This window comes from Desulfovibrio subterraneus (assembly GCF_013340285.1).
GTDB lineage: Bacteria > Desulfobacterota > Desulfovibrionia > Desulfovibrionales > Desulfovibrionaceae > Halodesulfovibrio > Halodesulfovibrio subterraneus.
Window position 1 is genome coordinate 756,064 of record NZ_BLVO01000016.1, and the last position, 57,671, is coordinate 813,734.

The 57,671-nt window shown below is 58.4% G+C and carries 48 protein-coding genes (2 of these 48 only partly in view); 21 read left to right on the plus strand and 27 right to left on the minus strand.

Annotated elements, in window-relative coordinates:
- From HUV30_RS17595 to HUV30_RS17650, 12 genes are all read left to right on the plus strand, one after another.
- Positions 1–1,238, plus strand: partial view of a pyridine nucleotide-disulfide oxidoreductase/dicluster-binding protein gene (locus HUV30_RS17595; protein WP_174406802.1) — the 3' portion only. Its footprint begins 1,192 nt before the window's first position; the window shows 1,238 of its 2,430 coding nt (coding positions 1,193–2,430); the start codon falls outside the window, past its left edge; the stop codon is at positions 1,236–1,238.
- On the plus strand, positions 1,238–1,453 hold the full coding sequence (locus tag HUV30_RS17600) for a DVU_1557 family redox protein (protein ID WP_174406803.1): 216 nt from the start codon (positions 1,238–1,240) through the stop codon (positions 1,451–1,453). Before HUV30_RS17595 ends, HUV30_RS17600 begins: the two co-directional genes overlap by 1 nt.
- A 7-nt stretch (positions 1,454–1,460) precedes the next feature.
- On the plus strand, positions 1,461–2,351 hold the full coding sequence (gene trsM, locus HUV30_RS17605; RefSeq protein WP_174406804.1) for a DVU_1556 family methyltransferase: 891 nt from the start codon (positions 1,461–1,463) through the stop codon (positions 2,349–2,351).
- Between the two features lie 111 nt (positions 2,352–2,462).
- Entirely contained in the window at positions 2,463–2,921 is a 459-nt protein-coding gene (locus tag HUV30_RS17610; RefSeq protein ID WP_174406805.1) for a DVU_1555 family C-GCAxxG-C-C protein, read from the plus strand.
- 1 nt (position 2,922) lies between these two features.
- Positions 2,923–4,488, plus strand: a complete 1,566-nt coding sequence (gene trsS / locus HUV30_RS17615) for a radical SAM (seleno)protein TrsS (protein WP_373869343.1) — start codon at positions 2,923–2,925, stop codon at positions 4,486–4,488.
- Positions 4,485–6,092: a DVU_1553 family AMP-dependent CoA ligase gene (locus tag HUV30_RS17620; protein WP_174406807.1), complete on the plus strand. Its 1,608-nt coding sequence runs from the start codon at positions 4,485–4,487 to the stop codon at positions 6,090–6,092. The genes trsS and HUV30_RS17620 overlap by 4 nt, the downstream gene beginning before the upstream one ends.
- Positions 6,089–7,201, plus strand: coding sequence for an XdhC family aldehyde oxidoreductase maturation factor (locus HUV30_RS17625; protein WP_174406808.1), 1,113 nt, complete (start codon positions 6,089–6,091; stop codon positions 7,199–7,201). The genes HUV30_RS17620 and HUV30_RS17625 overlap by 4 nt, the downstream gene beginning before the upstream one ends.
- A gap of 189 nt (positions 7,202–7,390) precedes the next feature.
- On the plus strand, positions 7,391–8,677 hold the full coding sequence (locus HUV30_RS17630; protein WP_174406809.1) for an NTP transferase domain-containing protein: 1,287 nt from the start codon (positions 7,391–7,393) through the stop codon (positions 8,675–8,677).
- The gene (locus HUV30_RS17635) at positions 8,662–9,396 is read left to right on the plus strand and encodes a histidine phosphatase family protein (protein ID WP_174406810.1); all 735 of its coding nucleotides are present in this window, start codon (positions 8,662–8,664) and stop codon (positions 9,394–9,396) included. Before HUV30_RS17630 ends, HUV30_RS17635 begins: the two co-directional genes overlap by 16 nt.
- 425 nt (positions 9,397–9,821) lie before the next feature.
- Entirely contained in the window at positions 9,822–11,393 is a 1,572-nt protein-coding gene (locus HUV30_RS17640) for a sigma 54-interacting transcriptional regulator (protein WP_174406811.1), read from the plus strand.
- A gap of 470 nt (positions 11,394–11,863) precedes the next feature.
- A complete protein-coding gene (locus HUV30_RS17645; protein WP_174406812.1) occupies positions 11,864–12,421 on the plus strand; it encodes a PDC sensor domain-containing protein in 558 nt (185 codons plus the stop codon).
- Positions 12,422–12,448: 27 nt separating this feature from the next.
- A complete protein-coding gene (locus tag HUV30_RS17650; protein WP_174406813.1) occupies positions 12,449–14,221 on the plus strand; it encodes a methyl-accepting chemotaxis protein in 1,773 nt (590 codons plus the stop codon).
- A 133-nt stretch (positions 14,222–14,354) separates the two neighbouring features.
- On the opposite strand, the gene HUV30_RS17655 is transcribed toward HUV30_RS17650, so the two are convergent.
- From HUV30_RS17655 to nifH, 11 genes are all read right to left on the minus strand, one after another.
- Positions 14,355–15,629 (minus strand): radical SAM protein, encoded by a 1,275-nt coding sequence (locus HUV30_RS17655; protein WP_174406814.1) that lies wholly within the window; start codon positions 15,627–15,629, stop codon positions 14,355–14,357.
- Between the two features lie 15 nt (positions 15,630–15,644).
- Positions 15,645–17,015 carry a nitrogenase component 1 gene (locus HUV30_RS17660; RefSeq protein ID WP_174406815.1) on the minus strand — a complete coding sequence of 457 codons (1,371 nt, stop codon included), beginning with the start codon at positions 17,013–17,015 and terminating at the stop codon, positions 15,645–15,647.
- Positions 17,008–18,402 (minus strand): nitrogenase iron-molybdenum cofactor biosynthesis protein NifE, encoded by a 1,395-nt coding sequence (gene nifE, locus HUV30_RS17665; RefSeq protein ID WP_174406816.1) that lies wholly within the window; start codon positions 18,400–18,402, stop codon positions 17,008–17,010. The genes HUV30_RS17660 and nifE overlap by 8 nt, the downstream gene beginning before the upstream one ends.
- Before the next feature lie 19 nt (positions 18,403–18,421).
- Positions 18,422–18,880, minus strand: a complete 459-nt coding sequence (locus tag HUV30_RS17670; protein WP_174406817.1) for a GNAT family N-acetyltransferase — start codon at positions 18,878–18,880, stop codon at positions 18,422–18,424.
- 149 nt (positions 18,881–19,029) lie between these two features.
- On the minus strand, positions 19,030–19,332 hold the full coding sequence (locus tag HUV30_RS17675) for a (2Fe-2S) ferredoxin domain-containing protein (protein WP_174406818.1): 303 nt from the start codon (positions 19,330–19,332) through the stop codon (positions 19,030–19,032).
- A gap of 58 nt (positions 19,333–19,390) precedes the next feature.
- On the minus strand, positions 19,391–20,593 hold the full coding sequence (locus HUV30_RS17680; protein WP_205245253.1) for a NifB/NifX family molybdenum-iron cluster-binding protein: 1,203 nt from the start codon (positions 20,591–20,593) through the stop codon (positions 19,391–19,393).
- Between the two features lie 263 nt (positions 20,594–20,856).
- The gene (gene nifK / locus HUV30_RS17685) at positions 20,857–22,230 is read right to left on the minus strand and encodes a nitrogenase molybdenum-iron protein subunit beta (protein ID WP_174406820.1); all 1,374 of its coding nucleotides are present in this window, start codon (positions 22,228–22,230) and stop codon (positions 20,857–20,859) included.
- A gap of 90 nt (positions 22,231–22,320) precedes the next feature.
- Positions 22,321–23,958, minus strand: coding sequence for a nitrogenase molybdenum-iron protein alpha chain (nifD, locus tag HUV30_RS17690; protein WP_174406821.1), 1,638 nt, complete (start codon positions 23,956–23,958; stop codon positions 22,321–22,323).
- Between the two features lie 119 nt (positions 23,959–24,077).
- Positions 24,078–24,452 carry a P-II family nitrogen regulator gene (locus HUV30_RS17695; RefSeq protein ID WP_174406822.1) on the minus strand — a complete coding sequence of 125 codons (375 nt, stop codon included), beginning with the start codon at positions 24,450–24,452 and terminating at the stop codon, positions 24,078–24,080.
- Positions 24,452–24,799 (minus strand): P-II family nitrogen regulator, encoded by a 348-nt coding sequence (locus HUV30_RS17700; protein WP_174406823.1) that lies wholly within the window; start codon positions 24,797–24,799, stop codon positions 24,452–24,454. The genes HUV30_RS17695 and HUV30_RS17700 overlap by 1 nt, the downstream gene beginning before the upstream one ends.
- Before the next feature lie 201 nt (positions 24,800–25,000).
- On the minus strand, positions 25,001–25,831 hold the full coding sequence (gene nifH / locus HUV30_RS17705) for a nitrogenase iron protein (protein ID WP_174406824.1): 831 nt from the start codon (positions 25,829–25,831) through the stop codon (positions 25,001–25,003).
- Between the two features lie 343 nt (positions 25,832–26,174).
- Between nifH and HUV30_RS17710 the strand changes: the two genes are divergently transcribed.
- Together HUV30_RS17710 and HUV30_RS17715 are read left to right on the plus strand one after the other, a co-directional pair.
- Positions 26,175–27,281: a LeuA family protein gene (locus HUV30_RS17710; RefSeq protein WP_174406825.1), complete on the plus strand. Its 1,107-nt coding sequence runs from the start codon at positions 26,175–26,177 to the stop codon at positions 27,279–27,281.
- Between the two features lie 9 nt (positions 27,282–27,290).
- The gene (locus HUV30_RS17715; protein WP_174406826.1) at positions 27,291–28,163 is read left to right on the plus strand and encodes a hypothetical protein; all 873 of its coding nucleotides are present in this window, start codon (positions 27,291–27,293) and stop codon (positions 28,161–28,163) included.
- A 261-nt stretch (positions 28,164–28,424) separates the two neighbouring features.
- On the opposite strand, the gene HUV30_RS17720 is transcribed toward HUV30_RS17715, so the two are convergent.
- Complete coding sequence (locus HUV30_RS17720) at positions 28,425–28,904, minus strand: winged helix-turn-helix domain-containing protein (protein WP_174406827.1); 480 nt, start codon at positions 28,902–28,904, stop codon at positions 28,425–28,427.
- A 304-nt stretch (positions 28,905–29,208) separates the two neighbouring features.
- Between HUV30_RS17720 and HUV30_RS17725 the strand changes: the two genes are divergently transcribed.
- Together HUV30_RS17725 and HUV30_RS17730 are read left to right on the plus strand one after the other, a co-directional pair.
- On the plus strand, positions 29,209–30,234 hold the full coding sequence (locus HUV30_RS17725) for a molybdopterin-binding protein (RefSeq protein WP_174406828.1): 1,026 nt from the start codon (positions 29,209–29,211) through the stop codon (positions 30,232–30,234).
- Between the two features lie 104 nt (positions 30,235–30,338).
- Entirely contained in the window at positions 30,339–33,062 is a 2,724-nt protein-coding gene (locus HUV30_RS17730) for a molybdopterin-dependent aldehyde oxidoreductase (RefSeq protein ID WP_174406829.1), read from the plus strand.
- 88 nt (positions 33,063–33,150) lie between these two features.
- On the opposite strand, the gene HUV30_RS17735 is transcribed toward HUV30_RS17730, so the two are convergent.
- The 4 genes from HUV30_RS17735 to HUV30_RS17750 all read right to left on the minus strand — a co-directional run bounded on the left by HUV30_RS17735 (position 33,151) and on the right by HUV30_RS17750 (position 36,107).
- On the minus strand, positions 33,151–34,785 hold the full coding sequence (locus HUV30_RS17735) for a response regulator (RefSeq protein ID WP_174406830.1): 1,635 nt from the start codon (positions 34,783–34,785) through the stop codon (positions 33,151–33,153).
- A 37-nt stretch (positions 34,786–34,822) separates the two neighbouring features.
- Entirely contained in the window at positions 34,823–35,287 is a 465-nt protein-coding gene (locus HUV30_RS17740) for a chemotaxis protein CheX (RefSeq protein ID WP_174406831.1), read from the minus strand.
- 153 nt (positions 35,288–35,440) lie between these two features.
- On the minus strand, positions 35,441–35,773 hold the full coding sequence (locus HUV30_RS17745; RefSeq protein ID WP_174406832.1) for a tetratricopeptide repeat protein: 333 nt from the start codon (positions 35,771–35,773) through the stop codon (positions 35,441–35,443).
- A gap of 58 nt (positions 35,774–35,831) precedes the next feature.
- The gene (locus HUV30_RS17750) at positions 35,832–36,107 is read right to left on the minus strand and encodes a DUF2325 domain-containing protein (RefSeq protein WP_174406833.1); all 276 of its coding nucleotides are present in this window, start codon (positions 36,105–36,107) and stop codon (positions 35,832–35,834) included.
- Between the two features lie 226 nt (positions 36,108–36,333).
- Here HUV30_RS17750 and HUV30_RS17755 point away from each other — a divergent pair, with 226 nt between their 5' ends.
- Positions 36,334–36,945 (plus strand): DUF1007 family protein, encoded by a 612-nt coding sequence (locus HUV30_RS17755; RefSeq protein WP_174406834.1) that lies wholly within the window; start codon positions 36,334–36,336, stop codon positions 36,943–36,945.
- A gap of 20 nt (positions 36,946–36,965) precedes the next feature.
- Positions 36,966–38,066 carry a nickel/cobalt transporter gene (locus HUV30_RS17760; protein ID WP_174406835.1) on the plus strand — a complete coding sequence of 367 codons (1,101 nt, stop codon included), beginning with the start codon at positions 36,966–36,968 and terminating at the stop codon, positions 38,064–38,066.
- Positions 38,067–38,115: 49 nt separating this feature from the next.
- Here HUV30_RS17760 and HUV30_RS17765 read toward each other — a convergent pair whose 3' ends face one another.
- A complete protein-coding gene (locus tag HUV30_RS17765) occupies positions 38,116–38,310 on the minus strand; it encodes a ferredoxin (RefSeq protein WP_174406836.1) in 195 nt (64 codons plus the stop codon).
- A 120-nt stretch (positions 38,311–38,430) separates the two neighbouring features.
- Between HUV30_RS17765 and HUV30_RS17770 the strand changes: the two genes are divergently transcribed.
- Entirely contained in the window at positions 38,431–39,069 is a 639-nt protein-coding gene (locus tag HUV30_RS17770; RefSeq protein WP_174406837.1) for a tetratricopeptide repeat protein, read from the plus strand.
- Between the two features lie 346 nt (positions 39,070–39,415).
- Here the strand turns inward: HUV30_RS17770 and HUV30_RS17775 are convergent, their stop codons facing one another.
- Positions 39,416–39,694: a hypothetical protein gene (locus HUV30_RS17775; protein WP_174406838.1), complete on the minus strand. Its 279-nt coding sequence runs from the start codon at positions 39,692–39,694 to the stop codon at positions 39,416–39,418.
- Between the two features lie 361 nt (positions 39,695–40,055).
- On the opposite strand from HUV30_RS17775, the gene HUV30_RS17780 reads away from it, so the two are divergent.
- Positions 40,056–40,574: a TRAP transporter small permease subunit gene (locus HUV30_RS17780; protein ID WP_174406839.1), complete on the plus strand. Its 519-nt coding sequence runs from the start codon at positions 40,056–40,058 to the stop codon at positions 40,572–40,574.
- A 1-nt stretch (position 40,575) separates the two neighbouring features.
- Entirely contained in the window at positions 40,576–41,931 is a 1,356-nt protein-coding gene (locus HUV30_RS17785; RefSeq protein WP_174406840.1) for a TRAP transporter large permease, read from the plus strand.
- A 420-nt stretch (positions 41,932–42,351) separates the two neighbouring features.
- Here the strand turns inward: HUV30_RS17785 and HUV30_RS17790 are convergent, their stop codons facing one another.
- From HUV30_RS17790 to nifJ, 9 genes are all read right to left on the minus strand, one after another.
- Positions 42,352–44,166, minus strand: coding sequence for a methyl-accepting chemotaxis protein (locus HUV30_RS17790; RefSeq protein ID WP_174406841.1), 1,815 nt, complete (start codon positions 44,164–44,166; stop codon positions 42,352–42,354).
- Positions 44,167–44,577: 411 nt separating this feature from the next.
- Positions 44,578–46,332 carry a methyl-accepting chemotaxis protein gene (locus HUV30_RS17795; RefSeq protein ID WP_308481416.1) on the minus strand — a complete coding sequence of 585 codons (1,755 nt, stop codon included), beginning with the start codon at positions 46,330–46,332 and terminating at the stop codon, positions 44,578–44,580.
- Positions 46,333–46,613: 281 nt separating this feature from the next.
- Positions 46,614–47,669 (minus strand): phosphotransacetylase family protein, encoded by a 1,056-nt coding sequence (locus HUV30_RS17800; RefSeq protein ID WP_174406843.1) that lies wholly within the window; start codon positions 47,667–47,669, stop codon positions 46,614–46,616.
- Positions 47,670–47,801: 132 nt separating this feature from the next.
- The gene (locus HUV30_RS17805; RefSeq protein ID WP_174406844.1) at positions 47,802–49,007 is read right to left on the minus strand and encodes an acetate kinase; all 1,206 of its coding nucleotides are present in this window, start codon (positions 49,005–49,007) and stop codon (positions 47,802–47,804) included.
- A gap of 23 nt (positions 49,008–49,030) precedes the next feature.
- Complete coding sequence (gene pta / locus HUV30_RS17810) at positions 49,031–51,145, minus strand: phosphate acetyltransferase (protein WP_174406845.1); 2,115 nt, start codon at positions 51,143–51,145, stop codon at positions 49,031–49,033.
- A 124-nt stretch (positions 51,146–51,269) separates the two neighbouring features.
- A complete protein-coding gene (locus HUV30_RS17815) occupies positions 51,270–52,559 on the minus strand; it encodes a (Fe-S)-binding protein (protein ID WP_174406846.1) in 1,290 nt (429 codons plus the stop codon).
- A gap of 3 nt (positions 52,560–52,562) precedes the next feature.
- Positions 52,563–53,951 (minus strand): FAD-binding oxidoreductase, encoded by a 1,389-nt coding sequence (locus HUV30_RS17820; protein ID WP_174406847.1) that lies wholly within the window; start codon positions 53,949–53,951, stop codon positions 52,563–52,565.
- Between the two features lie 202 nt (positions 53,952–54,153).
- Entirely contained in the window at positions 54,154–55,845 is a 1,692-nt protein-coding gene (locus tag HUV30_RS17825) for an L-lactate permease (protein WP_174406848.1), read from the minus strand.
- Between the two features lie 127 nt (positions 55,846–55,972).
- Positions 55,973–57,671, minus strand: the 3' end of a protein-coding gene (gene nifJ, locus HUV30_RS17830) for a pyruvate:ferredoxin (flavodoxin) oxidoreductase (RefSeq protein WP_174406849.1). 1,952 nt of this gene lie beyond the right edge of the window; the window shows 1,699 of its 3,651 coding nt (coding positions 1,953–3,651); its start codon lies beyond the right edge, outside the window — the gene reads right to left on this strand; its stop codon occupies positions 55,973–55,975.

The following is a 57,671-nucleotide window of genomic DNA, read 5'->3' on the forward strand; positions in this document are numbered from 1 at the left end:
TTGCTCTGCGCGATATGCAGTTCGCCAATGGCGATGATTGTGTGATCGCCTCGCACGCACCGGGAACGTCTGCCAGCGCGTGGCTCTTTTTCCCCGGTTGCCAGCTGACCGCATCCATGCCTGACGCTGTGGAGCGCACATGGCAGTGGCTGCGCGAAAGCCTGCCAGCCGACAAGGGCGGGGTGGGTTTGCTGCTGCATTGCTGCGGTGCGCCGGCACATTGGGCAGGACGCCCCGATATGCACGCCGCGGTGGTGAAAGAGGTGCGCGGCAGATGGGAGAAGCTCGGCAGCCCGCCGATCATTGCAGCCTGCCCCACCTGCACGGACATGCTGCGAAAAGCGATGCCGCAGGCTGTGATAACGACCCTGTGGGAGGTGCTTGCCGATACGCTTGCAGCGTCTTCAGATAATACAATTTACGGCAACACCACCCTTCCCGCATCGCCTGTACCGCACGGGACCGAGCTTGTGCTGCACGACCCCTGCAATACCCGTGACGATGCTGCCTTGCGCAGTGCCGTGCGCACGTTGCTGGCGAAACGTTCCATAACCGTCAAAGAGCCCGAGCTTACGGGCGAGCATACGGAATGCTGCGGCTTCGGCGGTCTTTCGGAAAGCGCCAATCCTGACCTTGGCAGCAAGATACGGGACGGCAGGGCAGCGAGGCTATCAGCCGCTTCCGGTGACGGACCCGTTGCCGATGCCGTAACCTATTGTGCCATGTGCCGCGATATGCTTGCCAAATCGGGCAAGCGCATCATGCACCTGCTCGACCTGCTCCTGCCCCCGGCAGAGGCGCAGGCCCGTGTCTGCTGTGGTCCCCGGCAGGGAGCATTGCCCTATGCGGGGCCTGCTCCTTCCTATTCAGAGCGGCGCGAGAACCGCATCCGTCTCAGGGAGCGGCTTGTTCCGGAGTGTCAGGGCGAGACGGCCCGCACACCTGCACCGTGGGAGAATGTGCGCGTCAGCTACACCGATGAGGCGCGAAAGACCATGGAATCACGGCGCATACTCGATTCCGATGTGCGCAAGGTGCTGTTCCACATGGAGCAGGGCGGCGGCTGGCTTGAAAATGTCAGCGATTCCGCATCCAAGGGGCGCAGGCTGGCCATGTTCCGGCCAACAATCGTGACCTATTGGGTGGAATTTACCTTGGAAGGGGACGGCGCATACCGCGTGCACAATACGTGGTGTCACCGCATGCGCATTTTTCCATCGAAACAGGGAGCCGCATAATGAGCACCATGAAAGTTCTGGATAAGGATTATTCCGAATGGGTTTGCGCGGGATGCGGCCAGCCGCTGCAACCCGCCCCTGTAGAACTGGAATATATGGAAAGCCTGTTCAATGTGGAACTGCCCTGCTGCGTTGCATGCGGCATGGTGCTCATTCCCGAGGAACTGGCGCTGGGCAAGATGGCGGACGTGGAGCGCCTGCTGGAAGACAAGTGAGGATGTTGTGACGCACCGCACTTTGCATGCCGCTTCTGCTGTGCCTGCCCCTGACATGTCAGCGGCTGGCGTGACTGCTGCGGCTGGCGTGACTGCTGCGATTGGCGAGACTGGCGAGACTGGCGCACAGAAGCACGGCACGGACGGTGAGCCGGTGCAGGTGTTGCCCTTGTGGGCGCGTCCGGCCATGCGGTCTGTAGCCGGAGGCATATTTCGTCCCGGCGGGCTTGCGCTGACCGACCATATTGCCGAGCTGGCCGGAGTATTGCCCGGCTGGCGTATTGCAGACATGGGCTGCGGACAGGGGGCTTCTGTCCTGCGCCTGCGTCAGCGGTACGGGGCAAAGGCCGTGGGCGTGGATGCCGCGCTCTCGCAGGCCGGTGCCGCAGCTCCGGTCAGGCTGCCGCTTGCCGTGGGCGATGCGGCCAATCCGCCTTTTATGAACGGCAGTTTCCGGATGGTGCTGTGCGAGTGTGTGCTTTCCCTGTTGCCCGATACGCAGGGCGCGCTGCGTGCCTTTCATGCCCTGCTTGAGCCGGGAGGCGTGCTTGCCGTGAGCGATTTGTATTACCGTCATAAGCCGTCCGCAGGCGTGGATGCCGCACAACAGGGAATCAGTAGTAAAGGGGGCTGTGCTACGGGAAACTGTGTAGGGCAGAGCTGTCTTGGCTGGGGTGCCGACAGAGCTGCTGTGGAAGCGCATTTGCGGCAGGCCGGTTTTGCGCTACGGGTATTTGAAGATCATTCCGATCTGCTTGGAGAACTGGCAGCACGGCTGGTCATGGCGGGTGAACCGCTGTGTCCTCCTTCTGCCGGAAGCGGAACTGCGGGATATTTTTTGATGATTGCCGACAGACTGGAGGCCAGACCCGACGACAGGACCCGACGACAGACCTGACGAAAGGGCCTGGCGAAAGAACCTGGCGACACGTCTGTGCCGGACATGACGACGGGCCGGGCTTCCGGCTTCGTGCCTGCACCGGAGACACTCTTACTATCGGGAGGCGAGATGATCGACCGGACTTCCCTGCGGATGATGCAGCTTGCCGGACAGGGCTACTGCTGCAGCCAGATACTGATTCTGCTTGCACTTGAAGGCATGGGACGTGAAAACCCCGACCTTGTGCGGGCCATGGCGGGCCTGTGCCACGGCATGGGCGACTGTGACGGCCCCTGCGGAGTGCTGACCGGAGGCGTATGCCTTCTCGGCATGTACTCCGGCAAGGGAACCGATGATGATGTAGCGGACGACAGGCTCCCGCTGATGCTGGAATCCTTCCGCGACTGGTTTGCCGGGGCCGTTGCCGGATATGGCGGCATATCCTGCGGCAGCATAGCGGGCGGCGACTGCCGCACTCCGGACCCTTCACGCTGCGGCACGCTGCTTTCCGGCGCATATGCCCGCATCATGGAGATTCTGGTGGAAAACGGCATGGACCCCATGACAGGCAAGGGCGATCATGCCTGAGATGTTTCCCGATCCTTTTTCGCACAATGACCGCCTGAGCCTCTGCCCTGTCTGCCTCGCCCGTATAGGCGCTCGGCACGAAGCCGTTGCAGAAGAGGGGGGGCAGACGGTCTATCTGGTCAAGCGCTGTCCGGAACACGGCACCTTTCGCACGCCCGTGTGGCGCGGTGAGCCTTCCATCACCTCATGGCGCAAGCCCAAGCTGCCCACCCCGCCCGCACCGCAGAATGCCCCGGATAAGGGGTGTCCCTACGACTGCGGGCTGTGCGCGCAGCACCGCCAGCACACCTGCACGGTGCTTCTTGAGGTGACGGCCCGCTGCAATCTTGCCTGCACCTACTGCTTTGCGTCTGCCGGAACGGGAAGTGTCGCGGATGATCCGGACCTGCCGCAGCTGACAGAGCAGCTTCGCAAGGCACGCGCTGCCGCAGGACCCTGCAATGTGCAGCTTTCGGGCGGCGAACCCACCATGCGGAACGATCTTCCGGCCATCATATCGGCAGCCAAGGAACTGTTCCCCTTTGTGCAGCTGAATACCAACGGCCTGCGCATTGCCCGCGAAAGCGGCTATGCAAACGCCTTGGCAGAAGCCGGACTCGATTCCGTGTTTCTGCAGTTCGACGGCACCACCAACGATATCTACAGAGCACTGCGCGGTGCGCCCCTGCTTGCAGACAAGCTGCGCGCCATACATCACCTTGGCGAGGCTGGCATAGGCGTGGTGCTGGTACCCACTGTTGTTCCGGGCGTTAACGCGGACAATGTGGGGGCGCTGCTGCGCGTGGCTGCGGCCTTTTCACCCGTGGTGCGCGGCGTGCATTTTCAGCCGGTGAGCCACTTCGGGCGGTTCCCGCATTCGGAACAGCAGGATGGTCAGAACGGCCAAAGCTGGCAGAAAGGACCTCTGCCGCAGGCCCGTATCACATTGCCAGAAATCATGCGCGGACTGGAAGAACAGACGGGTGGTCTTGTCGCGGCGGCTGATTTTCTTCCCCCCGGCTGCGAACATGCGCTGTGTTCGTTCCATGCCAACTATCTGGTGCATGAAAATGGCAGACTGCAGCGGCTCTCCGTGCAGCGCAAGGCCTGTTCCTGCGAGGCTGCCCCCGCAAGTGAGGGCGCCGATGCGGCCAAGGCATTCGTGAAGCGGCAATGGGCGGCTCCGGCTGCCAGTGCATCAGGAGAATCCCCCAGCCTTGGCTCCGCTCAGAGCGAGCAGAACCTGCAGATTCCCGAAGCGCTGCATGTGGCCGCCTTTCAGCAGGGAAAAGACAGTGATCCGGAAGTCTTTCTTGCCCGACTGTGCGAGCAGCATGCCGGTGCCGGAAGCGATGCCGCCGGAACCGCAGGCCAAGGCACCAATGATCTGGATGCCTTTGTCCGGCGTGCCGCCACGCACGTGCTGGCCATATCAGCCATGGCCTTTCAGGATGCATGGAATCTGGACCTTGAGCGCCTGCAGGGGTGCTGCATCCATGTGAGCGCACCCGACGGACGCCTTGTTCCCTTCTGTTCGTGGAACTGCACGGCAGCAGACGGTACCCCCCTGCGCAGGAGGGCGTCATGACGAGTAAAGGACTCGGTACTGGAACCGGTGCTGGGGATGGTGCAGGGGGCGGGCAGAGCTTCTACCGGGGTCGCATCCCGCACTGGGAGGTCTTTCCCATGGATCGCATCCTCATGCGGCGCATGGGCGTGGCTTCGGCTTCCGGTGAAACACCGGCGGGCATTCCCGACCTTCCCGACCTTCCCGACCGGCAGGCCGTGGAAGCGTGGCAGATGGAACGCCTGCGAGAAACCCTGCAACACGCCGCTACGCATAGTCCGTATTACGCAGCCCGTCTGAAGGGCATGGATGCCGGTTTCTTCCGCACTCCGGCCGATCTTGCCATGTTGCCGCGTTCGACAGCGGACGACATCCGCAACTTCGGCGCGGACATGGTCTGCGTCTCGCAGGACGAGATTGCCCGCGTGGTCACGCTGGATACATCGGGAACATCGGGCAGGCCCAAGCGCATTTTCTTCGGACAGGATGATCTGTGGCGTACGACGGAATTTTTCACCACGGGCATGCAGGCCGTGGCCTGCGCCGGAGATACGGTCATGGCGCTGCTGCCGGACGAGCGCCCTTCAAGCGTGGGGCGTCTGCTGGCGCAATCCGTGATCAACATGGGTGCGCGGCCGCTTTCCGGCAGCATGACGCGCGGGGCCGAGGCCCTTGCCGTGCAGGCCATGGAGGAATGGGTGAACGTGGTTGTGGGCTCCCCCATGCACCTGCGCGCCTTTGCCCTCGGCTGGAAGTCGCTGGGCTATCCGGCCGGTCTCATCCATACGGTGCTTTTGTGCTGGGACGCCATACCTGAAGCGGTGGTTGATCTGCTGCACGATATTCTGGGCTGCCGCGTGCTCTCGCATTGGGGCATGACCGAAACCGGACTGGGCGGCGCGCTTGCCTGTGCTGAAGGCAGGGGCATGCACCTGCGCGAGACGGACTTGCTGGTGGAAGTGGCCGATCCCGAAACAGGTAGCCTCGTACCGGACGGAACATGGGGAGAAATTGTGGTTACCACCCTGTGCCGCACGGCCATGCCGCTGGTGCGGTACCGCACCGGCGATTACGGGCGTATTTTGTGCGGCCCCTGCCCCTGCGGCAGCCCGCTGCGCAGGATGGACCGCACCCCCGGCCGGCTGCAGGACGATATTGTGTTGCCTGCGGGCGGAACCGGTTCCGTAACCGTCACCGACATTGGCACTGACACCGGCAACGGAATCGGAACCGAAGGGACGCTGCGGCTTATCGATCTTGATGAGGCTCTGCTGCCCCTGTATGGCCTCGCGGAGTATGAGGCCGGATGGCACGAGCCGCCCGGATATACGACGAAGAATACGGCAGGCCACTCTGCACCGGAATTGGTCGAAGAATGCGTCGTACCGGTGCTGAGTATTGAACTGTTTCATGCCGCCGGAGTCGCGCCGGATGTGCTGCGGGCCGAGGCCGCGCAGCGTCTGCTGGCATCGCCCGTTCTGGGCAGTCTGCTGACACAGGGCGGAGTGCTGCTGGACATGAGCTGCACTCCGGCGAAGGATATGTCCATGAATCACGCCAAACGGCGCATACGGCGTCTTGCCGCTTCCTCACTTTCAGAAACAGTACCGGAGAGTCGTTCATGATCACCTTTCTGTCGGAAGTGTGCTCGCTGCTCGAAGCGGGCGAAGATATCGCCATTGTTACCATCGCCCTGCAATCAGGCTCCACCCCGCGTGAAAGCGGCGCCAAGATGGCTGTGCGGGCAGATGGCTCCATCATAGGCACCGTGGGCGGCGGACTCATGGAGGCCAACTGCATAGAGCTTGGCCGAGCCCTGCTCAAAGACGGCAGCCCCGCAGCGGCCGTGCGCTCCTTTGACCTGACCAATGAAGAGGCTGCCAAAGCTGCCATGGTCTGCGGCGGCAGGCTGACAGTGGTGGCGGAACGGTTCGGTCGCAGCGGGAATAGTCAGGATATGCAAGGATTGCAGGCACTGCGCTCCGTTATTCAGCATCTTGAGAAGGGCAGCACCTGTCGCCTTCTGACGGAGTATGCATGGCTTGCGGCAGCGGGACAGGCGGAACAGGCGGGACAGGCGGAACAGGCGGGACAGGCGGAACAGGCGGGACAGGCGGAACAGGCGGCAATGGACAGCAGGGAAGAGTTGAACTACATGCGCCCCGTCGGTCATGCGGTAAGCATTTCCGGCGGTGATGCCTCGCTGCGGGACATGGAGGCCGGACTGGACTGCCACGAAGCCGGATGCCGCTTCACAGAAGGCTTTTCGCCCTGCGCTCGGCTGTATATTTTCGGTGGCGGGCATGTGGCCCTTCCCACGGCCCGGCTTGCCCGCACTGTCGGTTTTGCCGTGACCGTGCTGGATGACAGGGCCGAGTTTGCCTGCCATGAGCGGTTTCCTGATTCCGATGTCCGCATGTTGCCGGATTTTGAAAGTGCCTTTGCAGGCTTGCACGTCACGCCCAACGACTTTCTGGTGATCATGACGCGCGGCCACATGCACGACAGAACCGTGCTGGAACAGGCGCTGAAAACTCCTGCACGCTATGTGGGCATGATAGGCAGCCGCCGCAAGCGCGATGCCTTGTATGATGTGCTGCGGCAGCGGGGGGTATCCGAAGGTGCCATAGCCCGTTGCCATTGCCCCATCGGGCTTTCCATTCAGGCGCAGACGCCGGAGGAGATCGCCGTGAGCATTGTGGCGGAACTCATCCAGTGCCGCGCTGCAGAATAGTAATTCATCGATACTGACATGACGGACGAACGAAGCAAGCACTCCCATGGCGGCGATCCGCACGCCTGCACAGGACACTGCCAACAATCGGGCTGCAGCCAGTCTGGCCAGAACCAATTTGGTCAAAATCAATTTGGCCAGAGTCTGTCCGGCGATAACCGGCTGAGGCAGGGGCATGGCTGCGCGCGCATGTTTTCCGAGCCACCCGTGCCTGCCGAGCTTCTGGAGCAGTGCCGCATAGGGGGGATTATTCTCGCTGCCGGCGAGGCATCCCGCATGGGCCGCTGCAAGGCGGTGCTGCCGCTGGGTGACTGTGCGGAACCGACTGTGCTGCAGGCTGCGTTGCAGGCACTACAAGGCGGCTGTAATGGACCCGTTGTGGTGGTTACAGGCTTCCACGAAGCAGCCGTACGTGCGGAGGCCGTGCGCCTTGGCCTGCCCGTGGTGCATAACCCTGATGCCGCTTCCGGCATGTTTTCTTCGGTGTGTGTTGGGATACGGGCTTTGACGCAGCATGGGGATCAGTTGCCATATTCCTGTGGAGCAGCTGATTCAGGTGCGTCGGGCGACTCCGGTCACGATTTCCTTCCTGATTTTTCTCTGGATGCGCTGTTCGTTCTGCCCGTCGATATTCCGCTTGTCCGTCCGGAGACATGCGCGTTGTTGACGGAATCCTTTGCCGCGCGCCACGATGCCGTGACCTATCCCACCTTTGACGGAGAGCGCGGGCATCCGCCGCTTCTCAGGCGGGACGTTGCGGAGGCGGCTTTGCGCCATACAGGCGAAGGCGGACTTCGTGCGGTGCTTGAGCAGGTTGCTGTGCAGGGCGAAACAGAGTGCGATGTGCCTGTCGTCGATGCGGGTATTCTGGCAGATATGGATACGCCGGACGCCTACGGGGCTGTCCGCGAACGCTACAGTAGCCGCAATGTGCCTTCAGAGGCAGAAACAGCGGTGCTGCTTGATCTGGCCCAGACTCTGCCGCATACCCGTGCGCACGGCAAGGCCGTGGCGGATGCGGCTCTGTGCATGGCCGAGGCTCTGCATACGGTGCGCGGCGATGTGCCTGCGGCCATAGACTTGCCGCTGGTGTATGCGGCTGCCCTGCTGCACGACATCTGCAAGGGGGCAAAGCATCATGAACGGGCAGGGGGGCTCTTTCTCGCGCGGTACGGGTTTGCCGAGGCAGGACGCATTGTGGCGGCCCATAGGGATATTGACCCAGCCTTTGTGGAAAGGGTTGGCGAACGTGAGCTGGTAATGCTTGCGGATAAATTTGTGCGGGGAACACGGCTGGTGCCCATTGCGGAGCGGTATGACGAACGCCTGCGCGAATGGGCGCACGATGCGCAGGCCGTGGCAGACATTGGCGGCCGCAAGGAACGGGCTCTGGCCCTGCTGGCCCTGCTGGAGCGGGAGCTTGGAACTGATGTGCACGCCCTGCTGCAACGGAGCGGAATATGGAAAACTGCATAGTCCTGCTGCGTCATGCCGCCACCACGGGCGGCAAGGGGCGGGCCATAGGCCGCACACCGCTGGCACTCTCGGAAGAAGGGCAGCGGCAGGCCGCAGCGCTGGTGGAAAGTTTGCCTTGTTTGCTTGCCCGCCTGTCAGGAGGCAAAGGCATTCGTTCGTTTGCCGCTGTGTATTCCAGCCCCGCAAGCCGCGCTCTGGATACACTTGCTCCCCAGTATGGTCAAAGAGGGCAGGAAAATCCGGTTTCTCTGCCGCAGGCCACCATTCTGCCGGAACTGGACGAGATAGACCTCGGCGAGTGGGACGGCCTTGCCTTCGAGGATATCCGCAGTCGTTTTCCGCAAGCCTATGCCTTGCGCGGGCAGGATATGGCCGGATTCCGTCCCCCAGGCGGCGAGAATTTCAGGGATGTGGCCGCCCGTATGCAGGCTGCCATGACCCGCATGGCCAGCGGTCCGCTCCCTGCCCTTGCCGTCACGCATGCGGGCTGCATCCGCACTGTATTATGCCGCTGCACGGCAACGCCTCTTGATGCGCTGTTTTCTTTTTCCCCGCCTCATGCACGGCCCTATGTGATCGAGCTGTCATGCCTTCCCGTTCGGGCAGGTTCCGCCCCTGTGTGCAGTTGTGTTACGGGGGATACCCTGACTGCCATTCCGGAAAATGAGGATGGGATTGCGGGGTATCATATCTGGCAGATAGGTACCTCCATTGCCTGAGACCTTTCCAGAATCTCTGCCTGATATTCCTTCCGGACAGGTCTAAGAGGCCGAAGAGGCCGGACAGACAAAATGGGCCGGACGGGGGCCGGACGATTACAGGCCCGCCACCATGCTGGACAACGTAACGCCTCTGTCGCACTGCGCGATAGAGGCGTTTTTCATCCTTTGAGAAGGGATTCATACCTTGCAAAGAGGATTTCTTCGATAAAAACAGGGTCTGTCCGACTGTCTCCGCGCCTAAATAACAAATTTGTAAATTTCAAGAATATCGTACAGTTCGGCAACGAACTCAATTTACAGGCACTATTGTTGAAAAGTAACATTATTGTAAAACCAAGGTTGATATGATTTTTAAAATACGCTTATTTTACGGTAAGTTATAGGATTGTGCGGCGTGGCACCTGCCTTGCATCCATAAAAACATGGTCACATCAGTACACGGACTGAAGCTTTCGGCTTTGCTAGCCATCTGCCAAACCATCGACATTGCGCTGGACCTTGAGTCTGCGCTGGATGGGGTGCTCCGCATCATGTCCGACAGGCTGAGCATGCAGCGGGCCACGGTGACGCTGTATGATCCCGAAAACGGGCAGCTGTCGATAAGCGCCTCATACGGGCTGACCAAAGAAGAGAAGCTGCGCGGCGTATACCGCCTTGATGAAGGCGTTACCGGGCGCATATTCAGAACCGGCGAAGCCTATTTTGTTCCCGACATCAACAAGGAGCCGCTGTTCCTGAACAAGACAGGCTCGCGCAGCATTCAGCGCGGCATGATCTCCTTCATCGGCGTACCCATTATTCTGCATGGCGAACCCATCGGCGTGCTGAACGTGGACAGGCTTTTCGAGGACGATATCGCCTTTGAGGAAGACGTCGATTTTCTCAAGGTGGTGGCAACGCTTATCGGCCAGTTCATCAGCCTGAACAACAAGGTCATGGAACGCGAGGCCGTGCTCAAGCGCGAGAACACCTCGCTCAAATACCAGATAGCCAGAAAGAGCAACGGCCCCTATATCGTGGGCCAAAGTTCGCCCATGGTCGAGGTGCAGCGGCAACTGGAAAAGGTGGCCCCCACCTCTGCCACGGTGCTGCTGCTTGGTGAATCCGGCGTGGGCAAAACGCTCATCGCCCGCATTATCCATGAGCTTTCCGAGCGTAAGGGGTATCCTTTCATCAAGGTGAACTGTGCCTCCATACCGGAGACGCTGCTGGAATCGGAGTTGTTCGGCCACGAAAAAGGGGCCTTTACCGGAGCCACCAATACCCGGCTCGGACGGTTTGAAGAAGCGCACAGCGGCACTATCTTTCTGGACGAGATAGGCGAGCTGCCTCTCGGCCTGCAGGCCAAGCTGCTTCGCGTGCTGCAGGACAAAGAGCTGGAACGGCTCGGCAGCAACCGTACCAGAACCATAGATGTGCGCGTGCTGACGGCCACCAACAGAAATCTCGCAAGCCTTGTGGAGCTGGGCCAGTTCAGGCTCGACCTGTACTACCGGCTGAACGTGTTTCCCATCCGCGTTCCCGCTCTGAAGGAGCGCAGGGACGACATCACCGGACTGCTCAACCATTTTCTGCAGAAGATGGAGCGCGATTACGGCCGCAAGATGCACTTCACCCCCTCGGCGCTTGATGCGCTCATCCAGTACGACTGGCCGGGCAACGTGCGCGAAATGCAGAACCTGATCGAGCGGGTGGTCATCATGGCCGATTCCGAACGCATAAGCCTTGAGTTTCTCAAGTCGCACATGGCGTTGCGGGAATCGGAGATAGTGCCCGAAGCGCCGGTGAAGACCGAGTGCCGGATGCAGGGAGAGACCCTCAAGGACGTGGAGCGCAAGGAGCTTGTATCCGCGCTGGAACGCAGCGGCTGGCTGCAGTACCGTGCAGCGGAAATGCTTGGGCTTTCCGCCCGTCAGATGGGCTACCGTGTGCACAAATACGGTCTTGAAAGCATGATTGCCGAAGGCAGGGCACGGTTGCGCAGGCAGCGATAAGCTGGCAGCGGGAACGTGCTGCTATGGCTTGATTGCAGAACTTTCCTGTCGGGCATGGTCAGAAGCCATCTCGTCAGTGCAGATTGAAGATTGACTCCCTCCGTTTACACTCCCCCCCACTCCTTTTTTTCGTGCTACTTGCCGCTGAAGGTCATGCGGATTGTCCTTGTCCGGTTTGATGTTGCGTCAAAACGTCATCAATAATCCAGTCAGGGGCAGGCATGGCCTTTTTCGTTGTGTGAGCTGGCTGTCGGGTTCTTCCCGCTCGGCACGGACTACCACGGAATGCGCGCTCTGTTTGTCTGCAGAGAGCACTCTTCATAGGCTCAGGAGTAGAGATGCTCCTACATTTGCTGTGTGAAAATCGCAGTTATCATTCCTTATCGTTATTCCTCCGGTACTATGTTGAATATTGGAAGCATTTATCTTGGTGATGCGTTTCAGTTCACATCAAAATGGCAGGAGGCTTTATGCGACGTATTTTTGTTATTCTTGCTGGCATGTTATTGGCGTTCAACCTGACTGCGTTTGCAGGAGAGCAAGCTCCCAAGGCGGTTTACGATCTGGCGAATGGCGAGTTGGCGCTTCACGGACAGGACCCGATAATCGTTGGCGCGGTAAAAGCCCAGAATGCTGAAGGGAAGAGTCTGGCTGACATTAAAGCCATGGATGAGAAATGGCGTGGCGATTCCGGCCTTAAGGACTACATGAAAGCGCTTATGGAAAACGACTGCGCAAAGCACTTACGCTCTATGCAGGAGGCAAAACCGTATTATTCTGAAATATTCGTGATGGATAATCAGGGTGCCAACGTATGCCAGACAGATAAGACCTCCGATTACTGGCAAGGCGACGAAGCGAAATTCCAGAAGTCCTTTAATGGCGGTGCCGGGGCCACTTTCGTGGATGAAGTCGAGTTTGACGATAGCGCGCAGACGTATCTGGTTCAGGTATCCGTTCCGGTCATGAATGAAGGCGTTGCTATAGGTGCCATCACCTTCGGTATCAATGTCGACGCGCTGAAATAATCAGAGGGTACTAGCGAGGTGTGAGACGTGTCTAAGTTACTCGATGTTCCTATCGGATTCAGACTGTTAACTTCCTTCGGAGTGATGTTGGTACTGCTGGTCTCATCTGCTCTGCTTTCGTATTCCTCAGTAGAGAGCATCTATTCCGCTCTTACGAGCTTTGCATCTAACAGAACTCCGGCATTAAGCTATTTGCTTGAGGCTGACCGGGACCTTCATCAATTGCTTGTGGCTGAGAGAAGCATGATTTTCGTCAACACCAAGCAAGCTGAGTTTAAGGATCTTGTGAAAGATTATGAAACGAATCTTGAACAAGCCCGAAAGCGTATCGACAAGTTTAGAGCATTGTCAGATCTGCGTGATGCAGATGAGCTTTTTGCCGGATTCGAGACCGCGTTTGAGGCTTGGGCGAAGCTCTCCCGCCAGATTGTGGACGGGCGTATAGCTGATACCCGTGAGGGCAGGCGACTTGCTCTTGACCTCTCTATGAAAGAAGCTTCGCAAGCCTTTGAGGAAATGCGTGGGTATATTGACAAGTTTACAGAACTGACATCCTTGCAGATAGAGAATGATGTCAAAGGCGCTGAGGAAAAGTACCAGGTTGCATTAACCTCGTTGGTGGCATTCTCATGCGGCGGCATTCTTATAGGCTTGCTGCTTTCATGGTTGATTAGCAGAAGTGTGACGAAGCCTCTTGCTGCCGGAGTTGTATTTGCACAGGCCGTCGCAGAGGGGAATTTACGTTCGGAATTGTCGGTCTACCAGAAAGATGAGGTCGGGCAGTTGGCAGATGCCATGCGGCATATGCTCAGTAAACTGAAAACAACATTGGAGCATGCCGAGCAAAAGTCCCGCGAAGCCGAGCTTGCTGCGGAAAATGCGCGCAAGAGTTCTGAAGAGGCTGAAGAGGCTCGTCGTAGAGGAGAAGCCGCCAGGAGAGAAGGTATATTGGAAGCGGTTTCCAAGTTGCAGGGAATTGTTCAAAGCCTCTTTGAAGCTTCCGAGCAGATGGGCAGGCATGTGAACGAATCCCAGGCAGGGGCAACGTTGCAGATGGAGAGGGCCAATGAGTCGACCTCTGCCATGGAAGAAATGAATCTGACGGTTGTTGATGTGGCAAAAAACGCCTCCGAGGCAGCAACGAATGCGCAGGAGACACAGCAGCAGGCATTGGATGGCGAAGCCATCGTGCGCTCCGTGGTTGCAACCATAGACGAGGTGAACCGCATTTCGATAGAGATGAAGCAAAATCTTGATATGCTGGGAGAAAGTGCCGCCAGCATCGGTCAGATAATGGTTGTTATCAATGACATAGCTGACCAGACCAACCTGCTTGCCCTGAACGCAGCCATTGAAGCCGCCCGTGCAGGAGAGGCGGGACGTGGCTTTGCCGTAGTAGCCGATGAAGTGCGAAAGCTTGCTGAAAAAACCATGCAGGCGACCAAGCAGGTGGGAGATGCTATTGCATCCATTCAGAGTAGTTCAAAGGTCAGCATGGAATCTATGGAGAGTGTGGCAGGTGCCATTGGCAAGGCCACGGACTTTGCCGACAAGGCCGGCGAGTCTCTGGCAGGGATCGTGAATTTGGCACAGGCTACCTCGGCGCAGATTCAGGCCATTGCAGCAGCGTCTGAAGAGCAGTCCACCAGTGTGGAAATGATCACCCAAAGTTCGGAGGAGATAAGCCGTATATCTTCTGAGACATCAAGAACCATGGATGAGGCTGCTGAGGCGATCATGGTGCTGTCTGAGCGTAGTGGTGATTTACAGAAACTGATTGACGAACTGGCACGGAGCTGAGCCTGTCGTGCCGCAATGCGGTACGATTCTCCGGGCCATGTGTGTGAAGACGTAACTGCATCAGGGTATTCGCACAATAAAGGGGCAACGCTGTGCGTTGCCCCTTTGTTATTCGTCTGGATCTGCAGCTTGTTTAGCCGCATTTGGAACCGGTGCCGGTGCAGCAGGCCCCTGCAATGCCGCCGCGGCGGCCCCCGAGCTGACGCATATCGCCGGACTCGTACAGCGCCTTCAGCGCATCTTCAATGAATCCGCTCACCACATGGCACTTGATGTCGTGTTCTTCCAGCAGCATGCGGGGCGTTTCGCCCATGGCGGCGGCCAGAACCGCGCGACAGTCCTTGAACAGGGCGGCAAGCTGGGTCCAGCGCTGCGGGCCGCACCCTGCGGACGGTGCGGTGCGGGTATCCACCAGACGGTAGCCGCCGCTTTCGCGCGGTCCCCATATCTGGAAGCTGCGAGCCTCGCCGAGGTGCTGGTTGATGAGCATGCCCTCGCGGGTGGCAATGGCCACATAGGGGCGTGCGTTCAGCGCTTCCAGCGGCTTGAGCTTGGAACATGCCTGCAGGGTGCCGCACAGCGATGCGGACTGGTCGTCGCCGAGAAGACCAACCGCGTCTGCGCGGCAGCGCTTGCAGTGGGTCATCTGGTCAATGAAGCACTTGGCTTCCTTGCGCAGCGGCACAATGAGTTCGCCCGTGGGTTCCGGCAGTTCGGCAAAGGGCGTATCCGCCGTGGGCTTGAGGGGGATGATGTTCTGAATGTCCGCCCCCCACGAGGCTGCAACCTTGGCCACTTCCACGATATGGTCGTCGTTGACGCCGGGAATGACAATGGAGTTCACCTTGACGATGATGCCGCGCTCCTTGAGGCCCTTTATGGCGGCAAGCTGGCGGTCAAGTAGTATGGCCGCGCCTTTTTCGCCGCGATAGACCACGTTGCCGTCCTTGACCCATGAATAGATCTTGGCACCTATGGCCGGATCGACGGCCGACATGGTGATGGTCACATGCGATACGCCAAGCTCTGCAATGTCATCCAGATACGGCAGTATGCCCATGCCGTTGGAGGAAAGGCAGAAGAGCAGGTGCGGGTGCTTTTTGTTGATAAGGCGCATGGTTTCCAGCACTTCGGCAGGATTGGCAAAGGGATCGCCGGGACCGGCAATACCTGCAACTGTTATGCGCGGTTCTTTTTCCAGCACCTTATCCATGTATTCTGCAGCCTGAAAGGGCTGCAGCACGCCGCTGGTAACGCCGGGGCGCGACTCGTTCACACAGTCGTATTTGCGGTTGCAGTAGTTGCACTGGATGTTGCACTTGGGAGCTACAGGCAGATGCACGCGGCCGCAGCTGCCGGCCGTTTCCTTGTTGAAGCAGGGGTGTTTGCTTGTGTCTTTGGTCGTCATGGCGTTGCTCCCGTATTACAGATAGCCGTAACCGATCTGGCTGTCGGATTGTTTCTTCGTGAGAACCGTGTTCACAATATTGTCAAAAAGATTGAGGGCGCCCTTGTAGCCGAGGTGCAGTATGCGCTGGCCGCCGAAGCGGTCGTGGATGGGAAACCCGACACGGATGAGCGGAATGTTCCATGCTTTTGCATACTGGTAGCCCTTGGAGTGGCCGATAAGCAGGTCCGGCTTGAGGCTCTCGCCTTCTTCCGCGATGTCGTGAAAGTCCACACCCTCGCGAACTATGGGCATTTCCGCCACATTGGGCATCTCGCGTGAAAGGCCGCTGGTCACTTCGCTTATGGCCTTTGCCAGCCCTTTGTTGCGTGAGCCTGTTCCGGCAAGCACGACCTTGACGCCGATTTCGGCAAGAAAGGCGCACAGCCCGGCTACCAGATCTTCTTCGCCGTACACGATGGCCCGCTTGCCGAACACGTACTTGTGACCGTCCACATAGGCATCCACAAGGCGGCCGCGTTCCAGCCCGTAGCGCATGGGCATGGGCTTGCCGGTCACGTCTTCCAGCGTGCTGAAGAACTTGTCGGATTCCCGCAGGCCGATGGGCAGGCCGATGCGCTTTACCGGAACACCGAACTGCTTTTCCAGCACGGTGCCGCCGGTTTCCTGCGGCAGACAGCGGCCGAATTCCACCGTTGCGGCAGCGCCGGACATGCCGCGGATGGCTTCAACCGTGGTGCCGCCCGAAGGAATGCGCACGTAATCTTCCAGCGAGGGGGCATCCAGCGTTTCGGAAATATCGGGCAGTATGGTTGCCTGTATGCCGAAGTCGCTGCAGATGTCCTTCAGGTGGCGGATGTCCTCGCAGGAGACCATGTTCGGCAGAATGTTCACACTGCCGTCGGGCGTGCAGGGCTGCGTGCAGAGCTGCGCCACGAGGGAACGCACTGCGCCGTGCCAGCCGTCGGTATGGGTGCCGTTATAGCTGGGGGTGGATACCTCCACTATTTCCGGCAGGGGCAGGTCGCCGAACTCGTCATGGAATTCCTTGAGAATGCGGGGCACGTCGTCGCCAATGGTCTCGGTGAGGCAGGTTGTTGCCACGCCTATGAGCTTTGGCTCGTATTTCTTCATGACGTTGAGCATGCCCTTTTTCAGGTTGGGCGCACCGCCGTATACGGCCTGCTTTTCACCCAGTGCGGAAGAGGCGATATCCACAGGTTCGCGGAAATGGCTGATTACATAGCGGCGCATGTAGGTTGCGCAGCCCTGCGAGCCGTGCAGAAAGGGAATGGCTCCTTCCACGCCGCGAAAGGCCATGGCCGCGCCAAGCGGGGTGCACAGCTTGCATGCGTTGGTGGTGGAAATATAGTTGGGCTTACTCATGGGACCCTCCCTTGCGGGCTTCCGTTGTTCCGGGAGCATGGTTTGCGCGGCGGGGGACAAAGTTCCAGACGGGGCTCATGACGGAGGAATGCACCTCGCGGGCAAAGTTGAGCATGCCCACAAAACCTTCGAGCGCTTCCTTGCGTTCGTGGTTGTGGTCGCAGAAGCCCACGCCCAGCTTGTAGGCGATGGGGCGTTCCTTGACGCCGCCCACGAAGAGGTCCACGTCTTTTTCCTTGATGAACTGCGAAAGTTCCAGCGGGTTGGCATCGTCCACGATGATGGTGCCGGGGTCCGCTATCTGGGCGAGTTCCTCGTAGTCTTCCTTGGTGCCGGTCTGCGAGCCGACCATGACCACCTTCATGCCCAGATGCCGGAAGGCCTTGAGCAGCGAGAATGCCTTGAACGAGCCGCCCACATACATGGCCACCCGCTTGCCTTCGAGGTCTTTGCGGTAGCGGGCCAGTTCGGGCATGAGTGTTTCCAGTTCGCTGCGCACCAGTTCCTGGGTGCGTTCCACAATGCCGGGAGACTTGTCCTTGAAGAAGTCGGCCACCTGATAGAGCGAATCCGCCATGTCCTCTATGCCGAGGTAGGAAACGCGCAGGAACGGCGTGCCGTATTCTTCCTGCATCATCTTGGCCAGAGCGAGGGTGGCGCCCGAACACTGCACAAGGTTGAGCGCGGCCCCGTGGCAGCGGCGGATATCGTCCACACGTCCGTCGCCGGTAACATTGGCCACCACTTCCACGCCCATGCGCCTGAAGTATTCGCGGATGATCCATATCTCGCCGGCGAGGTTGAAGTCGCCGAGGATGTTGACGGAAACGGGGCTTATGCCGTCCGTATCGCCGGTGCCGATGAGCTTGAACATGGCGTTGCACGCGGCAAGGTAACCCTCGCGCTTGTTGCCCTTGAAGCCTTCGGACATGACCGGCAGAACGGGTATGCCCTTGCGTTCGGTCATCTTGCGGCACACGGCTTCAAGGTCGTCGCCGATGATGCCGACGATGCAGGTGGAATAGACGAACGCGGCCTTGGGAGCGTGGCGGTCTATCAGTTCATCCAGTGCGGCTTCGAGCTTGCGTTCGCCGCCGAAAATTACGTCCATCTCCTGAATATCGGTGGAGAAGGAGAGCCTGTGCAGTTCGGGGCCGCTGCTCAGCGCCCCGCGAATGTCCCATGTGTACACGGCGCAGCCTATGGGGCCGTGCACCAGATGCAGTGCGTCCGCTATGGGGTAGAGCACCACACGGGAGCCACAGAACACACAGGCCCGCTGGCTCACTGCGCCGGCAAGGGATTCACGGTTGCAGGCGATGTCCAGTTCGCCTTCGCCGATCCTGTGTATCTGGCTTTTTCTTTCGTCCAGAATGGCAGTACTCATGTCTTCCCCCATGATTTCGTTACGATTCCAGCATGGATCTCATGCAGACGAGCCGCGTATGCTTCCAGCCGAGGCGGTTGTAGAAGGCAAAGGCCGGTGTATTGTTACGGTCGGCCAGCAGTTGCAGGCGGGTGGCACCCTGTTCCTGCGCCCACTGCGTAATGGCTGTCATCAGCTCTGCGCCGACGCCCTTGTTGCGCCAGCCGCGTCTGACGACCACGTCTTCGACCATGACAGCGGGGCCGCCTTCCGATGTGGAGATGAGCAACTGCCCCGTGCACATGCCGACGACAGTCCCGTCGGCTTCAGCAACCAGCACGCGCCCCTGCGGGTTATGCAGCATCAGGTCCAGCCCTCTCAGCTGCCTGTCCCTGTCTACGGTGAAGTCCTCTTCGATGTAGAAGAGTTCTTCGAGCAGGGAGGCAAGATCGAGCAGGTCGGAATCGCGGGCTGTGCGTATGGTTGTGGTGCAGGACATGGTGTCTTCTCCCCGGGCCTTACCGGAAGCGTTTCGGTTGTGCAGTCTTGCCGGTGTGCGTTGCCCGCCCGGTTGATGGCTGTTGGCCTGTTTCCGGTGCGGGCTGCAGGTAACCGGTGTGTTTGTATGGTTCTTTTGCGTGCCGGTGTTTATGCTGCCAGATACTCGGCGCAGGGTTCTCCCTCTTCCAGCGCGTCCAGAATGGCGTCTATGGCGGCTTCGGAATCCACGCCCTTGAACCACCAGTTGTCGGGCTGTACCACCAGAATGGGGCCGGATTCACACTGCTTGAGACAGGTGGTGGCCACGACAAGGGCATCAAGCCCGCGGTCCAGCACTTCTTCTTCTATGTACTGCAGAAAACCATCGGTCTGCTTGTGGCAGATGCCCTTGGGGTCGCCTGCGGCACGAAAACTCTGACAGCAGATGATCATTCTTTCCGGTGTAGCCATTGTTCCTCTCTCCTTGCGTTGGTGTAGTGCGTGTTCCGTTGTGCTGTTTCGCGTCCGGTCAGGAGCGCTTTTTGCCCTTTCCGCCCTTTTTGCCGCCTCCGTAGAGCAGGTCTACGGTTGAGCCGATTTCGCCTTCCGTGATCAGGACAGGCAGACCGTTGCGGCTCAAAATATCTTTGGGTTTGCTCCCTGCGCTGGCTGTGAGCAGCACGAAACAGTCGTGCAGCATCTCGGCAAGCTGCGCCCAGCGGGAATCGCCGCTGCCTGCCTCCGGCGCTGTGCGGACTCCCAGCAGGCAGGGCAGGCCGTCTTCACGCGGGCCGTAGACGAGAACTTTGGAAGCCTGACCCAGATGCATGTCCACATCCATGCCGTTGGAGCTGACCAGGGCAACGTTGGGCTTGCCCGCTGCCGGTTTGGGCAGGGCGGGGGCCGTCCACTGTGCCTGCTGCGGTGCGGAACAAGCGGAAGCAGTACCGGTCGCAGCCGTGGAGAAGGCCGCGGAAGAATTTGTCGCCGGTGCGTTGTCCATGAAGACCGGCAGGTGGCAGGCCGCTGCGGAGCGGATGACATCCATGAGTTCGTCCATCATTGCTCCGCCGAGTTTTTCCGCGGGCACGGGCAGTGCCGGTGCGTCTGCATCGTCCGGCGAATAGGGAACAAGGGTCATGTCTTCGGCGCCGAGGGCGGCCATGGTTGCCGCAATGGTGGTTACATGGGCGTCGTTGGTTTCGGGAAATACGGTGGTGCGGATGCCGACCTTCATGCCCGCATCGCAGCATGCCCTGACGGCGGCAGCCTGTTCTTCTACCAGCGTGCGTGCGGCCTCGGGCAGGGGCAGAGTTCTGGTGCCGGGGCGAATCCAGGCATAAATGCCGGAGGTGATGAGCGGGTCCACGGCATTGACCAGCAGGTTCATCCGGCCCGCTCCGGCTTCTGCCAGACTCGCGGCAAGGGCGGCTGCGCCCATGCCGTTGGTGGTGACCGACAGGGGCGTTTCCGGCAGCAGGGCTCTGACCATGCTCAGCGTGCGCAGGGTTACCTCCGGTGTGGCAAGGGGGTCGCCGGGGCCTGCAATGTCCACGGCCGCGATGGTCGCGCCTTGGGCAAGCATCTGCGAGAGCATTTCAACGGCCTGTTCCGGAGAGAGCACAGCCTTGCCGCGGTCAGCACCCGAAAAGCGGATGCAGGTGTTGGCGCGCGCCGAGACGGGCAGCAGAACTGTTTGCGGTGTCGTGTGTGTGGCGGCGCTTGCGGTCATGGGAATGCTCTCTTTGTCGTAAATATGTTGGCCTGTTGCGGGCATGGTCCGATAGGTTCCGGCCTGTTCCGCTATGTTCCGGTAATCCCTGCACTCCGCGAGAGCTGGTTCCTGCGGCGGAGTAAGCGGTCTTTGTGATAGTTTTTCCCTGCGTCGGTGATTTTCCCGCGATGGTGATTTCCCGCGATGGTGACTTTCCGCAGCGGGGATTTCCCGCAGCGGGGGAGAGGGAAGTCCCCCCCGCTGCGGGGCATGATGAACTGCTACAGGACGAGCTCGAAGCTCGGCTCGGGAGCATCCCGGTCCTTGCGGTCCAGAATGAGATTGAGCATCTTCTCCAGAAGCCTGAGTCCGCCCTTGTAGCCGACTGTCGGGAAGTACTGGTGTCCCTGCCGGTCAAGGATGGGGAAGCCCCAGCGCATGAAGGGGATGTCTTCATCGCGGGCAATGTACTTGCCGTAGGTGTTGCCTATGAGCAGGTCCACGGGTTCGTTCTTGATCCACTGGTGCATCAGGAACATGTCGCCCTTGGCGCGTACCTTCACTTCATACGGCTGTCCTGCGCAGATCTCCTTGATGCGGGCTTCGAAACGCGAACCGGGGGTGCCGGTAACAACGTATACGGGCTGCATGTCCAGCGAGACGAGGAATTCGCACATGGAGATGAGCTGGTCCGGATCGCCCCAGATGGCTACGCGCTTGCCGTAGAAGTACTGGTGCATGTCGGAGATCATATCCACGAGCTGGCCGCGTTCGTGCATGACGGAGTCGGGAACGGTGGTTCCGCCCACGGTGCGCAGGATGTTGATGAAGCGGTCGGTCGCGGCAAGGCCGAAGGGCATGTCCAGCACGGTGCAGGGCACCTTGCAGCGGGTATCCAGCAGGCGCGCTGCATCTGCGGAACACCATTCACCAAGGGCCAGCGTGCCGATGGCATCGCCCGAGCCCCTGAGGTCGGCAACGGTTGCACCGCCGGCGGGGAACATGGTGTATTCACCGGTCAGGGGTGCATCCAGAATGCCGGAGGTGTCGGGGAACATGGTGGTGTCCACGCCCGTCATGGCGGCAAGGCGCTTGATTTCCAGCATGTCGGCAGGTTCTACCCAGCCGGGGATGATGTTCACCTTGCCGTTTTTCTTGCCCGAACGTTCGCCGAGCTCCGCCATGGCCTTGACCATGTTGGAAAAGCCGGTGACATGGGAGCCGACGTAGCTCGGGGTGGGAGCGCCGATAACAGTCTTGCCTTCGGGAATCTTGCCTTCCTTCATGGCCTTGTCGGCGATCTGTTTGAGGTCGTCACCGATGGTTTCCGACAGGCAGGTGGTATGCACGGCAATAACTTCAGGCTCATACACCGTGAAGATGTTATCAATGGCCTGCAGCAGGTTGGCCTGCCCGCCGAAAACCGATGCACCTTCTGTGAAGGAGCTGGTGGCGGCGGGAACGGGTTCCTTGTAGTGCCTGGTCAGCGTTGAACGGTGATATGCGCAGCACCCCTGCGAGCCATGGCTGTGCGGAAGGCATCCGTGCACGCCGAGCGCCGCATACATGGCGCCTATGGGCTGGCAGGTTTTGGCCGGATTGATCATCAGGGCGCTGCGTTCAACGACGTCTTTGGGAGTATGTCTGAGTAGCATGTTCTCTTCCTTGTCTCTTGCAATCAGTTGAAGCCGGTTGCGGCAACGTTGCGGTCAAGTCGCGGCGAACCGGTGTTGCCGGAGCAGCCGCTATTCCCAGACGAAGGTTGCCGCGAGTTCCGGGTTGGTCTGCCACGGAGCCTTCATGTAGCTCCACACCTTGCTGCCCACGAGGCGGTCAATTTCCTTGTAGAAGTTGATCGCACCCTTGAATCCGGCATAGGGGCCGCCGGAGTCGTAGCTGTGCAGCTGCTTCATGGGGATACCAAGCTTCTGGATGGAGAATTTTTCCTTGATGCCGGCGCAGAAAATGTCCGGCTTCATGATTTCCACCAGCTTGTCGGCTTCGTACTGGTTGAGGTCGTCGATAACGAGGGTGCCCTTGTCCATGTCGGCGTTCATGCCGTCGTAATGCTTGAATTTGTAACCGGCTTCTTCCAGCGCCTTGAACTCGTCGGCAGACTTGCGGGGGCGATAGAGCTTTTCGTCAGCCGTTACTTCCAGTTCTTCGATGTTACGGGAGTCGGCATCCACCTTGATGTCCGGAATGACCTGACGGCCTTCGTAGTCGTCGCGGTGGCCGAATTCGTACCCGGCGGAGATGGTCTTCATGCCCATTTCAGCGAACAGCTCGCTGTAATGGTGGGCGCGGGAACCACCCACGAAGAGCATGGCGGTCTTGCCTGTGGTGCGGGTGCGCACATCGGCTGCAACGGCTTTGACCTTGGGCATTTCTTCGGCAATCACCTCTTCCACGCGGTCCATGAGCGCCTTGTCGCCGAAATACTGGGCGATCTTGCGCAGGGACTTGGCCGTGGCTTCCGCACCGATGAAGTTCACCTTGATCCACGGAATGCCGTACTTGGCCTCAAGCATGTCGGCCACGTAGTTGATGGAACGGTGACACATGACCGTGTTCAGGTCGGCATGCTGGGCCGAGGCGAACTGGTCGTAGGTGGAGTTGCCGGAGAAGGTGGCAATGTTCGTGATGCCGCACAGGGTCAGCAGGCGGTCTATTTCGAAACCGTCGCCACCGATGTTGTATTCGCCCAGCAGGTTGATCTTGTACTTGCCTTCCTTGGGCGTATCGTTCTCGCCCACAAGGTGGGTAAACACCTGGTTGTTGGCGATATGGTGACCGGCAGACTGCGAGACGCCCTTGTAGCCTTCGCAGGAGAAGGCGAAAACGTTGCAGTCGCCGAACTTGGCCTTCATCTTGCGGGCCACGGCGTGGATGTCGTCGCCGATAAGACCCACGGGACAGGTGGCGAATACTGCGATGCCCTTGGGGTGGAAGAGGTCGTAGGCTTCCTGAATGGCAGCTTCCAGCTTCTTTTCACCGCCGAAGATGATGTCCTGATCCTGCATGTCGGTAGAGAAGCAGTAGGGCATGTAGTTTTCGCCGTCAGGACCGGGTTCGGTCTGGTTGCGGCGGGTGAGCCACGAATAGAAACCGCAGCCGATGGGGCCGTGGGTTATGTTCACGATGTCGCGGGTGGGTCCCAGAATAACGCCCTTGCAGCCTGCATAGGTACAGCCGCGCATGGTGATGATACCGGGAATGGTGCGCACGTTGGCCACTATTTCCGTCGGCGTTTCATTTTCCAGAGCCTCATTGATCATGATCTGCTTGGCGCGCTTGCGGGCCACCTTGGGAGGATACTTCTTCAGAAGCTCTTCCTTGATGTCTGCGGGGCTCAGCTGCACCAGCTTTTTCGTCTTTGCCATCTCAATTCTCCTTGCGTAGGCCGTTCCTCTGTGTGGCATGGCCTGATGCAATTACAGGCCTCTTTGTCCGAGGTCGTCGGGGCGTACCCGGTGCAGCCGTCAGTGCTCAATGTCGGTCGTTACGATATGGATTTCTTGCCCTTTTCCCCGGTACGGACGCGCACTGCATCCCCCATGGGAAGAACGAATATCTTTCCGTCGCCCGGCTTGCCGGTACGGTTTGCTGCGGAGATTACTTCCACCACTTCGTCCACCTGCTCATCGGGAACCACGATGGTCAGCATGCGCTTGGGGTAGAGCTTGCCCTTTTCACCGAGCACGGCAGCGGCTTCTTCGTATCCGCTCTCCGCACCTTCAAGAACGCTCGCGCTGATGAACCCCTTGCCGCGACCCTGCGCTTCGTGCGCGAAGAAGGCGTCTATGCCCGCTTCGTTCAGGGCTGCCTTGGTGCGGTTCATCATGTTCATGCGAACGACAGCGATGACTTCCTTCATTACGCAGCCTCCTCCTTGGCCGTGTCGCACACGCCGGAGCTGATGGTGTAGACGTCGCTCACTTCGCACACGAATATCTTGCCGTCGCCGAAGGCACCCTTGGAGCCCGAGCGGGCGGCTTCCATGATGGTCTTGATGACAAAGTCCTTGTCCTCGGCCTTGATGACGCTCATGAGCATGGTCTTGGGAATTTCATCATAGGTCACTTCGCCGATCTTGATGCCGCGCTGCTTGCCGCGTCCGGCCACGGAGTACTTGGTGACGGCGGGAAAGCCGTTGTCCATGAGGGCCGCCAGAACATCATCAGCTTTTTCGGGTCGCACGATAGCTCTCACCATGATCATCATTGTCTGTTCTCCTGATTGTTATTTCACTTCGCCACAGCGCCCTGCAGTGCAGCGGTTTCGCCTGCGGCTGGGTTGCGGTTCCGCCCCGGCTCCGCAATACGGGGTATTGCGCGGCGACGGCCTGTCGCCCGTCCATTCTCCGGTTCGGGATTGCGGAAGGAGAATGGACTATGATGGTGCCCTTGCCGTTTCCGTGTCGCGCTACGCGGCTTCGAGCAGCCCGTATTCGAGCAGGAGTGCTTCCAGTTCGTCGATTTCCAGCGGGGTGGGGATGACGAACATCTTGTTTTCGTCGATGGCCTTGGCGAGGTTGCGGTATACGTCGGCCTGCACAACTTCGGGGTTCCACTCGATAACGGTCTTGCGGTTGATTTCTGCGCGCTGCACGTCGTTGTCGCGGGGGACGAAGTAGATCATCTGGGTACCCAGCCTGCGGGCCAGTTCCTGAATCATTTCCTTTTCGTTATCCACGTTACGGGAGTTGCAGATCAGGCCGCCGAGGCGCACGTTGCCCGACTGGGCGTACTTCATGATGCCCTTGCAGATGTTGTTGGCTGCGTACATGGCCATCATTTCACCGGAACAGACGATGTAGATTTCCTCTGCCTTGCCGTCGCGGATGGGCATTGCGAAGCCACCGCACACAACGTCGCCGAGAACGTCGTAGAAGGCGTAGTCCAGACCTTCGGACTCTTCATACGCGCCAAGGTTTTCCAGCATGTTGATGGAGGTGATGATACCGCGACCTGCACAGCCTACGCCCGGTTCAGGACCACCGGATTCCACGCACCACGTGTTGCCGAAGCCGGGCTTGCGGATATCGTCCAGTTCAACGTCTTCACCTTCTTCGCGCAGGGTATCGAGCACGGACTTCTGGGCGAGACCGCCGAGCAGCAGGCGGGTGGAGTCCGCCTTGGGGTCACAGCCTACAACCATAACCTTGCGACCCATCATTGCCAGACCGGCCACAGTGTTCTGTGTGGTGGTGGATTTGCCGATGCCGCCCTTTCCGTAAATGGCTACCTTTCTCATGATTTCCTCCTGGAGGTGGTTGGTAATGCTGAACCCTCTAGGGCAAGCGGTGTGCCAAGTTTTATAATTTCTCAGAACATACTTTAATGATTGGTAAATTTCACAAAAGAGGGAGGCGCGTGGTCGGGACGGGGGAGTGTGGGAAACTACACACCTACCCACCGTAAGTGTAGGAAACTACAAAAGTGCATTTTTTCATCACGGCATGTGTAGGTAGTGCTTTGCCCTGTGATGACGGTGGGTTGCGGTATCGTTCAACTTTGGCACTGATCATGCTCATATGTGTTCAGGTCCGCGGAAGTTCCTGCGGGCAGATGCACAATCTCTCTCAAGGAGAATGACCATGCTGATCGATACGACACTCAGGGAAGGGGCACAGTTGTTCGGGGCCTACTTCAAGATGGAGACAAGGGAGGCAATCCTCTCCGGCCTGCTGCGCCTTGGCGTGGATGAAGTCGAAGTCGGCTGGGTTGGTCAGGAAGGCATTGACGAGCTTGTGCGCCGCATTCGTCCACGGGCAGGCCGGACCAGGCTGAGCGTGTGGAGCCCTTGCCGTTCTGCAGACATCCGCACTGCCTCTGAACTGGGCGTGGACAGGATCAACATAGGCATACCCGTTTCGGATGCCCACATGAGCAAGCGCCTCGGGCTGGACCGCAAGGGGCTGCTGGAAAAGCTGGGGCGTATGGTCCTCAGCGCCGGGCTTGCCGGTATCCGCTATATTTCCATAGGGTTTGAAGATGTCTCGCGGGCGGACAGGGACTTTGCGCTGGATGCGGCCCTGCTTGCCCAGAGCATGGGGGCCTCGCGCATCCGTCTGGCAGATTCGCTCGGCGTGCTTTCCCCGCGTGAGATGGGCGGGCTGGTGGAATTTTTCCGCTCACAGCTGACCATTCCCGTTGCGGTGCATTGCCATAACGACTTCGGCATGGCCACGGCCAACGCCGTGAGCGCACTGCAGAGCGGAGCGGATTTTGCCGATGTGAGCGTGCTCGGCATAGGCGAGCGCTCGGGCATTGCCGCAACGGAGGAGCTGGCTGCCTATCTGGCCGTGCGCGGGGGAGCTTCAAAGTATCACGCAGAGCACCTGCGCGACCTGTGCTCCCTTGTGGCCGGAGCTGCCGGAGTGGACATTCCCCGCACCAAGGCCGTGGCCGGAGCGGATATCTTTGCCTGCGAATCAGGCCTGCATGCCCACGCACTGAGCAAATCGCCCGAACTGTTTGAACCCTACGATCCTTCCCTCATCGGAGCGAACCGCAAGCTCGCCGTGGGCGGCAAGAGTGGCAAGGCGGCCGTCTCTGTTGCGCTCGGCTCTGCCCGTTCGCATTATCCGGCAGGGCAGATCGAAGATCTGGTTACCTCTGTCAGGCGCATGTCGTGGGAACTCGGCAGGCCGCTGACGCAGGATGAATTTTCACACCTCGCGGATTCCGCGCGCAAGCACTAGGAGGTTGTCATGCACATGGTACATACCCGTTATGGTGATCTTGTCCCCCAGCGAACCACGGATGATCTGCGCAGAAAAGAACTGCTGCCCGTGGACCTGTATGAAGACGGCAGCCCGCGCGGACTGCCTCTGGAAACGCAGGTGCTCATAGACACGCCCGCAGGGGTGGTTCCGGCCGAGTTCATCTCCTTTTATCCCGACGGCAGTCTCAACCGCGTGTTCCCTCTCAACGGCAGGCTTTCCGGCTACTGGACGCAGGATGATGAGGCGCGGCTTTCCGAACCTGTGAGCCTGCAGACGCCTGTTGGCGAGCTGCATGCCCGCGTGATCAGCGTCAGTTTTTACAAAACGCAGGCCCTGCGTAGTCTGACCCTGTGGCCGGGCGAGGTGGTGAGCGTGCAGACTCCCGCGGGGCTGATCAAGACCCGCACCGGAGTGAGTTTTTATCCTGATGGTTCCATCCGTTCTCTTGAACCCGCCGCGCCTGTGGCCGTGAAAACGCCCGTCGGCGAGATTATGGCCTTTGATCCTGACGCCGTGGGTGTGAACGGCGATTGCAATTCTCTGGTGTTCAATCCCGATGGTTCGGTGCGCAGCCTGTGCACGGTGTCTTCGCGGGTTACGGCCTTCATGCCGGACGGAACACGAACCGTGTGCTGCCCGCAGTGGCGCGAGAGCTTCTGCGGCGATACCGAGCGGGAGATAACACCCATGGCCATTCTGTTTGACGGGGGCGACGTTGTGATCCGTTCCTCGGCGGAAGATGCGTCGGTGCGTTTTGACGGTGACCGTGCCGTGGTCTTTGCCGGAAGGTGGGAGGGAATGCACGTGGCCCGTTTTGCAGGCATGCCCCTGCTGCCACGCACCTCATGCAGCCATTAGCCGGTATTGCCGGATAGAATGAAAATGGGTTGCACCAACAGGTGCAACCCATTCGGACTGCAGAGTAAGTCATTTAGGGGGGAATTTTTTGGCTCCGCCGGGCAGGAACCTAACGTTCCTGCACCTCGTTTAAGCGATGACAATCTGTTTTTGGACTACAGCTCCGTCTTAACGGGAATGTGGTTTTACTGAAAACGAGGGGGTGTCGTTACCCTGTGGTTTGCGCCTGTTGGTACAAACCTTTTTTTATGTAAAAAAATCTTAGTTCTGCCCTGAGCGTGGGCTATAATCGGCAGCAGCTTGCCCGCCTGCCTGTTGCGTTGTTTCGTCCTGTCCGGCCTCATCTCCGGCCTCATCTCCGGCCTCATCATCTCCGGTCTTGTCAGGCTGGTCTGCCAGCAGTGAGGCGAAGCGATGGTCGAATTCACGCTGGGCAACGGTGTGCACGGCTGCATACGCTGCCTTGTAGCTTGCCAGACAGCGGGCACCAAAGGCGGAAAGCTGGTAGCCGGACTTGTTGCCCCCGCGCTTCACCAACACGGGCTGCCCCATCCGTTCTTCAATTTTGCGGATGCGCCCCCATGCCGTGCGGTACGACATGCCTATTTCCTTGGCCGCGCCGGCAAGGGAACCGGTGGTTTCCACCCCCTGCAGCAGCGCAAAGCTGCCCATGCCGAAGGCGTTTTCACCGTCTACTTCTATCCAGAATTTTACCCGCATCCGCAGTGTTTTTTCTGCCATCTCTTTCATCCTTTCCTGATCTTCATACACCAGAGATACCAGTAACCTGTCCACTGCTCAAGGCACATGGTCAACGGTTGTTTCCGGCTGTTTCGCAGCGTGCAAGCCCATTTCATTTCGCGTTTGTTTATTGACTTTATATGTTCATGGCGACATAAGAAAATTGGAAATGGGTGAATACTCTCTAACATCGGGGTTTCTCAGGGGCATCTTGATTGACTGTGGCTTGATGAAAAAAGAGTAATTATTCCAAGCTTGAACGCTTCCATGCTCGAGTTCACGTACCGTATCGGAGACTGCGCACATGATGAAGACCATTCCCGTTCAAGAGGCCGTTGGCACCGTCCTCTGTCACGATCTAACCCGAATTGTACCCGGCGAGTTCAAAGGCCGGGCTTTCAAGAAGGGGCATGTTATCCGCCCCGAAGACATTCCTGTCCTGCTCAACATAGGCAAGGAACATCTGTATGTGCTGGCGCTCGACAAGGGGCAGCTGCACGAGGATGAAGCCGCCTTGCGCATCGCCCACGCTGCGGCGGGGCCGGGTATCTCCTTTTCGGAGATCAGCGAAGGGCGCATCAACTTCATGGCCGAACGCGGCCTGCTTACCGTGAATGTGGAGGCGCTGCACGCCATCAATTCCATTGAGGAAGTGGTGCTCGCCACCATGCACACAGGCCAGTTTATTACCGAACCGCGTGCCGTTGCCGGTACGCGGGTGGTTCCGCTGGTCATAGACGAAGAAAAGATACGCAGGGTGGAAGAAATTTGCGCCGCGCACTACCCGGTGGTGCAGGTAAAGCCCGTTCTGGAACAGCGCATAGGCGTTGTGACCACGGGCAGTGAAATCTTCCACGGCCGCATCGAAGACAAGTTCGGTCCGGTGCTGCGTCGCAAGTTTGCCGGATTCGGCTCCGAGGTCATGGGGCAGACCTTCGTGGGCGACGATCCGGAGACAACCCGTGACGCCATCCTTGCCTTTGTGGAGCAGGGGGCGGACATGGTTGTGGTGACCGGAGGCATGAGTGTTGACCCGGACGACCAGACACCGGCCAGTATCCGGGCCACAGGGGCTGAAATCGTAACCTATGGCTCGCCCACCTTTCCGGGCGTGATGTTTCTACTTTCCTATCTTGGCGGCGTGCCCGTTCTGGGGTTGCCCGGGTGCGTCATGTACTACCGCGCCAGCATTTTCGACATTGTGGTGCCGCGTTTGCTGGCCGGAGAGCGGCTTACCCGCAAGGACATAGTGGCGTTGGGGCACGGGGGTTTCTGCGCATGCTGCGAGCCCTGTCGCCACCCTATCTGTCCTTTCGGCAAGCCGGGCTAAACCCGAACCCGCGGCCTTTCGGGGCGCGCGAACTGGACGATGTTGCCGGACCGCTGTTTGCCTGAATCGTCCGGCCCGAGTTATCACCTATAAGGAGGATTTCGATGATCAAGCGTATGATCCATGTCAATGGCGCCCCCCGTATGGCCATTGCCGCTCCTGAAACCACCCTCGCAACCTATCTGCGTGAAAGTCTTGGCCTTACCAGTGTTAAGGTTGGCTGCGGACAGGGACATTGTGGCAGCTGTAACGTTATCGTGAACGGAAAGCTTATCCGCTCTTGCAGTTACAAGATGAGCCGTCTGAATGATAGTGACTCCATCACTACGCTGGAAGGTATTGGCACTCCCGACAATCTGCATCCTATTCAGGTCGCATGGCTGGCACATGGTGCCGCTCAGTGCGGCTTTTGTTCTCCCGGTTTCATAGTCTCCACCAAGTTGCTGCTGGATACCAATCCCAAGCCTTCGCGTGACGATGTGCGCGACTGGTTCCAGAAGCATCGTAACGCCTGCCGCTGCACCGGCTACAAGCCGCTGGTGGACGCCGTTATGGATGCCGCCGCTGTGCTGCGCGGAGAGAAGAAGCTTGATGATCTCTATTTCCAGATTCCTGCCGACGGCAAGATCTGGGGTACCAAGTATCCCCGTCCCAGCGCCGTTGCCAAGGTTACCGGTACGCTCGACTTCGGTGCCGACCTCGGCATCAAGATGCCCGAAGGCACGTTGCGCCTCGCTCTTGTGCAGGCCGAAGTCTCCCATGCCAGAATTCTGGGCATAGACACCAGCGAAGCGGAAAAGATGCCCGGCGTGGTCAAAGTGGTCACCCATAAGGACATCAAGGGCAAGAACCGCATCACCGGTCTTATCACCTTCCCCACCAACAAGGGTGACGGCTGGGATCGTCCCATTCTCTGTGATGAGAAGGTATTCCAGTTCGGCGACGCCATTGCCATTGTCTGCGCCGATACCGAATGCCACGCCAAGGCTGCCGCAGCCAAGGTGAAGGTTGATCTGGAAATTCTGCCCGCATACATGAGCGCCCCCGAAGCCATGGCTGAAGACGCCATGGAAATTCACCCCGGCACTCCGAACGTCTACTTCGAGCAGAAGATTGCGAAGGGTGAAGACAGCGCCCCCATCTTCAAGAAGGCCGACGTGGTGGTGGAAGACGATTTCTATGTCGGCCGCCAGCCGCATATGCCCATCGAGCCGGACGTGGGCTTTGCTTTCTTCAATGAAGAAGGCAAGCTGTGCATCCACTCCAAGTCCATCGGCCTGCACCTGCACATGTACATGATCGCTCCCGGTCTTGGTATGGACCCCGAGAACATGATCATGGTGCAGAACCCCACCGGCGGCACCTTCGGTTACAAGTTCAGCCCCACCATGGAAGCACTGGTCGGCGCGGCAGCCATTGCTACCGGTCAGCCCGTGTACCTGAACTACACCTGGTTCCAGCAGCAGACCTACACCGGCAAGCGCTCTCCGTTCTTCATGAACGTGCGCTTTGCCGCTACCAAGGACGGCATGCTGCAGGCCATGGAAAGCGACTGGACTGTTGACCACGGCCCCTATTCCGAATTCGGCGACCTGCTTACCCTTCGCGGTGCGCAGTTCATCGGCGCGGGCTACAACATTCCCAGCATCCGTGGTATCGGCCGCACCGTGTGCACCAACCACGCATGGGGTTCCGCCTTCCGTGGCTATGGTTCGCCGCAGAGCGAATTTGCCTCTGAAGTGCTGATGGACGAACTGGCTGATAAGCTCGGCATGGACCCGCTGGAACTGCGTTACAAGAACGTGTACCGCGAAGGTTCCACCACGCCCACCGGCCAGACGCCGGAAGTGCTTTCCCTGCCTGAAGTGCTGGATAAGGCACGTCCCATGTACAAGGCCGCCAAGGAACACGCTGCCAAGGCTTCCACCGCGGAAGTGAAGCGCGGCGTGGGTATCTCGCTCGGCGTGTACGGTTGCGGTCTGGACGGCCCTGATACGGCGGAAGTGTATGTGGAGCTGAACCCCGACGCGACGGTCACGGTTTACGCCACCTGGCATGACCATGGTCAGGGCGCGGACATCGGCACCCTTGCCACCGCGCACGAAGGGCTGCGTCCGCTGGGCATCCGTCCCGAAAACATCAAGCTTGTGCTGAACGATACCGCCGTGTGCCCCAATGCGGGTCCCGCAGGCGGCAGCCGCTCGCAGGTTGTTGTCGGCCGCGCCATCAAGGCCGGTTGTGAACTGCTGGTCGGCGGTATGCGCAAGAAGGACGGCACGTTCCGTACCTACGATGAAATGAAGGCCGAAAACATTGCCGTGAAGTACAGCGGCAAGTGGTCTGCTCCGTGCACCGACTGCAACGCAGACGGTCAGGGCAACCCCTTTGCTGCTTACATGTACGGTCTGTTCATTGCCGAAGTGGCAGTGGAACTGGCAACCGGCAAGACCACCGTGGAAAAGATCTCCATGGTGGGCGACGTGGGCGAAATCGCCAACAAGCTGGCTGTGGACGGCCAGCTCTACGGCGGCCTTGCTCAGGCCATCGGTCTTGCCCTGTACGAAGACTTCGAGGACATCAAGAAACACTCCACCATGCCCGGTGCCGGGTTCCCCTACATCAAGCAGATTCCTGATGACATCGTGCTCGAGTATGTGGAAACCCCGCGTCCCGAAGGTCCCTTCGGCGCATCCGGCGTAGGCGAACTGCCTCTTACCTGCCCGCACGCAGCCGTGGTAAACGGTATCTACAACGCCTGCGGCGTGCGTATCACCAAGCTCCCGGCTCTGCCGGAGAAGGTGCTTGCCGGACTGAAGGCCAAGAAGTAACCGTCGTCTCCTGAAATGATTCGGGCGGCTCCTTGCAGTGCAAAGAGCCGCCCGTTTTTTGTGAAGTGGTGCGGAGAACGGGAGCGTATCAGCGCTTGGTGCGCTCCAGCAGTTTGCCCAGCTTGTTCTGCAGCATCTCCGGCGTGAAGGGCTTGGGCAGGAAGGAGGACACGCCACACTTGCGCGCAAGGGCTGCCTGCGATCTGCCCGATTCGGTGGTGGCCATGATTACGGGGGTGGTGGCATACAGCGGCATGGCGCGCAGTTTTTCCGTGAACTGAATGCCGTCCATTACGGGCATGTTCATGTCCACGACAATGACATCAAAGACGCCTTCCAGCCCTTCCACAATATCCAGCGCATCGCGGCCGTGTTCCGCGAGCATGACATCGAAGCCAATGGCCGAGCCGTGCGTGCGGTAGAAGTTGCGCATGGCCGTTGAGTCGTCAATGGCAAGCAGTTTGGGCCTTCCGCTTTCCTGCTTCGGCAATTCCTTGCGGATGGCTTCGGCATCGCGTGCGGCCTGTTCGCCTTCGCATTGCTTCAGCGCCTCGGCGAAGGTCAGCATGGTTTCGGCGTTGTTACACTTGAGAATCAGGCTGATGAGAATGCGTCCGGCAACCGGGTCGGCATGCAGATAGGGAAACAGTTTGACGGCATGTGCCGCGATGATTGCCTGCAGAATACGCTGGGCCTGTGCATCGCGTGCGGCCATGCGGTCTGCTATTATTTCGAGAAAACGTTTACCCACCATGGGCGATGCCAGCGACTCCAGTGCATACACGATGGCCAGAAGCGTTGTGGGTTCCTGTTCCACGGGCAGGGCGTCCGTGAGTGCCACAAGACTTTTGACGCCCGGCGTACAGCCGAGTGCTTCGTAGATGGCAAAGCCGACGTTGGGGTCGGAGGCAGCCCCCTGCTCAAGCGCATGAATGAGCGGGTGCGCGGCAGACTTGTGGGCAATGTCGCGCAGGGCGTTGGCGGCCATGACGCGGCTGTCCTTGTCGGAATCGAGCAGCGCCGGGGCAATGTGCGGAATGGCCAGCTCGCCGCAGCGCACAAAGGTTTCCAGAACAATGCGGCGTGCTTCCGGATTTTTGTGATGTATGAAGCGGGCCAGCTCCGAGAGGGCCGGGGCATGGCTGGAAGCGCCGATGCGGCCGAGAGCCTCAATGGCGGCCCATGTGGTTATGCCGCACACCGCGTAGCGGTCGTCAGCTTCGTTGGCTGATATGATGTCGGTGAGGGGCTGGATGCAGGATGCGTCGCCCAGTGCTCCGAGATATTGGATACACAGGGAAGCAATGACCGGATCGGCATGCCGCATGTGTTCGTGAAACACCGGAATGGCAGCATCGGAACCTATGCGCCCGAGTGCAGTGAGTGTTTCGTTGAGAGATGCCGAATCGTCTGCCTTGCTGAGGCGGGCAATCAGTACGGGAGCCGCTTCGACAAGATGCATCTCACCGGCAAGATCTCTGCACAGGGCGGCGTACGGTCCGTGCGGATGCTCAATGCCGCTGACAATGCTGTCCGGATTTTTTTGCAGCAGGGTCCGCATGGTGTTGCGAACCATGGTGTCTGCAGCAGTGTCGCCTGTGGGCTCCAGAAAAAGGGGAGTAAGTTCGGCGAGAGCCTGTGCCGCAGGCTCGCCCTGCAGTTTGTGCAGCGCCTGAGCCTGCTCCAGAAAATCGAGTGAGCGGAAAGAATCTGCGAAGGACACGATGACCTCCCTGCGAGCAGTCATTTCCCAGCGGGATTTATTCGAAGCAGAACTCCACTGTGAAGTCGCCATTGGCAGTGGAGAAGGGTATGGCCATTATCGGGCTTTTGGTGACATGCGTTATGGAATGGTTGTCACCCATGATGACTGAAGGAGTAGACCCCTGAAACACCATGCCCATTTCAGCAAGCCCCGCTCTGGCCTGTCCGGAGATCATGTTGGTTACTTCGCCTACGGCATCCTTCGTATCCTGCAGCAGATCCTGAATGTCGTCTCCGAGCATGGCTTTCACCAGCGCTATGGCGCATTTTTTGGTGAAAGTGACCGAGATGCTCCCGTTCTTATAGCCTGTGATGCCGATAACGGCAGACACGTCGCCCTGCGCAACCGTGTTTTTCTTGACATACGGCATCCCCGGCACGGGATTGATGCCCGCCATGGTGGAGAGGACGTTGACGGTTGCACTGATAAAGGGTTTTGCTACCTCGATTCCGGTGCTCATTGTGAAGGACTCCTTGCATTCCCGACTGTCGGATGTCGTATTTTCCCGCTAACTGCGTGATAGATCACTTTTGGGGTGATACGTAAATCCTACTGTAGATGCCGGACTCCGTAAAGTGAATTATTGTTCGTCATAGGCATGTTATAAGACATGCTATGCAGCGTGGGCAGCCTTGTTTTCCGCGTGACCGGACACTGCGGCGAGATTTCTGCGGATGGAATCGCACAGGCGGTTGTTGCCGCCGGTACGGCGTTCCAGCACCTCAAGCGCTGCCGCAAACAGTTCCGTCGCCTGCGGGTTTTTGCCCTGTGCCGCAAAGATGAGGGCAAGGTTGTTCTGTATCTTGGCGGTGTAGCCTTCGGCCCCCAGCGCGTTCGCCTTGCGCAGGGCCTGATGCAGCATGAACTCGGCGTTCATGAAGTCTCCGCGGGCCATGGCCTGCATACCCTGTGTGTTGAGGGAGCCGATTACCTTTGCAGCGCACATGTCAGTATCTCCTGTATGATTCGTTCCCGGCCTGTTTTGGCAAACGGGGTGGTGTTATCTAGTTGGATTCAAGGCTGTTGCGCAGGGTGGACACGCCACATGCGTGTATCATGCGCACGGGGATATTGCGGGACTTGGCGTAGTTGAGCACTTCCTTGCGGGCCGCGTGCGAAACCTTGCTGGTGAACACGATAACCAGATCCGGACTGCCCATCTGGCTGCTGATCTGGTTTTCCTTGCCGGTGAAAACCTTCAGGTCAACGCCGCGGGACTTGGCTGCGTTGATGTAATCCCTTCTCAGTCTGTCCATGCCGCCTATGAGGGTTGCGCACATTGGTGAGTCCTTTGTGGTTGGTGGTTGAAAGGTCTTGGCAAAGTGCCGTTTCGTCGTCCTGACATATTCCTTAATTGAAAATGAATTTCATTGTCAACTAAAAACCTTTCTTTGCTCAAATCCCTACTCCTGATAGGAAGCGGTTACGCGTGAACGGCGTTTGTTTTTTCGCCCGTCATGGTGCTTGTTGTGATGTGAATACGCTTCGTTTTGCGGAGAATGATAGATGATGAACGGACTGAGGATGCAGGCCCTGCGCCTGCTCTGCATTGCCTGCTGCCTGACTTGCGGCATAGGCGTGTCGTGGATGTTCCCTGACAGGGGATTCGCGCATCCGCATGTATTTGTGGATGCAACCGTGGACTTTGTTTTTGAAAATGGTGGTCTTGCAGGCATGAAAGTGCACTGGACGTTCGACCCCATGGCCAGCAGTCAGTATCTCACGGATCTTGATATTAACGGAGACGGCACGCTTACGGCAGAAGAATGGACCTCGCAGCGCGATGACATCGCCGTTTTTCTGGCTGAGGAACGCTTTTTTCTGCACGTTGCCGTGAACGGACAGTCGGTGTTTATTCCGTCCATCCGCGATTTTGTGGCCACGTTCGAGAACGGGAAGCTGGAATATTCCTTCTTTGCCCCGCTCGCAGCCGAGAACGGCAGCGATGTGATTGTGGCTGTTTTTGATCCCTCCTACTACACCGACTTTCAGATCGCCGAAGAGAGCTTCCGTTTCTCCGGCAGGTCCGAGGGTATTTCCTATACACTGGACGATGCGCCGGAGCTGGCTTTTTATGAAGGCCAGATCATTCCGTTGGCGGCACGGGTCCACTTTTGATCATGATGAAGAGTTGTACGATGACTATGCGCATGGCAGCCGTGTGTACCGCGGTGCTGTTGTTTTTGTGTTCGATGTCCCTGAGCGTCCCTGTAACGGATGGTGTTTCGTCTCTGCAACTGGGCATGGTGTCTGCTTCGCTGGCGAATCCCTTTACCAAGGGGGCGCATGGCCGCAGCCCGGGACAGGCAGAGGAGAAGGCTGCGGGCGGTTTCGAGCAGCAGGATCAGACTGCCATTGCCCCCGGCAACGGTACGCAAGAAGGGGCGCTGCAGGCTCCGGTTGCAGAGACGGGCGGAGCGAGTCTTCCGCATGCCGAGGCAGGTTTTCTGGCCACGCAGTATACACGCATGTTGCGCGCTGTGACCGTGATGCAGAAGGAGATGCGTGAAAAACTGTCCGAGCTGGGCAAGGACATCGCTGCCAACCCTGCGGGTGGTTCGTTCTGGACATTCATAGGTCTGTCTTTTTTTTACGGAGTAGTGCACGCGTTGGGACCGGGCCACGGCAAGGCCGTGGTGTTTTCCTATTTTCTCGGCAAGCGGGGCAGCATTGCGCGCGGTTTTGCCATGGGGCACCTGCTTTCATTCGTGCATGCCATGTCGGCCGTGGTGCTCGTATTCGTTTTGCAGTGGGTGCTCGGCAACAAAGGCTCGCAAGGGTTTGACGAAGCCGGCGGGGTGTTGCAGCACGTGAGCTATGGACTTGTGGCCGTGATCGGGCTGCTTATGCTGGTGCATGCGTTGTATGAGACATTTTCCGGCAGGCAGGCTGCCCGCATATGCTGTGCAGCGGCACCGCAGGCGGGATATGGCGGCATTGCCGCTGTTTCCATGCTGGCGGGGCTGGTACCCTGTCCGGGCGCGGCGCTGGTGCTCGCCTTTGCCATGGGGCTGGGGCTGCCGTGGACGGGATTTTTTGCGGTGCTTGCGCTTGCGTTGGGCATGGGGCTGACAACATCGCTCTTCGGTGTTCTCAGCATTGCCTCGCGCAGCGCGCTTGTGCATGTGGCAGGCAGAGGGCCGAGGTTGCTCACGGTCATGTACAGTTGTCTCGCCATCGGCGGGGCGCTGGGCATTACCCTGCTCGGCACCATGTTATTCCTTTCCGCACGATGCTGATGAAGAAAGCCGCCTTTTCAGGCGGCTTTTTTTGTCGTTGGTGTCGGGCCTAAGCATCTTCCCACGAGATACACTGCACCGGGCAGGTGTTGATGGCGTCTTCAACGCAATCCGCTTTTGTTTCCGGGTCTATGACTTCCGCATATTCGTTGCCGCTGGACATCCGGAACGCTTCGGGGCAAAGTTCCACACACGATTCGCAGGCAATACATTCATTTGTGTCAAGCACCAGAATCTTGGCCATGAATTTCTCCTGTTATTTGCGACATGGGGTCAGGGGTATACAGACACAACACTGATATACCGTTTTATCAATGTCGGCGGCAAGAAATTCTTACATACAGCGGTTCGAAAGGTGGAGAGCATGGAGTCGGGCGGAAAGCAGGCGAAGGAACATCTGGCAAGGGCCAAGGCATATTTTCAGCGGCACGACGTGATGCGTGCGCTGGAGGCTGTGGTAAATGCCCTGCAGGTTATGCAGAAGGGGATTTCCGGGCCGGACAAGATGGCGGCTGATGCAGCCCTGCGGGAAATGATCGGCCTGCTCAACCGTACCGAAGAGATAAGCACCCGCTTTCCCAAGGGGGTTCCCTTCAAGCCCGGTATTGAGCGTCAGCTCTACACGCTGTTCAATCAGGTGCTGCAGTCCATCCGCATGGCGCAGGAGCACGAAAGCTACACGCAGACACTGGAACGGAAGCAGAAGCTGGACAGGGTGCTCAACTATGGCTGCAAGCTGCTGGAAGCCGGTAAGGTGCAGGACGCAGAAGGAGCCTTTCAGGAAGCCATTGAGTGCTATGTGGATGAGCATTCAATGTTCCGCATGATGGGTGAGGCCTGCCTTGCGGTGAAACAGCCGCGTATGGCGGCCAAATACCTCAAGCAGGCCGTGAAGGTCGACAAGGACAAGGAGCGCTCAGGACGCTTGCTTGTACGCGCACTGGAAGAAAGCGGCAATATTCCGGCTGCCAGAAAGCTGGAAGCCGAGCTGAAGCTTTCCTAGCTGCCGTTCGAATCTTTCCGGCCAGCTGTCGGCTGGCTGTCAATTCCACGTATCTGCCAATTGTCAGCAGGGCATACGCCGGACGTACGCCGACCGCCTGCCGGACAGCTCAGACATCTGCCGACACCATGCCGGACATTAGCCATCCATCTTCCGGACACCGTCGGGCATCTGGTCATCCCCTGACAAGTATCTGTTCATTAGCACCCGCAGCGGCCTTGGTTACGTAGCCTTCGTTCGCCATTGCGTGTGGGAAACGCTGCGCGTATGGCGCGAGCATCCCCTCGCGCATGTCGCATACGTCGGAAGGCCATGCAGGCCGCGTAGACGAACTGGTCGGCCGCAACTACAGATCCAGCAGGGCGGCCACACGGTCGGGATCAAGCGCGTGCTGTGTCAGGCCGTCGTTGCTGCCCTGTCCCAGCAGGGACATGGCTGCGCCGTACGCCAGATCAACGTCATCGGCAGCTTCAGGCGGCAGGGTGCCAGCCTGCATGCCGAGACCGGCTTCCTGCGTGGTTACACCTTTTTCTTCAAGCTTTCTGCGCGCAACTTCGTTGCCCTTGCGCAGCATGTCCTCAAGCTTTTCAAACGGATCATTACGGGTAAGGCCGGATATCTGCATGTCTGACTCCTTGGAAGAGTATTCCTGCCTCGCCTCGTTGCGCCCTGGCTGTGACGGCGGGGAAGGAAGTTGTTTCCGTACCTCCATTGTTAAGCAAAAAACGGGCGAATACGTGTTTTGTCAATGAATGCCTGCGGTTGCGCGAGGAGGGGGAAAAACATTCCTTTACGTCCCGCAAGCGACGGGGCGGGGCTGTCTGCATGTATCCGTATGGGCGTTGAAGAATTCGTCAAAAAGGACATATTTGTAAAATTTGTTGTAAGCGCCTATGCATCCTGCTATGGGAAGCCTGCTTTTATACTCTGGTGTTGTGCCGCAATTCAGTCCGGCAGCAATCGGGCCGGTGTGGAGTTTTTGAACAATGGTGCAAGCGTTCATACGAAAAATCGATGCGTTAACAGAAGTGATAGGCAAGGCGACCATGGGGCTAGCCCTCTTGCTGGTTGTACTGGTGATGGCCGATGTCGCCATGCGGTATGTGTTCAGCATCAGCTTTGCCTCGGTGCGCGAGCTGGAATGGCACATCTATTCCCTGCTGTTCCTCTTCGGCGGGGCCTATACGCTGCGGCATGACGGCCATGTGCGCGTGGACGTGGCCTATCAGCATTTCAGCCCCAGAATGCGGGCGCTGGTCAACGTGATCGGCTGTCTGATCTTTCTGTTTCCGGGGTGTTATCTGGTCATCCGCACCTCTGCCATGTTTACCAAATTCAGCTGGATGATGGCCGAACAGTCGCCGGACCCCGGCGGGCTGCCCTTCCGCTGGTTCCTCAAGGGATGCCTGCCTGTGGCCTTTGGCCTGCTGGCCCTGCAGGGCGTTTCGTTCTTTCTGAAGAATCTGCTTGTGCTGCTCGGCAAGGCAGAAGCGGAGGAGGCATAGCATGCATCAGGCACTTGCAGGCTGGCTCTTTGTCGGCATGACGGCCATGCTCATGCTTGGTTTTCCCGTTGCGTTCACGCTGCTCGGGACGTCGCTCATCTTCGGGGTAATCGGTTTCGGCTGGGATTTCTTCAATCTCATGCCCCTGCGCGTGTGGGGCGTGATGAGCAATTTTACCTATACGGCTGTTCCGCTGTTCATCTTCATGGGCATGACCATGGAGCGTTCGGGCATTGCCACCAAGCTCATCGAGTCCATGGGAACCATGCTGGGCCGTGTCCGCGGCGGCATGGCCATTTCCGTTGTGCTGGTCGGGGCGCTTCTCGGTGCCTCCACAGGCATTGTGGGCGCGACCGTGGTCACCATGGGGCTGCTTGCTCTGCCCACCATGATGCGCTGCGGCTACAAGAACACGCTTTCCACAGGAGTTATCGCGGCATCGGGTACTCTCGGGCAGATCATTCCTCCTTCCATCATCCTCATTCTTCTGGGCGACATTATCGGCGTGCCAGTCGGCGATCTCTTCATAGGAGCGCTGGTTCCCGGTTTCATGCTGGTGCTGTTCTACATCATCTACATCATGCTCTATTCCAAGATCTGGCCGGAGAATGTACCCGCCGTGATCTGCGGCCCACGCTGCAAGCCCGGTGATCCGGAGTATGACGAGTGCTCCATCGGAGCGGACATGCCGGGAATACGGGACCTGATGGGAGCATTTTTGCCGCCCCTGTTCCTCATTCTGTCAGTGCTGGGTACTATCTTCGCCGGTATTGCCTCTCCCACGGAAGCTGCGGGCGTGGGGGCCTTCGGCGCGCTCATTCTCAGCTATATGAACGGCAAGTTCAGCTGGCAGATGCTCAAGGAAGTCATGGAATCCACCATGCGCCTTACCAGCATGATCTTCATTATCCTTGTGGGTGCCACGGCCTTCGGCCTCGTATTCCGAGGACTTGGCGGCGATCATCTGGTACGCGATTTCGTGCAGGCTCTTCCTTTCGGCAAATGGGGCGTGCTCGCTGTGGTGATGTTCCTCATCTTCCTCATGGGTTTCTTTCTCGACTTCATCGAGATTACCTTCATCCAGATTCCCGTGCTGGCTCCCATCATGATCGAATCGGGTTTCGACCCGACGTGGCTGGCGCTGATATTTGCTCTGAATCTGCAGACATCCTTCCTTACGCCACCGTTCGGGTTCTCGCTCTTTTACCTCAAGGGGGTGTGTCCGCCACAGGTCTCCACCCTTGATATCTACAAGGGGATCATTCCCTTTGTGGCCATTCAGCTGCTTGTGCTGGGTATCTGCGCTGCGTTCCCCGACCTGCTGCTGTGGCTGCCGCATATGGCCGCAGCCCGATAGTTAGCCGCGTCTCCGCTGATGACAACAAGCCCCCGCAACGTGCATTGCGGGGGCTTCAGACTGCTGACAAAGTCATTTCTGGTATTTTGGGGCTCCGCCGGGCAGGAACCTAACGTTCCTGCACCTCGTATAAGCGATGAAAATCCGTTTTTTGACCTCGGTTCCGGCTTAACAGGAATACGGGTTTACTGAAAACAAGGGTTTTTCATGAACCTTAAGCCCCCGCAACGCGTGTTGCGGGGGCTTAGTTTTCGTGATCAGGCGCTGGCGTGCAGGCGATCGGGAAAGGCCGGATTCTTCTGCTGTCAATTCGGCACGAACCGGCAGGATCGGCACGGTCGCAGAACAGGCTGGACAGGGTATTGTCCGACCGGCAGACAGCGTGTGCCCCGCCCGGGCAGCCCATGTTAGAGTCTGCAGTTATTTGCCGGCATCGTCCTTCAGGGAATCCACAAGGCTGCTCAGTTCGCTGGCTTCTCCCGCAAGCTGCTGTATGTCGTTGTCGGATTCCGCAACACGCTGGGCGTTTTCGTTTGCGATACGGTTGATTTCATCCACACTGCTGGTGATCTGCTCGGATGCGGCGGACTGCTGCTCGGCTGCCGTGGCAATGGACTGCACCTGCATTGCTGCTTCCTGCGCCATGGAAACGATTTCATACAGCACCTGACCGGACTGGTTGGATAGCTCCGTGGCACCGTTGATGGCGTCCACAGCTTCATCCATGCCTGTGACGTTGGCCTTGGCAAGGTTCTGTATGGATTTGATGCTCTCGCCCACTTCCTTGGTGGCACCCATGGTTTTTTCGGCCAGCTTGCGCACTTCGTCTGCCACAACCGCAAAGCCGCGGCCGGCCTCGCCAGCTCGGGCTGCTTCAATGGCAGCGTTCAGGGCCAGCAGGTTGGTCTGGTCGGCAATATCGTTGATGACGTTCATGACCTGACCGATGGCAACGGACTGTTCGCCAAGATTGTGCATATTGTCTTTGAGATTGGTGGTAATGGTCTGCAGGGCGTTCATGGACTTGACTGTTTCCGAGACAACGGAAGAACCCTGCAGGGCTTTTTCACGCGATTTTTCTGTCTGCTCTGCGGCTTCACTGGCATTGCGCGCCACTTCCAGCACCGTGGCATTCATTTCTTCCATGGCGGTGGCTGTTTCGCTGATGCGGGTCATCTGGTTTTCCGTGCCCTGGCGAATCTCTTCACTTCGCATGGCAAGATCGCTGGTGGCGGTGGAAATGCGCGATACCACGCCCTCAAGGCGGCCTGCTGCGGTGAGCATGCCCTCGCGGGTGGCTTTTTCCGCCTGTTGCATGGCCTCTTCGGCCTTGCGCAGCGCTTCGCGGGCAATGTCGGTCTGTCTGTTGGCCTCCTGACCCTTGGCCTCCATATCTTCAATGTTGGCTTTAAGGGTGGTGACCATAGTACCGAGAGAGGACTGCAACTGCGCCACTTCGTCACGCCCTGTCGGGGTGATACGGACATCCAGATTACCCTGGGCTACGGCATTTGCGGCAACTGTGGCCTCTCTGAGCGGGCGGGTGATGGAAAGGCTCATGGCAATGCTTGCCGGCAGAATGATCAGGAGCAGAATGGCGGCCAGAATGGAAACCGTGGTGATGGTGGAGGCGTTGACAAGATCAGCGATGTTTGAAGCGATACGTGTTTTTTCTGCATCCACGTTGTCTATGTAGACTCCGGTACCCACCCAATAGTCCGAGCCGGGAATCATCATGGCGTAGCTGAGCTTCGGCTGGGTGCCCATGTTGGGCTTGGGCCATACGTATTCAACAAAATCACCGCCTTTCTGTGCGGCTTCGGCCAGCCCGCGTATCACATACACGCCGTTAGGATCGCGGGAACCATCATTATTCTGTCCCACGGAATCCTTTTTCACCGGGTGCGCCACAACGGTTGTTCCCTTGTAAACGAAGAAATAGCCCGAATTGTCGTCTTCAAAGGATATGGTGTAGGTCGCCTGCCGGAGAAGGTCTTCCTTCTGGTCTTCAGGAGCGGTTGCGATAAGTTTGCCCACAGCGTTGGCGAAGGTAAGTGTCGCCAGCTGCAGTCTGGCCTTGTGGTCTTTGAGCATGACCCGCTGGGTTTCGGATACGCCGAGGTTGGCGACTTTGTCGGTGAGTTGCACAAAGACGACAACCGTTGCTGCGACAAACAGGGACATGACAATGATGAGCGCGATGATGCGCCGCCCGATGCTGATATTACGGAACATGTTTCCTCCACAGGTAAAAAGTTTTTCCTGCGCCCCCCTTTTTACTCAGGACAGAAAACTGTTGTCCGCTCCCTCCGTGTTGCGGCTTTCTGTCTTATCGACGAAAAGACTGGCTGCATTATAGGAGAGATCACATGGACTTCTTATTATATACTCTCATTTGGTCTGTGGTGTATAGTTTGATACTGTTACTGTGTGCTCAGAATGTGGGTAAGTGCGTTTGTGAGATAATGTATTCACCTTCGTTTTATGGATTGAAGATGACTGGTCAGGCCAATTTGCTGGGAGAGTGATATAGAATTGCCAAAAGGTGCGGGGCTTCTGCTCAGTAAGATGAATTTGAGCGCTTGTTGAACAAAAAGCCCCTTCCGAGATCCGGAAGGGGCTTTCGTATGTGCTTTGTGGGGGGAACTATTTCGATGTGTCAGTCTTGAGAGACTTGGTAAGGTTGCTCAGTTCGCTGGCTTCTTCTGCAAGCTGCTGTATGTCGCTGTCGGATTCCGCAACCCGCTGCGCGTTTTCGTTTGCAATGCGGTTGATCTCATCCACGCTGCTGGTGATCTGTTCCGATGCGGCGGACTGCTGCTCGGCTGCCGTGGCAATGGACTGCACCTGCATGGCTGCTTCCTGCGCCATGCTGACGATTTCGTAGAGCACCTGACCGGACTGGTTGGAAAGCGCGGTGGCTCCGTTGATGGCTTCTACGGCTTCATCCATGCCTGCCACGTTGGCCTTGGCAAGGTTCTGGATGGACTTGATGCTCTCACCCACTTCCTTGGTGGCGCCCATGGTCTTTTCTGCCAGCTTGCGCACTTCGTCTGCCACAACAGCGAAACCGCGACCCGCATCGCCTGCGCGGGCGGCTTCAATGGCGGCGTTCAGGGCCAGCAGGTTGGTCTGGTCGGCAATGTCGTTGATGACGTTCATGACCTGACCGATGGCGACGGATTGTTCGCCAAGATGGTGCATGTTGCCCTTGAGATTGGTTGTGATGGTCTGCAGGTTGTTCATGGACTTGACGGTCTCCGAGACAACGGAGGAGCCCTGCAGGGCCTTCTCACGGGATTTTTCCGTCTGCTCTGCGGCTTCGCCCGCGTTGCGGGCTACTTCCAGCACCGTGGCATTCATTTCTTCCATGGCGGTGGCTGTTTCGCTGATGCGGTTCATCTGGTTTTCCGTTCCCAGACGAATCTCTTCGCTGCGCATGGCAAGGTCACTGGTTGCGTGGGAAATGCGGGCGACAACACCTTCAAGGCGGCCTGCAGCGGTGAGCATGCCTTCGCGGGTGGCCTTTTCCGCTTGTTGCATGGCTTCTTCGGCCTTTCGCAGAGCTTCGCGGGCAATGTCGGTCTGTCTGTTTGCCTCTTGCCCTTTGGCTTCCATGTCTTCGATGTTGGTCTTGAGCGTGGTGACCATCTCGTTAAGCGACTTCTGCAGGTTGGAAACCTCGTCCTTGCCCATGGTGTTCAGCTGCACGTCGAGATTGCCGTGGGCAACGGCGTCTGCTGCGGCTGTTGCTTCACGCAGGGGGCGGACAATGGAGGTGATAAGGGTGATGCTGAAGGGCAGCACGAGGAAGATGAACACACCGGCCAGTATGCCGAGAGTCCACGTGGTCTTTGAGCTGACTATCTCGCTGATCTTGGCCTCTATGCGGGCTTTTTCACTGTCGACGTTATCCACATAGATGCCGGTGCCTATCCAGCTTTCGGTACCGGGAATGAGAATGGCGTAGCCGAGTTTGAGCGTGGGGCCGGACCCGGGCTTGTCCCATATGTAGGTCACAAAGCCGCCACCGTTATGCGCGGCCTTGTTCAGTTCGCGCACCAGATACACGCCGTTGGTATCCTTCATGCCCGAAAGGTCTTTGCCCACAAGTTCGGGCTTGGGGGGCAGAACCTGTACCGTGGTTCCTTTGTATACGAAGTAGTAGCCGGACTTGTCATTTTCAAATCGGAAATTGTCGATGGATTTGCGGATGATTTCAAGTTTGGCTTCGTCCGTACCGGCGTCGGTAATGAGCACGCCAAGTGCGTCAGCAATGGTGTCCGTTGCAAGCTTCAGACGGCTTTTGTGGTCCTCAAGCATGACATTCTGCGTTTCCTGCAGTTGGGCCTGAGAAACCTCGGCCGTAAGCCGGATGAACGCAAATATGCTTACTCCCATGAAAAGCGTCATGAAAACAAGGAGTAATAACACCCGTTTCCCGATTGTGATGCTGCGCAGCATAAGGACTCCTGCAAACTTAAGGATTGAAGAGGTACACTATTAATATGTTGCATCCCTGTATATTAAGCAAGGTTTTGCTGCAACAGGACGCACAAAAAATGAAACCGGCACAATGGTTGCGGAAAAAATGAGCAGACCTGGCGTATTTCCGGAGGACAGCGGCAATGCCCCCCGCATGCGGGAGGGGCAAGGCTGTGTCGTGCGTGTCCGGAAACGGGTTACAGGGCCGACCGGATGTATGTAAGGTCTATGACGTTGTTCACGAGCGTCGCGGCGCGTTCTATTTTGACCAGTTCGCGCAGTTTCTGGCTGGCGAGGATGGTTTCCATGTTCTTGGCCACGGTATAGGTGTCGTCTTTAACCTGAATGACAGGCACCCCCTTCTGCTCAGAACGGGCGCGGACAAGCTCGCTGGGGGTGATGTTGCCTGTAAGGATGAGGCAGGGGCATTCACCTTCCAGCGCCACAAGCTGCAGATCTGTGCGGTCGCCGCCCACAATGGTCGCGGAATTGCGCTGACGGCGGAAGTGGGTCATGAAATTTTCCACCTGCATGGTGCCGATGAGAAAATCTTCGATAATGCGTTGCGACTGGGCATTGCCGGAAATAATCTTGCCCTGGAGACGCCATGCCAGCTCGGAAGCCTTGATGGCGTTGAGCAGCGGATCGCGGGGGATGATGCCGAGCACCTTGATGTTCTGTTCGTCGAGGTAGGGCACCAGAATTTCTTCCGCATCGCGCATGAAGAGCTCGGGCACATCGTTGAACAGCACGCCGAGCAGCGAATCGCCGAGCAGTTCGCGGATGCTGAGCACGGCGTCGTAATGCAGAGTGTTGTCAAAGCGGTCTACCAGAATGGTCTTCAGCCCCAGTTCGCGCACAATGGCAGGACCGTCCACTCCGCGGTGTTTGCCGCGATGCAGAAAGGCACCGCTGCCACATACAAGCATCACGTCTTTGTCGCGCGAGAGCTTTTCATACGCAGTACGGATGTTGTGCATGCAGTCACCGGTCTTGATGAGACGGGTGGCGCGCAGGTTGCGGGGAATGATGACAGGGGTGAGGTCGTCCGGTGCCGCATCAAGGCCGAGCACTTCGTTGAGGAGCATGGCGTCTTCATCGCCGACCACTTCGTCAACGGTAACGGGAAGCGCGCCCACCGGTTTCATGTATCCCACCCGCAGGCCCTGCTTCTGCAGTGCCAGCCCGAGAGCCAGTGCGGTGATATTCTTGCCCGCGAATGCGTTGGTGGAACCTATGTATATGCCTGTCATGACTGCCTCCTGAATGGACGAGGGGTGCGCCGGAACAATGGTACTGTTTGTGTGCTCTGTCAATCCTGACGAAAACGGGGCGAGGTTGTGTTTCAACCCCGCCCCGGAACAAGCTATTCGACCCGGTCCGTATTAGCCCTTGAGGACTTCCACGGTAGCCTGAGCGATTTCCAGTTCTTCGTTGGTGGGGATGATGAGGATATCAACCTTGCCACCCTTGCTGATGGAACGGGCCACACCGCGACGGGTGTTGTTCTCTTCGAGGTCGATGAAGAGGCCGAGGTGTTCCATGTCCTGACATACGGCGGCGCGCATGTGTTCGTCGTTCTCGCCGATACCGGCGGTGAAGACGACTGCGTCAACTTCGCCCACAACGGCCATGAAGGCACCAACGTACTTCTTGATGCGGTAGGACATCATGTCGAAGGCGAGCTGTGCCTTTTCGTTGCCTTCCAGACGCGCGGCGTGAATGTCGCGCATGTCGTTCATGCCGCAGATGCCCTTGAGGCCGGACTGCTTGTTCATGACGGTGTCCATTTCAGCAGCGGAGATGCCGGTCTTTTCCATGACGAAGGGTACGATCGCGGGGTCGATGTCGCCGCAACGGGTGCCCATCATCAGGCCTTCCAGAGGAGTAAGACCCATGGTGGTGTCTACGCACTTGCCGTTCTTGATGGCGCACATGGAGCAGCCGTTACCAAGGTGGCAGGTGATGATGTTGAGTTCGTCCACGGGCTTGCCGAGGAACTTCGCAGCCTGCTTGGTCACATAGCGGTGGGAAGTGCCGTGGAAGCCGTAACGGCGAACCTGCAGGTCTTCGTACATGGAGTACGGCAGGGGGTAGAGGAACGCCTTCTGGGGCATGGTCTGGTGGAATTCGGTGTCGAATACGCCAACAGAGGGCACGCCGGGGAAGAGTTCTTCTGCCACTTCAATGCCTGCAAGGTTTGCAGGGTTGTGCAGGGGGCCGAGGGGGAAGTATTCGCGGATTACGTCCTTGGCCCATTCGTCGATCTTGATGGACTTGGTGATCTTTTCACCGCCGAGCAGAACGCGGTGGCCGATGGCGTAGATCTCGGACTTGTCCTTGATAACGCCGTCGGTGCTGTCGGTGATAAGGTCAACAACGCGCTTCATGCCGGCTACGTGGTCGGCAAAAGCTTCGTTGAGAGCGATCTTCTTCTCGGCATCGGTGTCGGGGTGGGTCTTGTGGGTGAGCTTGCCGACGGGTTCACCGATGCGTTCAACAAGGCCGGAGCACAGGGAGGCTTCGGTCTCCATGTTGATGAGCTGGTATTTGATGGAAGAAGAGCCGGAGTTAATAACAAGTACGTTCATGGTGGTTTGGTTCCTTGGGGACTCTAGACGAGCCCTTTTTCAGCCTGCGCCTGTATGGCGGTTATGGCTACGGTGTTCACGATATCGGGTACCGTGCAGCCGCGGGAGAGGTCGTTAACGGGCTTGTTAAGACCCTGCAGCACGGGGCCGATGGCCACTGCATTCGCCGCACGCTGAACAGCCTTGTAGGTGTTGTTGCCGGTGTTCAGGTCGGGGAAGATGAAGACGGTGGCCTTGCCTGCTACCTCGGAGTTGGGCAGCTTGGTTGCGGCTACGTCTGCATCGATGGCTGCGTCATACTGGAGTGGGCCTTCCAGCAGCAGCTCGGGGGCACGTTCCTTGGCAATGCGGGTGGCTTCGATGACCTTTTCAACGTCAGCACCCTTGCCGGAAGAGCCGGTGGAATATGATAGCATGGCTATGCGCGGGTCAACCCCAAAAATGCGTGCCGTCTCAGAAGAGCTGATGGCAATTTCTGCCAGCTGCTCGGAGGTGGGATTGGGATTCACTGCGCAGTCGCCGAACACCAGCACGCGATCTTTCAGGCACATCAGGAACACCGAGGACACGATGGACGCGGTGGGCTTGGTCTTGATGAACTCGAAAGCGGGGCGGATGGTGTGGGCGGTGGTGTTGATGGCACCGGAAACCATGCCGTCCGCGTCATCCTGCTTCACCATCATGGTGCCGTAGTAGGTGGGATCGGACATGGCATCGCGGGCCTGTTCCATGCTGATACCCTTCTTCTTGCGGAACTCGAAGTAGGCTGCGACGTACTTTTCGAAGTTGGGAGACAGCTCGGGCTGGATGATCTGGATGTCGCCGAGGTCAAGGCCCAGTTCGGAGATCTTCTTGCCGATTTCGTCGGCATTGCCCAGCAGGATGATTTCGGCAACGCCGCGGCGGTCGAGAATTTCGGCTGCGCGCAGGATGCGTTCTTCAGAACCTTCGGGCAGGACAATACGCATCTTGTTGCGCTTGGCCTTTTCGATCAGGTTGAACTCGAACATCTTGGGGGTGACCTTGGAGGACTTGCGGCCGATGACGCGCTTGGCGATTTCGGACGTATTCACGAACTTTTCGAACACGCCGAGGGCGGTGTTGATCTTGCGTTCGTTCTCAGGGTCGATCTTGCCGTACAGGTCGTTGAGGATCTGCGTGGTAAGGTAGGTGTGTTCCTTGACGGAAAGAATCGGTACCGGAACGCCGGTCCAGCCTTCGATAAGGCGGTGTACGTTCGCTGCGGGCTGCAGACCACCGGTGAGCACGATGCCGGAAATATCGGGGTATGCGTTGGAAAGACGGGTGGCAAGCGTGGCAATGATGATGTCGCTACGGTCACCGGGGGTGATGATCAGGCTGCCGGTGTTCACGTAATCGAGGAAGTTGCCGATCTGCATGGCAGCGATGAGGTAGTCGTCCACCAGAGCATCCAGACGGCCGTGGCCGTACAAAACCGTGCCCTTGAGCCACTTCTTCACGTCGTTCATGGTGGGCTTGCCCAGAGTGGGCTCTTCCGGAATGACGTAGACGACAAGGGGATTGGTGCAGCGGGTCTTGCATTCAAGGGAGCCGATGATCTGTTCGGGGTTCACCTTGTCCTGATCCGCACGGTTGATGATGGCGGAAACGATGTCCAGACCCTTTTCTTCGAGCGAATCAATGGTCAGCTGGGTGGAGCCGATGATTTCATCCGTGCTCTTGCCCTGACCGTTGGAGATCACCACTACGGGGCAGCCAAGGTTCGATGCGATGTCGGCGTTCAGATCGAACTCGAAAGCAGCGTCCTTGCCCAGAAAGTCGGTGCCTTCGCACAGTACGAAGTCGTACTTGTCGGCAAGCTTCTTGTACTTGTTCAGGATGTTGTCGAGAAGGGTGGCGTGCTGACCGTGGTTGATGAGTTCACGGGCTTCGTTCAGCGAGTAGGCGTAGGTATCCTCGTAGGGGATATCGAGGCCGAAGTGGGTGAGGATCAGGTTGATGTCATGATCCCGAACGTCACGGTTGGGATTGTTGATGATGGGCCTGAAGAAGGCGACTTTACGGATGTCTCTGAGCAGTAGCTGCATCATGCCCAGAACAACGGCAGATTTGCCGCTCTTGGACTCCGTGGCTGTTATGTACAGGTTGTTGGACACTGTTAGGCTCCTTGCATATCCAGACACACATAGCCGGACGCGATACCGGCTGAAACGAATCGGGACCCATTCCCGAAACGAAAAAAGCGCCCGCCCCTCACAGGAACGGGCGCATTTTTACATACTAGAGCGTTTCCGCGTATATCTCAATGCTATGTTTTACCGAAACACTGTCGTTGTTCTGAGACAGCATGTCGGTAATCTGCATCATGCACGCGGGGCAGCCCGTGGAGAGCACCTTGGCGCCGGAAGAAACAATGTTCTCGCGCTTGCGCTCACCGATCTTCTTGGACAGATCGTAGTGGTACAGGTTGAAGGTACCGCCGCAGCCGCAGCAACGATCTGCTTCCGACATTTCCACCAGCTCGTAAGCGGGGTTCATGCGGATGAGGTCGCGGGGCTGTTCGGAAACCTTGAGGCTCTTCTTCAGGTGGCAGGAGTCATGGAAGGTGACCTTGGTGCCGCCCTTGGGGGCCTCGGTGGGCTTAACGCCCAGTACGTCAACTACGAACTGGTTGATGTCCATGGCCTTCTTGGCGATCTTGGCGATCTTGTCCTGCACATCCTTCGGATACTCGCCCGCAAACTGGGGCCAGAGTTCGTGAATGGTGGAGATACAGGAGCCGCAGGGGGCCACGATGTAGTCATAGTTGCCGTCGCCGAAGATGTTCACGTTGAACTTGACCATCTTGTCGTAGGCAACGCGGTCACCGGCAGACAGTGCGGGAATGCCGCAGCATGCCTGAGCGGCGGGCATCCATACGCCTACGCCGTGGTGACGGAAGACCTTCAGGCAGGCTTCGCCGGCCTTGGTGTACATCTTGTCGGCAACACAGCCGGGGAAGAACAGGACACGCAGACCGGACTTGCCGGCAGGGGTGTCGATGGTTCCGTACTTGCTGTGCAGAGACTGCTTGGCAAGGGGCGAGAAGTGGCGGTCGCCGATGATGGGCGACAGGAACTTCGAGCAGGAAGAGCCGAGCAGTTCGTTTGCCTGAGAGGTGAACAGGCCCTGGAACTTGGAACCGAAATCAAGCAGGGCGTTGAACAGCTTGGGGTTGCCCACCATGCCGCGCAGAATGGCCTTCTTGACCGGGGAAAGCCCCATGTAGGTGTTCACGATGGTGCGACCCTGGAGGAAAATGTCCATGATGCGCACACCGGAAGGACAGTTGGCCGCACAGGAACCGCAGAGCAGACAGCGGTTCAGGCGTTCCTGAACGCCTTCTGCGTCCTTGATCATTTCGTGGGCCAGGTTTTCCAGCAGGGCGATCTTGCCGCGGGTTACGTCGGCTTCACGCATGGTTTCGGCGAAGACGGGACAGACAGCCTGACACATGCCGCACTTCATACATGCGGCCATCAGGTCGTCCAGTTCTTCCAGCATTTTTGCGAGTTTGTTCAGATCGGCCATGACTTACCTCCCAGCGATGATCTTGCCGGGGTTCAGAATATTCTTCGGGTCGATAGCCTTCTTCATATTCAGGGAGTAGTCGATGGTGGCGCGGGAAGTTTCCTTCTCCATCCACTTGGACTTTGCCATGCCGATGCCGTGTTCGCCGGACAGGGTGCCCTTCAGGGACAGAGCGGTATCGAAGATTTCGTCGACAGCCTCTTCCACGCGGTGGAATTCCTTGGTGTCGCGCTTGTCGCACATGATGGTGGGGTGCAGGTTACCGTCGCCGGCGTGGCCGAAGGTACCGATCTGCACGTTGTGCTTCTTGGCGATGTTGTTGATGGCAGCAACCATGGCCGGAATCTGGGAGCGCGGTACGGTGGCGTCTTCCAGCACGGTGGTGGGACGGGCGCGGGCAAGGGAGGGCAGCGCGTTGCGGCGTGCTTCCCACAGCTTCAGCTTTTCAGCAGCGTCCTTGGCAACCTGAATGCGGGAAGCGCCGATCTTTTCGAGCACCTTCACCACGGTTGCGGCTTCGTCTTCTACCTGTGCGGGGTGGCCGTCCACTTCGATGAGCAGGATGGCGGCAGCTTCAACAGGCAGACCGGCCTTGGTGTAGTCTTCAATGTAGCGCATGCAGGCCTGGTCGATGAACTCCAGGGTACAGGGCACAACGTGGGAAGCAATGATGCCTGCAACAGCGGCGGATGCCTTGTTCACGTCGTCGAACACGGCCATCATGGCCTTGGAGGCAGCCGGGGGAGGAGTGAGCTTCAGGATGATTTCGTTGAACACGCCGAGGGTGCCTTCGGAAGCAGCCATCAGACCGGCAAGGTTGTAGCCGGTAACGCACTTAACGGTGCGGGAGCCGGTCTTTACCAGTTCGCCGTTCACGTCGAAGAAGTCCAGACCCATGACATAGTCCTTGGTCACGCCGTACTTCAGACCGCGCAGACCACCGGCGTTTTCAGCCACGTTGCCACCGATGGTGGAAACAGCCTGAGAGCCCGGGTCCGGGGGGTAGAAGAGGCCACGCTTGGCCACTTCGGCAGCGAACTTGGCGGTAACAACACCGGGCTGCACAACGGCGTACAGGTCTTCTTCATTGATTTCGAGAATTTTGTTCATCCCGTTGGTCAGGATGACAATGCCGTCGCGCTTGTCCGGAATGGTGCCGCCGGACAGGTTGGTGCCTGCACCGCGGACGGTGATGGGGTTGTTGTTCTCGTTGCACAGGGCAATGACCTTGCCCAGCTCTTCCGAGTTGGTCGGGCGAACAACCAATGCAGGGACAACAGGTTCAAGAACGGCGGAGTCGTAAGAGTAAGACTGACGGTCTGCTTCGGCATTGAAGACGTTATCGTCGCCTACGATGGACTTAAATTCTTTTACAAGAGATTCACTGAGCATGAAGAACTGCCTCCAAAGGGCTTGTTGGGGTCTGCCGCCTGCCAGCCTCGGATTCCGGCAACGGGAAGCTGGGGCGGTGAGAAAAAACGGAGCAACTTACTTTCAGGTGAGCCGCTCCGTTTACCTAAAGTCTGAATAGCAAATCCCTTTCAAGCGCCGGGAGCGGGTATCGCGCATCCCGCTCCCGGCAAGTGACGGGGGATTAGAACAAGGTCGGGAAGAACACGAAGCACATCAGGGAGGCGATGATGCCAACCACTGCGGCGTACAGCAGGAAGGGCCATACGGTGCACTTCAGAATCGTACCTTCCATACCGGACAGGCCAACAACGGCGCAGGCTGCCACGATGTTGTGGATACAAATCATGTTACCGGCACCACCGCCGACAACCTGAGCTGCAACGATGATCTGACGGGGCAGATCAAGCTGCTGAGCTACGCCCCACTGGAATTCAGCGAAGAGAAGGTTGGATACGGTGTTGGAACCGGTGATGAATGCGCCAAGGCCACCAACAACGGAGGCGAACATGGGCCATGCGTTACCGACGATGCCGGCAACAGCCTTGGCCAGTTCCAGAGGCATGGAAGCCAGACCGTTGGGGTTGGTGCCGGAGAGACGGAAGATGGACACCAGTGCAACAGCGAAGAGCAGTGCGATGGTGGGGTTCTTCATCTTGGCAAAGGAAACGCTCCATGCCTGCTTGGCCTTTTCAGCGCTCATGCCGTGCAGCGGAATGGTCAGCAGGGCTACGAGCATGAAGGGAATGGTGCCGGGCAGGTACAGGAACTGAATGTCGTTGCTGATTTCAGGATGGCCAAGGAAGCCTGCGGTGAAGGACAGCTTCACACCGGCAAGCAGAGCCTTGAGGCCCAGATCGGGAATACGGGTGATAACAAGGATGGCGCCGATCAGAACGTAGGGCAGCCAAGCCTTGAACTGGGACATGTGGGACTTGAATTCCTTGGTGTCGCCGCCGGAGATTTCGCCGGTCCAGCTGGGATCCCAGTTCTTGGAATCGCCGAAGGTCCACTTTTCGGTGGGCATGCAGAAGCCCTTCTTGGCGCCGAAAACGATCACGCCGAGGCCTACGAGACCACCGATGAGGGACGGGAATTCAGGGCCTACGAGCCATGCGAAGGTGAAGTAGGGAACAACGAAGGAAACAGCTGCGAATATGCAGAACTTCCATGCCTTGAAACCGTCAGACCAGCAGCGGTTGGGTCCGAAGTAACGGGTGATGAAGCCCAGCATGAAGATCGGCAGAATGAAGGCCATAACCGTGGAAGATGGTGGCCCAGCCCACTGGCCGATAACCAGGTTGAACTGTTCGGGAGAAGCGAAGTTCAGGCCGGGTACGCCGGAAGCAACAGCTTCCTTGACCAGGGGATGAACGTACTTCAGGCCCAGGATGATGGGGGTACCAACTGCGCCGAAAGAAACGGGGAAGGAGTTGAACACGAGGCAGATGATGGCTGCTGCGAGGGGCGGGAAGCCCAGAGAGAGCAGCAGGGGAGCTGCCAGAGCTGCAGGGGTACCAAAACCTGCTGCACCTTCGATGAACGCCGCAAACATGTAGCCGATGATAATGGCCTGAATGCGGTGGTCAGCGGAGATCTGCTGCATGCCGTACTGAATGGTTTCCATACCACCGCTGTACTGCAGGGTGTAGAGGATCAGGATGGCGCCGAAAACGATGATGAGAACGCCCACTGCAGTGATGGCGCCGTGGAAGGACATGGCGGCAATGGTGCCGGCATCAATGCCCCAACCATACATGGCACCGAACACTGCGCATGCCCATGCTACGGGCATGGCTTTGGTGGCGGGCCAACGCAGGCCTACCATCAGAATCAGGGCTGCCAGAATGGGCAGCAAAGCAAGCAAAGCCAACATAAAACGCTCCTCTTTGAGGGTTTTTCAGTGACGTCAAACCACCTAAAACGTCACCGCAGGGTTAAGGGGCCCGGGGGAGGCTTCCGCTCCTCCCCCGGACTCCGGGCTTATCACTTAGGGTCGGGCGTTATTTCGCGCCACGACCGTCGTCGCAGGGAGCACCGGCCTCGAGCTTTGCGTGCTCGGGGGTCTCGGTGGTGGTGCAGAACTCGCCAGCATCCTTGCCTGCCTTAACGGTGGCAGCCGCGGGGGCAACATTGATGCCGGGCAGTTCGGAGATGGTCTTGAAGTGCAGGAAGCGTTCTTCGTATTCCTTTTCGATGAGGGTACGCAGGCGCTTGGACTCTTCAGGAGCCATCTTTTCGAGCAGGGCGTAACGGTTTTCGCCGGACAGGAATTCCTGCAGCTTGCCGTTGGGTGCCTTGGATTCGAACTTGAAGGGATTTTCACCCTGTGCAGCCAGGTCGGGGTTGAAGCGGTACAGAGGCCAGTAGCCGGTTTCAACAGCCAGCTTGCCTTCTTCCATAGACTTGCCCATGCCCTTGCGGATGCCCTGGTTGATGCAGGGTGCGTAGCAGATGACGAGGGACGGTCCCTTGTAAGCTTCAGCTTCCTTGAAGGCCTTGATGACCTGGTTCATGTTGGCGCCCATGGAAACGGAAGCCACGTACACGTAACCGTAGGTCATGGCCATCTGGCCCAGATCCTTCTTGCCGGTCTTCTTGCCGGAGGCAGCGAACTTGGCGATGGAACCGAGCGGGGTAGCCTTGGAAGACTGACCACCGGTGTTGGAGTACACTTCGGTGTCCATGACGAGGATGTTGATGTCTTCGCCGGAAGCGAGAACGTGGTCAACACCGCCGTAGCCGATGTCGTATGCCCAGCCGTCACCACCGAAGATCCAGACGGACTTCTTGGTGAACAGATCGGCCATGGAGTAGATCTCTTCGAGCAGATCGTTGTGTTCGATGCCGGCTTCGATGAAGGTCAGCACTTCTTCGCCGGTCTTCTTGGAGGCATCGGCGTCGTCCTTGGCGGCGAGCCATGCTTCAAGAGCGGCCTTCATTTCGGCGTTTTCAACGGTGTCGATGGCCTTCTTCACCAGGTCGGCAAGGCGTGCACGACGCTGGTCGACTGCCATGCCCATGCCGTAACCGAATTCGGCGGCGTCTTCGAACAGGGAGTTGCCCCAGGTCGGACCGTGGCCGTCTTCGTTAACGGTGTAGGGAGTGGTGGGAGCGGATGCACCCCAGATGGAGGAGCAGCCGGTAGCGTTGGCAACGATCATGCGTTCGCCGAACAGCTGGGTGAGCAGCTTCACATAGGGGGTTTCGCCGCAGCCTGCGCAGGCACCGGAGAACTCCATGAGAGGCTGATGGAACTGGGAACCCTTGAGGGAGTCGCGTTCCATGATGTCGGTCTTGTAAGACACGTTTTCTTCGATGAATGCGAGGTTCGGAACCTGCTCGTCGAGCTGGGTTTCGATGGGCTGCATAACCAGCGCCTTTTCCTTCGCGGGGCAGACGTCTGCGCAGGAACCGCAACCGAGGCAGTCCTGAGTGTACACCTGCATGCGGTACTTCATACCCTTCAGTTCCTTGCCCTTGGCTTCAACGAACTGCAGGGAAGCGGGTGCGCCCTCGAGTTCATCGTCGGTAGCGAGGAAGGGACGGATGGTAGCGTGGGGGCAGACGTAGGAGCAGCGGTTACACTGAATGCAGTTTTCAGCGATCCACTGGGGTACGTTGATGGCTACGCCGCGCTTTTCAAAGGCAGCGGTGCCCACGGGGAACAGGCCGTCGGGTTCGAAGGAGGAAGCGGGCAGC

Coding starts and splice junctions, on each gene's coding strand:
- HUV30_RS17600 (WP_174406803.1), top strand. CDS start 1,238: ATGAGCACCATGAAAGTTCTGGATAAGGATTATTCCGAATGGGTTTGC.
- HUV30_RS17610 (WP_174406805.1), top strand. CDS start 2,463: ATGATCGACCGGACTTCCCTGCGGATGATGCAGCTTGCCGGACAGGGC.
- trsS (WP_373869343.1), top strand. CDS start 2,923: ATGTTTCCCGATCCTTTTTCGCACAATGACCGCCTGAGCCTCTGCCCT.
- HUV30_RS17620 (WP_174406807.1), top strand. CDS start 4,485: ATGACGAGTAAAGGACTCGGTACTGGAACCGGTGCTGGGGATGGTGCA.
- HUV30_RS17625 (WP_174406808.1), top strand. CDS start 6,089: ATGATCACCTTTCTGTCGGAAGTGTGCTCGCTGCTCGAAGCGGGCGAA.
- HUV30_RS17630 (WP_174406809.1), top strand. CDS start 7,391: ATGTTTTCCGAGCCACCCGTGCCTGCCGAGCTTCTGGAGCAGTGCCGC.
- HUV30_RS17635 (WP_174406810.1), top strand. CDS start 8,662: ATGGAAAACTGCATAGTCCTGCTGCGTCATGCCGCCACCACGGGCGGC.
- HUV30_RS17640 (WP_174406811.1), top strand. CDS start 9,822: ATGGTCACATCAGTACACGGACTGAAGCTTTCGGCTTTGCTAGCCATC.
- HUV30_RS17645 (WP_174406812.1), top strand. CDS start 11,864: ATGCGACGTATTTTTGTTATTCTTGCTGGCATGTTATTGGCGTTCAAC.
- HUV30_RS17655 (WP_174406814.1), bottom strand. CDS start 15,629: ATGACGACCAAAGACACAAGCAAACACCCCTGCTTCAACAAGGAAACG.
- HUV30_RS17660 (WP_174406815.1), bottom strand. CDS start 17,015: ATGAGTAAGCCCAACTATATTTCCACCACCAACGCATGCAAGCTGTGC.
- nifE (WP_174406816.1), bottom strand. CDS start 18,402: ATGAGTACTGCCATTCTGGACGAAAGAAAAAGCCAGATACACAGGATC.
- HUV30_RS17670 (WP_174406817.1), bottom strand. CDS start 18,880: ATGTCCTGCACCACAACCATACGCACAGCCCGCGATTCCGACCTGCTC.
- HUV30_RS17675 (WP_174406818.1), bottom strand. CDS start 19,332: ATGGCTACACCGGAAAGAATGATCATCTGCTGTCAGAGTTTTCGTGCC.
- HUV30_RS17680 (WP_205245253.1), bottom strand. CDS start 20,593: ATGACCGCAAGCGCCGCCACACACACGACACCGCAAACAGTTCTGCTG.
- nifK (WP_174406820.1), bottom strand. CDS start 22,230: ATGCTACTCAGACATACTCCCAAAGACGTCGTTGAACGCAGCGCCCTG.
- nifD (WP_174406821.1), bottom strand. CDS start 23,958: ATGGCAAAGACGAAAAAGCTGGTGCAGCTGAGCCCCGCAGACATCAAG.
- HUV30_RS17695 (WP_174406822.1), bottom strand. CDS start 24,452: ATGAAGGAAGTCATCGCTGTCGTTCGCATGAACATGATGAACCGCACC.
- HUV30_RS17700 (WP_174406823.1), bottom strand. CDS start 24,799: ATGATGATCATGGTGAGAGCTATCGTGCGACCCGAAAAAGCTGATGAT.
- nifH (WP_174406824.1), bottom strand. CDS start 25,831: ATGAGAAAGGTAGCCATTTACGGAAAGGGCGGCATCGGCAAATCCACC.
- HUV30_RS17710 (WP_174406825.1), top strand. CDS start 26,175: ATGCTGATCGATACGACACTCAGGGAAGGGGCACAGTTGTTCGGGGCC.
- HUV30_RS17715 (WP_174406826.1), top strand. CDS start 27,291: ATGCACATGGTACATACCCGTTATGGTGATCTTGTCCCCCAGCGAACC.
- HUV30_RS17720 (WP_174406827.1), bottom strand. CDS start 28,904: ATGGCAGAAAAAACACTGCGGATGCGGGTAAAATTCTGGATAGAAGTA.
- HUV30_RS17725 (WP_174406828.1), top strand. CDS start 29,209: ATGATGAAGACCATTCCCGTTCAAGAGGCCGTTGGCACCGTCCTCTGT.
- HUV30_RS17730 (WP_174406829.1), top strand. CDS start 30,339: ATGATCAAGCGTATGATCCATGTCAATGGCGCCCCCCGTATGGCCATT.
- HUV30_RS17740 (WP_174406831.1), bottom strand. CDS start 35,287: ATGAGCACCGGAATCGAGGTAGCAAAACCCTTTATCAGTGCAACCGTC.
- HUV30_RS17745 (WP_174406832.1), bottom strand. CDS start 35,773: ATGTGCGCTGCAAAGGTAATCGGCTCCCTCAACACACAGGGTATGCAG.
- HUV30_RS17750 (WP_174406833.1), bottom strand. CDS start 36,107: ATGTGCGCAACCCTCATAGGCGGCATGGACAGACTGAGAAGGGATTAC.
- HUV30_RS17755 (WP_174406834.1), top strand. CDS start 36,334: ATGATGAACGGACTGAGGATGCAGGCCCTGCGCCTGCTCTGCATTGCC.
- HUV30_RS17760 (WP_174406835.1), top strand. CDS start 36,966: ATGACTATGCGCATGGCAGCCGTGTGTACCGCGGTGCTGTTGTTTTTG.
- HUV30_RS17765 (WP_174406836.1), bottom strand. CDS start 38,310: ATGGCCAAGATTCTGGTGCTTGACACAAATGAATGTATTGCCTGCGAA.
- HUV30_RS17770 (WP_174406837.1), top strand. CDS start 38,431: ATGGAGTCGGGCGGAAAGCAGGCGAAGGAACATCTGGCAAGGGCCAAG.
- HUV30_RS17775 (WP_174406838.1), bottom strand. CDS start 39,694: ATGCAGATATCCGGCCTTACCCGTAATGATCCGTTTGAAAAGCTTGAG.
- HUV30_RS17780 (WP_174406839.1), top strand. CDS start 40,056: ATGGTGCAAGCGTTCATACGAAAAATCGATGCGTTAACAGAAGTGATA.
- HUV30_RS17785 (WP_174406840.1), top strand. CDS start 40,576: ATGCATCAGGCACTTGCAGGCTGGCTCTTTGTCGGCATGACGGCCATG.
- HUV30_RS17790 (WP_174406841.1), bottom strand. CDS start 44,166: ATGTTCCGTAATATCAGCATCGGGCGGCGCATCATCGCGCTCATCATT.
- HUV30_RS17795 (WP_308481416.1), bottom strand. CDS start 46,332: ATGGGAGTAAGCATATTTGCGTTCATCCGGCTTACGGCCGAGGTTTCT.
- HUV30_RS17800 (WP_174406843.1), bottom strand. CDS start 47,669: ATGACAGGCATATACATAGGTTCCACCAACGCATTCGCGGGCAAGAAT.
- HUV30_RS17805 (WP_174406844.1), bottom strand. CDS start 49,007: ATGAACGTACTTGTTATTAACTCCGGCTCTTCTTCCATCAAATACCAG.
- HUV30_RS17815 (WP_174406846.1), bottom strand. CDS start 52,559: ATGGCCGATCTGAACAAACTCGCAAAAATGCTGGAAGAACTGGACGAC.
- HUV30_RS17820 (WP_174406847.1), bottom strand. CDS start 53,951: ATGCTCAGTGAATCTCTTGTAAAAGAATTTAAGTCCATCGTAGGCGAC.
- HUV30_RS17825 (WP_174406848.1), bottom strand. CDS start 55,845: ATGTTGGCTTTGCTTGCTTTGCTGCCCATTCTGGCAGCCCTGATTCTG.